Source organism: Neolewinella agarilytica (assembly GCF_900110645.1).
In the GTDB taxonomy this organism is placed as follows: Bacteria; Bacteroidota; Bacteroidia; order Chitinophagales; family Saprospiraceae; genus Neolewinella; species Neolewinella agarilytica.
This window is the reverse complement of the sequence record NZ_FOFB01000023.1, coordinates 1-57,671: the sequence shown is the minus strand read 5'-3', so window position 1 is coordinate 57,671 and position 57,671 is coordinate 1. Positions and strand designations below refer to the sequence as shown.

Sequence of the window (57,671 nt, the reverse complement as noted above, 5' to 3'; positions counted from 1 at the left end):
GGCGATGTCCTCTATGAATGGTTTCCGGTAATTACTACCGGCGGCTCCTTCCTGCTGGGTTTCATTCTCGTCTTTTTCCTGACGCTGGTCCTCTTTAAGATCGTTTCCCGCGGCCTCACCGGTTTCCTGGAGACGGTGAACATCAACTTCATCAACCAAATATTGGGTGGGATACTCTCCGGCCTCTTCTTCACCTTCATCTTTTCCGGGCTGGTCTATTTTGGTGACCGCAGCCGGATCATCAGCGATGAAGTCCGCACGACAAGCATCACCTACCAACCGCTGAGCCAGATTCGTATGGCCGTTTGGGAACAAGGCAAAAGCCTTTACCCCGTCTTCCGCGACTTCTACGACAAGGCCGTTGACGCGATGGACCGCCTGAGCGAGAGCGTGGATAAGGACGAGAATGACTCCATTTTCGACCTGGAAGAATAAAGGGGCGCATCCGCGGGTGCAAAGGGAGGTTTAGGAGAGCCGGGTTTGGGAGCTGCTAACGCCTGATAGCGCTTCGAGCGTCCGGACGCATAAATCAGCATGGGGAAGCAGCTTTCAGCGACTTCCCCATGCTGGCTTATGCGCCCGACCGTCTCCGCCAGCCGGCCAGTGGAGGCGGTCGGGCCGAAGCGAGGTCTCCCTGCTGTCCTTACGACAAGTAGTTTTAGCGTGTGTGCCTCTCCCCAATCGTTAAACCACCGTTAAAACCCAGAGAACCGCGCACACCGGGGAGTGCTCCGGGTATCTATACCACGTTCGGCCAACGAACTCAATTCCTCCCGCTGACGAAAGCCAACAGCTGCCTTTATATCTTTGCGCCTTCTATGCAAAAGCTGACCGCCTGGTACATCATTGCTCTTTTAGTTCTGCTCGGCACCTGCGTCCGCGCCCAGACTACCGTGCCCGCACAGGATAGCACCGTGAAGGAAGTGGTGAACATCGATAAGGCCAACGAGCTGCGCATGCTTAACCGGGGCAGTACGCAGCTTCTCGTGGGCGAGGTCGAGCTGAGTCAGGATAGTATTTTCATGTATGGCGACAGCGTACTGCTTTTTGAAAGTGTGCAAGTGAATGCCTACGACAATGTGATCATTCAGCAGGGGGACAGCCTGGCAGCTTTCGCCGATGAGCTCGACTACAACGCCGAGACGCGGCTGGCCGACCTGATCGGTAAGGTCGTGCTGCAACGCGGCGAAACGGAGCTGTACACCAACCGGCTGGCCTACAACCTGGCGACCAAACTGGCAACTTACCACACGGGCGGCCGCATCGTGAACAAGGGAACCGAGCTCAACTCCACCCACGGCTACTACTATGCTAATGAGCAACTGGTCTACTTCCGCGACAGCGTCGTCGTCATTGACGACCGCTTTGAGATGCGGGCCGACACCCTGAAATATGACCTGAACGCCGATCGCGTTTACTTCCTCGGCCCTACGGTAATTCGTACAGATACCCACCGGATCTACTGCGAATCCGGTTATTATGACGTGCAGCTCGACGAGGCTGTCTTCAGCCAGAACGCCCAGTATAAAAGTGGCGAACGGCTGGCAGCAGCTGATACGATCCGCTACTTCGGCGGACAGGAAGTCTACATCCTGGAGGGCGATGCTTACGTCGCCGAAGGCGAATTCCAACGCGCTACGGCCGATCGGATCAATTATTTCCGCCGGCAGGACCGCTACCGGCTGGAGGGTAACGCAAGCGTCCGCGATTCCAGCCAAACGGTTACCGGAGACACCATCAACTACGACATCAAGCGGGAAACCTACGCCGTGGCCGGGGGGCGCCCCCGGGTCTCCGCTCCGCCAATGATCATCGTTGCGGACCGCTTGAACTCCGACCCCGAAACGGGCTTTAGCAAGGCTAGCGGCAACGTCTTCTGGCAAGACACCTCGGCCAACATCTCCATCGAGGCCACCGAGGCCCGTTATAACGAAGACACCGGCTACCTGAACGCTACCGGCGGCCCGCGCGGCCGCCCGCTGCTAACGGCCCTGCTCGATCAGGACACCATGTGGATGGCGGCGGATACGCTGATCTCCGTACAGTCTGAGGTGTTCGACACCACCATCACTGAGCGAACGGTCCGCATCGACTCTACCTTCCTGGGTGACTCCCTGATCGTTACGCCAATTGTAGAAGCAGATACGACGATCACGATGGATTCCATACGCTATCTCTCCGCTTACCGGGACGTGCGGATTCTGAAGAGCGACCTGCAGGCCGTCTGCGACTCGCTTGGTTTCAACACTATCGACAGCGTCCTCACCCTTTATCAGGATCCTGTGCTGTGGCAAGACACCAGTCAGCTGACGGGAGACACCGTACAGATATTCTTCAAAGACGAAGCCCCGGATAAAGTCCGCCTGATCCGTAATGCCCTGGTGATTACCACCTCTGATTTTATCTTTTTCAATCAGGTGAAGGGTAAGGTCATCGAGGCCTTCTTTGACAGCACCGCCCTGTCCCGTACCGAAGTGAACGGCAACGCCGAGGCCATCTATTACATTCTCGATGAGGCCGGGGCCTACGTCGGGGTGAATAAAACGGCCTGTAGTGCGATGGTGCTGCACTTCAAAAACCAGGCGGTGCGGAAGATTCGCTTCCTGAGTCAGCCGAGCGGCAAGATGCAACCTATGGGAGATATACCGGATCACGGTGCTTTCCGGCTGGAGGGCTTCCGCTGGGAGGAGGAGCGAAAACCAAAGACCTTGCTGGATCTTTTTGGGCCTAAACGGGTGCCGCAAAAGGCGCCAGTATCTGAAGAAGGTTCCTTACCTGCGGGGATTTCTCCCGTTATTGATTATCCGTTGAAAACCCGGGGAAAAGAATGATTACTTGCCCGGGGTTGGCGCACAACGTCGACATTTTTCGACGCACAACGTCTCTACCAGGCAATTCTATTTTATTTTTGTGCTTATGCCCCTGCCATTAAAAATATTGATCCTCTGCCTCGCCTTACTCTCTGCCTCGGCATTCGCCCAGGAGGACAGGCTGGCCGCAGCCCGCGAGGCCATTGCGAGTGAGGATAGCAGGGTTGCCATTACCGCCCTCGACAGCCTCCGCGCCACCGGCAAACAAAGCCCCGATCTCTATCAAGCCCTCGGCAATGCCTGGTTCGAACAGAATAAACCAGGAATGGCTATCCTGAACTACGAACGCGGCCTGAGACTAATGCCCGGCCACAAGGGCCTGAAAAACAACCTGAAGTTCGTCCGCGCGGAAGCAGGTATCAATGCCCTCGAGCTGCAAGAATTTTTCCTCGTTCGCTGGTGGCGCAGCGCGGGCGCCGTGCTGGGCGCCAGCACCTGCCAGTGGCTCGCGCTTTTATTCTGGGCACTGGCTGTAATTGGCGGAGTAACCTGGTACTTGCGCCGCAGAGACATGGACGAGAAGAAGCGCTTTGCCCTGCTGCCCTCGGCAGTAGCCTTTCTACTCATTGCCGGCCTGTTCTTCGCCATGGGCAACAGCCGCCTGAGCTGGCTAAGTAACGATGGAGAAGCCGTTCTCACCGCCAGCTCCGCAGAATTACGCGTAGCCCCCGGCGCCGACGCCACGCTGGAAGAAACCCTCCCCGAAGGCCTCAAGTTCAGGATACTGGATGAGTTTGATGATTTCATTAAAATCAGCCTGGAGGACGGGCGCCAGGGATGGATACCGGCGGCGGCGATGGAGCGGATTTGAGGTGTGGGTGGGTTGCAGGTTGCAAGTTGTGGGTTGCAGGTTGCGGGTTGCAGATTTCTCGGGAACATGCAACCTTCATCTTGCCCCTTCGTCCTTGTTGAAGGGATTCCCTTCGGGAGCACCCTTCACACATCCCGCTGCCGCAGGAGAAATCCTGCCGTGGCTCCGACCACACACGATCCATCATGCCTGATTCTACTGACTTTTTTGGCCTTACGCCGGTTCGCTTCGTCATCGTTTTCCTGACCCTATTGGCTCTGGCTGCTGCGCCAGGCATTCTCTCCGCTCAATCCATGCCGGCGGGGGACAAGCTCGAGAAAACTATTCTGGAAATGGACAGCGTTTTCTGGCAAGCCTATAATGACTGCGACCTGAACACGATGATGTCTTTCGTAGACGACGATGTTGAGTTCTACCATGACAAAGGCGGCCTCCTGAACAGCCGGGAGGCGCTCACAACTGCGATGAAAAACGGTCTTTGCCGAGGAGAAAACAATGAGATTGAACGTCGGCCGGTAGCGGGCAGCATCCAGGTATTCCCGATGGCGGGCATCGGAGCTATCCTGAGGGGGCAGCATACTTTCCACGGTATCGCGAACTCAAATGATAACGGTATCGCCTATTTTTTCCACCTATGGGCCTTCCGCGATGGAGACTGGAAGATGACCCGGGTGTTTAGCTATGACCATGCACCCTATTCCGGTGAGTAACCGGATCAGAACCGCTTACGCTCCAACTCTTTTGTCTGCTTAGCCAGGTAAAGATCGCCAAAGGTAACGCTGGCCGTAATGGTTCCCATTCGTTCCGCAGAAGGCTGGATGGCGAAGCGGCGAATTTCCGGCGTCCGTTGCAGTTCAATGACTTTGCGCCCGTCGGGGAGTTTAATTTCTCCGTTGGTGAGGGTGAGTTCGTAGTTCATCCCTTCGCCCCCGATGGGCTCGTAGATGTAGACGTCGCTTTTGTCGGCGTTGATCTGCAGATCCCGCATCCGGACGTTGGGGCTCAGTTTGACCTCTCCGTATTGAGCGTTAATATTAAAGGTTCCCCCGACGTCGAACAGGTTAATATCTGAGCGGCGGGAATTAATCACTACGTTACCATCGATTCGCTCTCCGGTGATGTCTCCGAAGCGACTGCGAATGTCGAGGATGCCCTGAACGTTGTCTATGTTGATGGCGGAGAACTCGCCGTTGATTCGCAGTTGGTTGCGGAGGTTAGAGATCGTCGCTCCGCCGAAGTGACTCTTAAGGTAAACGGGACATTCCTCGGGTAGCGTGATGTAGTAGTGAACGGTCAGTTCGCTCTTTGGCTTATGCGTTTCATCAATGCGCTTGTTCTTCAGGAAGATTTTTTGCCCGGCCACCTCAGCGATGTAATTAAGGTTTTCCAGGTCTTTCCTGGCACGTTCCAACTCCGGGTGGCGGGCGGTCATGACAATCTTGACGTGAATCTTTTGCTTATCCCAGGTCTCCACGAAGATTTCTGCTTTCTCCCCTTCTACGGCCAGTTCTTTCCCTGGTTTGTAGATGTAAGTGTCTTCAATCGTCTTCGTGACGACTTCGCGCAGGGCATTGTCCGTTTGGGCGCTGGCGCAGGTGCAGAGGAGGATTAAGAGAGCAAGGAGAGGGAAAAGTCTTGAACGCATATTATATCCTTTAAATTGGGGAATTACCCCGGATGAGGAACTTCTCGCTGGTTTTACAGTTCAACGATGATGCGCCGGTAAATATCCGAGCGGTCCCGCTCGATTTCAGCAAGCTGGCGGATGACGGAAGGGTCTTCGCCATATGCAACCAGCATCGCCTTCATTTCTTCCTTAGCGGCCGTGAGTTCGGCCAGCTCCATATTCAGGGTATTGAGGGTGGGCTCATTACGTTCCTCGATCTGGGCGATAACGTGGTTAAAGCTCTCTTCATCAGCATTCCAGTCATGAGAGCTGGTGGCTGGCGCAACCTCCTGTGCGTAGGAGATACTGATGCGGGGGCCAGCATTAATGGCCTCCGGCCAGAGGCCGACTCCCAGGGCTACGATGACCAACACACTGGCGGCAATGCCGCCAATCCGGGCCCATTTTCTGCGCCGGATACTCACCACTGGCGCGGGTGAATTTAACGCTTTGTTGAGGCCGTTCCAGACCTCAGCCGGCGGCTGATAGCTGGGCAGTCGTTCGCTCAAAGCGGGCGTCAACCCTGCTTCAATAGCTTTCCATGCACCTGCGTCCGCGCCGTATTCCGGCAACTGCTCCAGGGCATCCCGCAAGGTTTTTTTGTTCTTCTCCTTCATACGTAATGGCGCAGGTATTCCCGCAATTTTTTCTTGGCGTAAAAGAGTTGGCTTTTACTGGTTCCCACACTGAAGTTAAGCATATCTGCCACTTCCTGGTGCTTATAGCCTTCGATTTCGATCAGTACGAAGACTGCCCGATAACCATCCGGTAGTTTATTGATTGCTTTTTCTAAATATTCAATGTCCAGTGCCGTTGTTCCCCAATCCACTTCCTGATCAGCATAATTGAGTGGCAGCTCCTGCGTTGGCTTTTGCCGCCGCAGTTTATTGAGTGCTGTGCGTACAATGACGACCTTCATCCAGGCGCCCACCGTACTGTCTCCCCGAAAAGTGTCCAGCTTCTGAAACACTTTGAGAAAACCCTCCTGCAGTGCATCGTTGGCCAAATCGAAATCTCCGCAAATCCGGTAACAAGCTGTATACATGGCACGGCTATACCGGTCGTACAATTCCTTCTGGGCGCGACGATCCTGCCGGCGGCAGGCCTCTACGAGTTCCGTCTCGGTCATGCGGGCAGGTGTATTATCAGGTGGTGAGTTAATAATCTTTTTCGTTCCAATCATCATAAAAGCAATCTGACGTAAAGAGAGGGGGAGAGCGAAAAAGGTTGCTTCGCTCCTTTTTTTTTGACGCTTCGCTTATAGTGCTTCGCCTCCGGTATGGCTTTACTCCTGAGAGAAAACCTTACCGAAGGCGAAGCCTACAAGCATGGAGTGCATCTAAAAGAAAAACAAGCGAAGCGCGTTTTTCGTCTACAAGCCCAGCGTCTAAAACCGGTATGCTACGGAGCCGATCCAGCGCTTAGCCGCCTGGTCTACCCGGAAGGTTTCTCCGGCTACGGCGAAGTCTTCGCCGTATTTGGCGAAGTTACCATCGTAGCGAACGTCAAGGGTGATTTTTCCAATATCAATGGAACCACCAATGGTGTAGCCCAGGTTGAAGGTGTCCCAGGTACGCTCCCGGCCGTCTGCGTCACGCAGGTCGCTGGCCGAGGAGACGAAGAAGTGGCCAACCGGGCCGGCATTCAGGCGCAGGAAAGCCAGTTTCCAGCTAGCGAGTACGGGCACGTTGATGTCGTTGTAGCGTTCTTTGAATACCTGAGTATTTTGTTGATCGGGATCATCGAAGCTGAAATCCGTTTTAGCACTATTGAGGGTAACTTCCGTTTGGATGTCAAAACGATCCGAAAGGGGAATGCGTACGAAGGCACCAAACTGGAAGCCATAATCGGCGTCAGAAATGGCGAGCATGAGTTCTTCCCGGCCGGACTGGCTCAGGTCAAAACGTTCTTCCTGCAGGGATTCAGTGGCCAGGCCTGCTTTCAGGCCAAACTCCACCTGAGCGAAGGTGGTGGCAGAAAGGAACAAACAGGCGATGATGGGGATGATACGGTTAATCATGATAAAAAGGCTTTTGGGGCAGTTGGTTATGAAGCGACAAAGTTCGGGGCTGAATTACCTTTGAGTCGTTAAAAGGCGTTAAGGCCACTGTTATCATTCCTTTAATGTGGTTACTTTCACCTTCGTTATACGTGTACAGCGAACCAAATCGTTTTACGGCTGTATCCACCAGTGTACTTTGAACACTCACCATCATGCGCATACTGTCCTTCTTTTGCCTTTTAGGCCTGCTGGCCTGCAATGGCCCCGAAACCACTACTTCAACCACTACAGCCGGACCGGATCGTGCCGCAGCAGCAGCTGATGGGATGATGAGTCTTACCCCTGCGGCCATTGAGCCCAAGGTAGTTTTCACCTACGAAGACATTCTCTGGGGCTTCAACTGGCTGCCCGACGGGCGTATGATTGCGACCGACAAAGGCGGCAAACTCCTCCTGATTGACGGAGAGGGAAACGGCACAGAAATAACCGAAGGCATGCCGGATGTCCGCGATAAAGGACAAGGTGGCCTGCTGGACATTTTACCCGCTCAGGATTTTGCGGAGAGCAGGCTTGTGTACCTGAGCTTCAGTATGCCCGATGAGAAAGGGAACGGCAGCACGGCCATTGGCCGTGGGCGGCTGGCGGATGACGATTCTGCGCTGGAGGATTTCACGGTCCTCTATGCTGCAGGCCCCAAAACAGACAAACCTTATCACTTCGGTAGCCGGATGGTATGGGGGCCGGAGGACGGCCACCTTTACTTCACGATCGGTGATCGTGGTAACCGCGACGAAAATCCGCAGGATACGACCCGCGATCACGGCAAAGTCTACCGCATCGCTGCCGATGGCAGCATCCCTACTGACAACCCCTTCGTGGATGCCCCCAATGCCAAAAAGGCTATTTACTCCTTCGGCCATCGTAATCCACAGAGCCTTACGGTACACCCTGAAACGGGTGCTATCTGGGAGACTGAGCATGGCCCCCGTGGCGGAGACGAGATCAACATCATTGAACCCGGCAAGAATTATGGTTGGCCGGTAATTAGCTACGGCATCAACTACAATGGTACTCAGTTCACCCAGGAAGTTGCCAGAAAAGGGATGGAAGCCCCGCTGCACTACTGGGTGCCCAGCATAGCGCCCAGCGGCATGGCCTTCGTCACGGGTGATCGCTATCCTGGTTGGGAGGGCGACCTGATGGTCGGCAGCCTGAAGTACATGCGCCTGCAACACGTCCAGCTGAACGAGAAAAACGAGGTCATTGGTGAGCAAAAGCTCATCAACAATATGGGCCGGGTGCGCGACGTGCGCATGGGCCCGGATGGCTATCTCTACGCAAGTGTGGAAGGGGAAGGTATCGTACGGCTGGAGGTGAAGGAGTAAGGATAAAAGCGTGCCACCACTCCCCAAATGGTTCGACTTCAGTCTGTAATCCACTCCCGTTCTACATAAACCAGGCATGCTTGACACTGCTTTGGTCGGAGCTTAATTTTGAAGCCCACCAAACAACACGGCTCATGCACCTGAGATCCTCCATCCTATTATTACAGACCAGCATTCTGGCTATTCTCTTTACTTTGGCGATGGTCGCCGGCTACACTTTAAGCTTACCAAACGCATCCGGGGGCGCTGCCGCCGGTGCAGAGAAAGTTAGCGGGCAGGCCGCCACTCCCCCACCTCTTTCCGCGGGCAAGATTGTCTGGCGGAAAAATGGCTGTGCCGCCTGCCACAACAAAAACATGAAGGACAAGGCCACCGGCCCGGCCCTCGGCGGCGTTGAGGCCCGCTGGGCGGGCTACCCCCGTGAAGACCTCTACGCCTGGATCCGGAACAGCCAGCTACTGGCCAGCAGCGGCCACCCACGGGCGATGGAGGTCTCGGAGAAGTACCCCGGCGCCATGTCCAACTTCCCGGATCTGAGCGACGGAGAGATCGAAGACCTGCTCTCTTACATCAAGGAGGAATACGAAGGGCGGCCGTGAGTAGCGCAGAGAATCTGCCTGTTTGACAACACTGCTCGTTCCACAATAACGGCACCTGCGGTTCCCGCCCTCCTGACATCCCTTCCTGCAATTAAGGTTCTTTCCCGACAAAACCGCCCAACCTTCCTCTCTTGGCACGATCTTTGCGCAACCCTCCAAGCGCCAGCATTGTTATTTATCTTTAGGCCATTGTTTGTGCGCCCTTTACTCTACCCTCCGAAAAACTAAATGTGAGCCGACCCAAGATTAAAATTGAGATGGATAACCGTGGCTTTGACGACGATCAGGATCTTTTCCCCTTCATCGGTACCGAAGAAGGGGATGAGGAGATGGATGCTGCAGACCTCCCCGAACTTCTCCCCCTCCTGGCCCTGAAGAATAGTATCCTCTTCCCAACCATTGTTATCCCCATCAACATCGGTCGGGACCGCTCCATCAAGGCCATTAATCAGGCCGTTGATTCCAACAAGTGGATTGCCGTGTTCTCCCAAAAAGATCTGGAGATAGAAGAACCCTCCGGAGAAGACCTCTACGAAGTTGGTACTCTGGCCAAAATACTGAAGATGCTGCGGATGCCCGATGGTAGCCTGACGGCCGTCTTGCGCGGCCAGCAGCGCATTCTTCGGAAGCGGATCACCCGCGAAGAGCCCTATATGGAAGGGGAAGTAGAATTACTTTCCTACGTTTCACCACAGGAACCACTGACCTTCAAAGCCACGATGGACAGCGTACGGGACAACGCCCGCCGTGCCGTAGAGCTGAACCCCAACATCCCTTCGGAAGCCCAGGTGATGCTCGATAACATCGAGCGACCAAGCCACCTGCTCAACTTCATTGCCAGCAACCTCAACGGTGAAATGAGCACGAAGCAGGAGCTGCTGGAAACTACTGACCTGGGCGTTAAAGCCGGTAAAGTATTGACCGAGCTGCAGTCCGAACTCCAAATCCTGGAGCTCCGCGACCAGATCGAGAACCGCACCCGTGGCGACATCGAAGAGCAGCAGCGACAGTACTTCCTGAATCAGCAAATGAAGGCCATTCAGGAGGAATTGGGTGAAAACCCCAACAAAGAACAAATCGCCCTGCTCGAAACCCGTGCTGTAGAAAAAGACTGGCCGGAGGAGGTAGACAAAACTTTCACGCGTGAAATTGCCCGCCTGAAACGGATGAACCCACAGGTAGCGGAATACAGCGTACAGCTTTCCTACCTGGAGATGCTGCTTGACCTCCCCTGGCGAGACTATACCGAAGACAACTTCGACCTGAACGCCGTTGCCAAAAAACTGGACAACGATCACTATGGCCTGGAGAAAGTTAAAGACCGGATTCTGAGCCATCTGGCTGTTTTAAAACTCAAGGGCGACATGAAAGCGCCCATTCTCCTCTTGCTGGGCCCTCCGGGTGTCGGTAAAACGAGCCTGGGTAAAAGTGTGGCCGAGGCCCTGGGGCGCAAGTACGTACGCATGAGCCTGGGTGGCCTGCATGATGAAAGTGAGATTCGCGGTCACCGGAAAACCTACATCGGCGCCCTCCCTGGCCGGATCGTTCAGTCGCTGAAAAAAGTACAATCTGCCAACCCCGTTTTCATCCTGGATGAGATTGACAAAGTTGGCCAAAGCCACCGCGGAGACCCTTCCAGCGCATTACTGGAAGTACTGGACCCGGAGCAGAACACTACCTTCCACGATAACTACCTCGATTTGGACATCGACCTCAGCAAGGTGATGTTCATCGCTACGGCCAACGACTACGCTACCATTCAGCCGCCCCTGCGGGACCGGATGGAGATCATCAACCTCAGCGGCTACTCCGCCGAGGAAAAACTCGAGATCGCCAGGCGCCACTTATTGCCCAAGCAACGGGAGGAACATGGCCTGAAGGCGAAGCAGGTCAAAATTCCGGTCACCACCCTCAAAGCCATTATCGCTGGCTACACCCGGGAAAGCGGAGTGCGGGGCCTCAACCGCGAGATCAGCGGACTGATGCGCTACGCCGCCCGGCAAATTGCGATGGAAGGTGCTGAGCAGGTAACCATCAAAGCCGAGAATCTGGAGGAGGTCTTAGGTCCCACCAAATTTGAGCGGGAGCCTTACCGCGCGGGCAAACTGGCCGGCATTGCCGTTGGCCTGGCCTGGACGCAGGTTGGAGGAGAAATTCTTTACGTCGAAGCCAGCCTCAGCCCCGGAAAAGGTAACCTTACCCAGACCGGCAACCTCGGTCAGGTGATGAAAGAAAGTGCCATCACGGCACTGTCCTACCTAAAGGCTAACGCCAAAAAAATAGGCATTACGGCAGACGAAATTAAAGAGCAGGATCTTCACATTCACGTTCCGGAAGGAGCGACGCCGAAAGACGGACCGAGTGCGGGCATAACGATGCTCTCCGCCATGGCCTCCGTTTACACGGGCCGGCCGGTACGGCAGTACCTGGCTATGTCCGGCGAGATTACCCTGCGCGGCCGGGTTCTCCCCGTTGGCGGCATCAAAGAAAAGCTTCTGGCGGCCAAACGCGCTGGCATGAAACACATTCTTCTGAGTCAGATGAATGAGAAGAACGTTCGTGAAATTGAAGAGCGTTACCTCAAGGGAATCCAGATTCATTACGTGGAAACGATGGAAGAGGTACTTGCATTCGCGCTTACGTAAGGCAAAATAATCGTTAACGTTTTCAGTTGCTCCCAACCTCGGGCTATCTTTCGCTGTCTTTTATAAGGAAGCAATCCATTTGATATGAAGTACTTGGTCCTTTTTTGCGTTTTGTTTTTCACCGCTGCGGGCTTACGGGCTCAGCAAACCTCTTTGGTAGACCAAAACGGTGAGGCACTTGTACAATTCTCCGGCATGGTGCTGGACGGTACGAACAGCCAGTTACAGCCGGTTCCTTACGCAACCATTCTCATTACCGATGATGGCCGGGGCACCTACGCCAACCTGGAGGGCTTCTTTAGTATCGTAGCTCACCTCGGAGACAGCATTGTCTTTAGTGCGCTGGGCTATGATGATGTGACCTACGTCATTCCCGACACCCTCACGGAAGATAAGTACAGCATCGTACAACTGATGAGTCGCAACGCCATCGACCTGCCCGAGACCGTCGTTTTCCCCTGGCCAAGCCGGGATCACTTCAAGCTGGAGTTTCTGGCCATGGACGTCTCTTCTGACCTGCAGTCACGGGCGTCTGACAACCTATCCGTTGAAACGCTGGAGGCGCTGCAACAATCCGTCCCGCGTTCGGGTAGCGAGAATGCCAGTTACTACCTGCGGCAGCAGGCGCAAAAGACCTATTACATTGGTCAGCGGCCGCCGATGAACATCTTCAGCCCCGTAGCCTGGAAACAGTTCTTTGATGGCTGGAAACGAGGAGACTTCAAGAAGAAGGACGACCGGTAGAAGGTAGTGTCAGTGGTTTAGGCGATCCTTTGAGTGCCCAATCAGATGGCGCGGACGCAGGTGCAGAGGTGGTTTTACAAAAGCAAGGGAATCAGCGTTTTGCCCTTCAGCAATCGACCAACGTTTGCTGCTTCACGACCGACGACGCAACTATCCGGCATACAATCCCGTTTATTCAGCTAGTATGAGCACCGAAGGAAACAATCCCAGGCTTGATCCTGAATTCTTTATCGGCACCGCAGCGATCAGTCTTGTGGGTGCCTTTATTTTCCTGCGTGTCTCCTTCGCTTTCTGCATCGGTTTCGTATTAGCCAGCATCGTGGCCATGAGCTGGTACTTTTGGCCATTGATTAGCAAAAGATTCCCTTCTCCGGCTAAAAAGGTCAACGAGAATGATTTCGGTCAGCGGGTCAGCTTACGCCTGGAAAGCTGTCAGCAAAAAGAATTCCGCTTCCGGTCTGAGGCCGAAAGTATTCGCGAGAGCATCGCTGCTCTGCGGGACGATCTCGAGCGCAGCGAGCAAGCTGGTACTGAAGAGAAAGAACGTGCCGGGCAACTCATCAAAGAATTTGAGGCGGAGTTTAATCTCCGCCTGGCCAAGGCGGCTTTTTTTGCCGACTGCGCCACCAAGCTCCGGGAATTACTGGACCGCCACCGCCTCCACGAAAGCATCGCCGCCCGTAAACGGGAGCTTGACGAACTACGTAAAACTAACTTTGACGACGAAGCCTCTCTGGAAGAGACCCGCTACCACCTCGAACAGGATAGCATCCAGCTCGACACCATTGCGGAGTTAACGAAGGATATTTCCATTAGTTTCAAGGCCGAACAGGCTGAAGAGCTTCGCGCTAAGCTGGAAAAACTTCGTACCAGTTTGTAGGAAAACTGCCCTTTTTACGGCCTTTCCTGAAGCTCTGCTTCATAATCCGAAGATAATTTTCACTTACACCTTTGACAATATCCGCAGGCGTACTATCTTTGCGGTCGCTTAAGCGCAAAACGTTGCGTGTTTTAGTGTATGTCCGTTGATTCATTTCACGCCACATATCCTTCCCGGCCCGTTCGTCTATCGGTTAGGACGCCAGGTTTTCATCCTGGTAAGAGGGGTTCGATTCCCCTACGGGCTACAAAATTGCCTCCGGCATTTTTGATATGCGATTCTCGATTCTTGATTGGTGATATTTGATTTGGCTACCGCACGGCTCAGCTCACTTCGTTCGAACTTTCGAGCGGAGCGAGAAGTTAACAGCGGCGCAAATCATGAATCGAAAATCGCCAACCGAGAATCGAGAATAATTTTCCCGGCCCGTTCGTCTATCGGTTAGGACGCCAGGTTTTCATCCTGGTAAGAGGGGTTCGATTCCCCTACGGGCTACCAACAAAGGTCTTCTTTCTCCGGAGAGAAGGCCTTTTGTTTTTTTAGTAAACAGCGTCCGATAAGGACGACGAAAGTGAACGATTAACCATTACTTTTTGTATTATTTACACTAAGTGCTTATTTTTGGCATCCTTTAGCATGAAGGCGGTAGTGAACGGTCAAAAAAACCGGCTTGTTCAGAACTCCGATCCTCCAACTTTCACTGCACCCGCGTTTGCGCCCAAAATGCCAAGCACAGTTGCATCCTTAACTCGCATTAAGACAAAATTCCCCCCAAGAAATGGCAAGAATTGCAATCAATGGCTTCGGCCGCATCGGACGAATTACCCTTCGTAACCTGCTTGAGAAAGGCCTCGACGTAGTAGCTGTTAATGATTTGACGGACAACGCGACCCTCGCTCACCTATTTAGGTACGACAGCGTACAGGGTAATTACGCCGGAGAGGTAAGTGCTGATGATGACTACATCTACATTGATGGAAAGAAGATCGACGCGCTGAGCCAGCCTGACCCCAGTAAGCTGCCATGGGCAGACCTTAAGGTCGACGTAGTACTGGAATGTACTGGTCGTTTCCGTGATGAGGACAAAGCCCGCCTGCACATTGCTGCTGGCTGTAAGAAGGTTCTCATTTCTGCTCCGGCAGGTAAGGGAGACGTTGCTACTGTGGTACTCGGCGTAAACGAAGAAGTACTGAACGCCAGTACTGACGTATACTCCAACGCCAGCTGTACCACCAACTGTCTGGCTCCGCTGGTAAAAGTTCTTGACGACGCCTTTGGTGTTGAGCAGGGCCTGATTACCACCGTGCACGCCTACACTGCTGACCAGAACATTCAGGACGGCCCACATAAGGACCTGCGCCGCGCCCGCGCTGCAGCCATCAACATCATCCCTACCAGCACCGGTGCGGCAAAGGCCGTTGGTCTCGTACTCCCGCACCTCAATGGTAAGCTCGATGGTGGAGCCATGCGTGTTCCCGTACCTACCGGCTCCCTCACTGACCTTTGTGTTACCCTGAAGAAGGAAGCAAGCCTGGAAGAAATCAACGCTGCTTACAAAGCCGCCGCTGAAGGTCCGATGAAAGGTATCCTTGCCTACGTAACGGATCCCTACGTAAGCTCTGACATCGTTGGCAGCAAGTACTCCAGCCTTTACGACGAAGGACAGACCAAGGTGATTGGTAAGCTCGTCAAAGTAGTTAGCTGGTACGACAACGAAGCTGGTTACTCTGCCCGCCTTGCTGACCTGTGTGAGCGCATTGCTGCGATGTAATAAAGGTTTAAAGCTGAGAAAGGGAGTAAGGGAGAAACGTTTCTCCTTTGCTCCCTTACTCTTTTATTCTCCCTTATCCTTTCCTTCCCTTATCCCCTTTACTTATGTCTCTCAAAGACCTCGACTTATCCGGTAAGAAAGTTCTCGTTCGCGTAGATTTCAACGTGCCGCTGGACGGCGATAAAAAAATTACGGACGACACCCGTATTGTAAAGGCAGTACCTACCATCCAATACCTGCTGGAGCAGGGAGCTGCCGTCATCCTGATGTCTCACCTGGGACGTCCGCAGAAGAAAAAGAATGAGGACGGGACGATTAATAAAGAGGCCTTCAGCCTCGCCCCCGTGGTGCAAACGCTGGAGGACCACGTCGGCTGCCAGGTTAATTTCGTAGCGGACACCATTGGAGAAGAAGCCAAAGCAGCCGTTGCGGCCCTGGAGTCCGGGCAGATTTTACTGCTCGAGAACACCCGCTTCTATGCCGGGGAAGAGAAGGGCGACGAAGACCTGGCTAAGGCGATGGCCGCACTGGCCGATGTATACGTCAACGATGCTTTCGGTGCTGCTCACCGGGAACATGCCTCGACGGCTACCGTAGCCCGTTTTTTTGACGCTGAGGCCAAGTCATTCGGTTTCCTGATCGAATCAGAGCTGGCGGGCGCAGAAAAGCTGCTGAACAGCCCTGAGCACCCCGTTACGGCCATCGTTGGTGGCGCGAAGGTGAGTGATAAGATCTTACTGCTGGAGAAACTGCTGGACTTTGCTGACAATATCATCATTGGCGGAGCCATGGCCTATACCTTTAGCCTGGCCCAGGGTGGTAAGGTTGGTAAATCGCTGGTAGAACGGGACAAGACAGACAAAGCCCTTGAACTACTTGAAAAAGCGAAAGCCAACAACACGAATATTTACCTCCCCGTAGACACCAAAGTCGGGAAGGACTTCGCTAATGAAACACCCAGTGACGTTGTTGCTGCCGGTGAAATAGGAGACGAATGGGAAGGCTTAGACATTGGCCCGCAGTCCATTCTTAACTTTAGCGAGGTGATAGCCGACAGCAAATCAATCCTCTGGAACGGCCCGATGGGCGTTTTTGAGATGAGCAACTTTGCCATTGGCACCAACGCCATTGCGAACGCCGTAGCCAAAGCTACCCAGGAAAATAACGCCTACAGCCTGATTGGTGGAGGTGACTCCGTATCGGCCATTAACCAGGCTGGCCTTGCCAGTAAAGTTAGCTTCGTTTCTACCGGAGGTGGCGCGATGCTCGAACTTCTTGAAGGTAAAGTTCTTCCTGGGATAAAAGCCATCCAGGGATAGGCAGCCTTCCAAACAGGAAAGCACACCATGATAGCAGCACGCAGAGCCTTCGGGCTTTGGGTGCTGCTTTCGTTTAAGGCCCACGCATCTGCTAAAGTTGGTTGGTCAGTAAAGGCGACAGGCGAAGACCTGAGGTCATTCCACACAGGGATAACAGAGGGGAACAAGCCATTTATCCGCCGACCCGCCGAAAGCAACCAGTTGAGTATTCGGACGTCACAAATACAACAACGGTTGTTTTCCGCGCAGAAGTGGGTAAGATAGCCTCCATCCCGGAGTGCGAAAGAAAATACTTTTGCCGTGAGCCTCAATACAGCCTTTGCCATCCTTTTTATGTATCAAGACGTTTACTCAACATGGAGCTTGAAATGACCCTGGGCCAGCCTACCGGCCTGGCAGACATACCCATTAACTTCCCCGGAAAGGAAGTTAGCGGTTCGGACTCGGGGGATGACCCCTTCAAGATTCCTTATGACAATGTGCTATCCCTGGAGCTTATCTTTCAACGGATCGAAAAAGCCACGGACTCTCCGGATTTTGGTATCCGGTATATTGCCAGGGAGATCATGCGCAGAGTTGAGCAAACGCCGGAACTACGGGCGCCAATAAAAGCTCTCTCTACCTTAGAGAAACATAAGGAGACAATGGAGCTCATCATGCTCTTTCTCGTTCCACCTACTGATCGGGAGACGAAGCTGATCCGTTTTAGTAAGCCTTTTGAGTTTAACCCTATCTACGTCAGTCCGGCTATGGCCGAACTGATGAACATGAAAGACGCCTGCTTCTCTTTCAGCAATAAAATGGAGGAGGTGATGTCCCGCCAGGTTGTAATGGTTGGCTGTCAGATTTTGCGGCAGATTTATGGTGTGGAGGTTGACGTTAAGCCTTCTGCCATGCTAACTGTTCCTGATTTGAAAACGGGCTTACGCCGTTTTTACAAGCCAACGATGGACGAAAGGTTCATTCAGGTAATCACAAAAGGGGAGGTTCCTAAATTGGGTAAGAAACAAATTCAACGCCTGCTCCATAACATTTCCGATACGGCGCTTTGGCTTGAGCTCCTGCCCCCCGAAAAATTTGCTTTTCACGGCCTTCACATATCTGACCTTACGGAAGTAACGGAAGAGCAGGCGCTAAGCCAGCTTAAGCACCGGCTCATCAGCAGGAATGCGATTCTAGACGTAGAAAAAGTCATTGAGTTAGCGGATCTCATCCGGGTACACTTTCAGAATAAAGACTTACAGTTAGGCCTGGCGGCCGTTGATTACCCGAACAGCCGCGCGGTAGATCATGAGTACCGTATTCGATTCAACTTCCTGTCCGACAGTGTTGATCGTCTTACCCAGGAAATTTATCGCGGCAGTATTTATGATCAGGCCTTCCAATCCGGAGAGGTTTTGATTGTTGAAGACCTTACCGCCATTCAGCGCCCCACCAAGTTGGAGAAGCTGCTAGTGAAACGAGGCATTCGTAGTATTCTCATTGCTCCTCTGCTGGATCAAAATAAGAACGTGATTGGCTTAGCAGAACTGGGATCTCCCATTCCCTACGGCATTAATGCCTTCATGGAGATCAAATTCCGGGAAATAAGAGGTTTGTTTCGCACTGCCGTAGAGCGCAGCCGGGAATACATTGACAACCGTATTGAGGCCATTATGCGGGAACAGTACACCAGTCTGCACCCAAGCATTGAGTGGAAATTTACGGAAGCGGCCTTCGACATTCTGCAGCGACAGGAAGAAGGCATACAGGATCAGCCCGAGGTAATCGCCTTCAAAGAGGTCTACCCACTTTACGGACAGGCGGATATCGTTGGCAGTAGTAAACTACGGAATGCGGCGATCTATCAGGACTTGTTTGACAACATGCGAGCGGGGCGTTTTTTCCTCGTGAGAGCGCTGGACCTGGTAGACTTTCCACTTATCCAGCAAGTGATCATGCGCATTGACAACTATCTGGCGACGGAGGTAGACACCTTCGACAACAGCCATGAGATAAGTTTCGGAGAGCTGGTACATAAGCACATCACCCCGCTGGTGAGTCAATTAGGTAATCAGAATGCTGAGCTAAAGGAGCTGGCCGACAATTACTTTATGCGCCTGGACCCCGACCTCGGTCTTTTCTACCGGGTCCGGCGAGACTATGAGCAGAGCGTACAAAAACTCAACCGGGTACTGAGCAAATTTTTCTCTGAGCGCGACCAGGCCTCCCAGGCCACTATGCCACACTACTACGAAAAATACAAGACGGACGGGGTGGAATATGAGATCTACGCTGGCCAGAGCCTCGTCAAAGACAGAGAGTTTAGCGACGTCCATTTAAAGAACCTCCGCCTCTCTCAGCTCATTGACATGTGCAAAGCTACCAGGCTGGTCAATCAGACCAGTAAAGAGCTACCCATGCCGCTGCGTACTGCTCAGCTGATTTTTGCCTATACTTCTCCGCTGGACATCAAGTTCCGGATGGACGAAAAGCGCTTTGATGTAGATGGCGACTATAACGTCCGTTACGAGATTCTCAAAAAGCGCATTGACAAAGCCACCATCCGGCAGGGAGCCGAACGGTTGACGCTGGCTAATCAGATCAGCATTGTTTACCTTAATGACCGGGACCGGGACGAGTACATGGACTACCTTGACTATCTCCAGCAGGCAGGTTACGTTGATGGAGAAATCGAAGAATGGGTGCTCGATCCATTACAATCCGTTAATGGGTTAAGGGCGCTACGCTTTAAGGTTAACATTGAGGAAGACAGTGTAGAGGTAGAAGACTAAGCAGCATCCTGATCGAATAGCACGCAGTGATAGATTCCATTGCTATCTAAGAGCGATCACTGCACCCGCGTCAGCGCCCCAAAATTTTGGGTTTCCGGACATTAAAAAAGCCTCCACCATCCGGAAAAGGACAGTGGAGGCTTTTTATCGAAAGCGGTCAACCGCTACATTCCTTATTCAAGAATTAGCTTACGGGCCGTCGTTCCTTCGTCCAGTTGGATCTGGAGGAGATAGGCTCCGCGCGGAAGGTTATTCCGGTTTACGAAACGTGAGGTAGCATTGATGCCCGTCAGGGAAGTAACGATGCGACCGTTCATGTCCATTACCCGCAGGGAACGGATGGGGTGTCCCTGCTCCGTACGAACGGTGAAACCTTCGCTGGCGGGGTTAGGGAATACCTCCAGGCCGATAGACTGGTTGCTGATCAGGTCGTTGGTGGAAACAAGCGCGTCAATATCCAGAGCGTAGTAAGCACGTGGAATGAAGTGAGCCATGATCGTGTCAACGAATGCCTTGGCAGCAGTGGGGTTTGCCCGGTTTGGGTTCGTCTGGTCTTCGCCGTTGATGATATCATCCGCACTCAGGTTAGCATCTGGAATAGCAGCATTGATTGCCGCGATAGTACCACGTAGCGTCGCCTCGTCAAACCAGTTCTGAAGGCCACTCGTAGCGCCGGATGCACCGGTTTCGCCACCAGCGGTACGGAGAACCGTCCACAGGTTATCTTGTCCCAGCTGGAAAACATCAGCCGTAGCGGTCTGGATGGGAGACATCGTTTGTACGGTTTTATAGCCAGCAGTGATTTGGTTAAGAACACTGGACAGTGGATCAAAAATGGGATCGAGTGACAATGCATTCGCCGGAGCAAGAACATCATTATTTCCTCTTGCATTCGCACGTAGCATCACCAGGTTAGAACCTTGTACGTCTACTACCGGCATGGGAGGGTTAGTAGGTACAATTACGGTACCTGCGTAAAAGGGGGCAAATGGATCAGATAAAGAGTGCAGTGATGCAGCGGGAGCTTCATTGCTCGTTCCATCCATCCAGAGCGTATCGCCAAGGGCGCCACCAACATTGTAGGTAAAGGCAACCTCAGAGCTGTACCCTACGTGGTTAGGTACGTTCTGCATCGTCAGGATGGTACCCTGTGGGTTAGAATTGACGCTCTCGTTTACCAGTGGAATGCCGGAGGGGGTGTAAAAATTCAGGTTCTGGAGGATTTCGTCGGTCCGGTCCAGGTAATTGTGCGTCTGCACAACGTAACCACCGGAGCCGATGCCAAAGAAGACGATCCGGCTGGTATCAATGCCGTAAGGATTGCCCTCTTCCGCTACGCTTTTCCGTAGGAAACGGGCCATAGCGTGAGCATCCTGAGAGGCACGGTATACTGCCTGGAGCAAGCTACCGGTACGGATAGAATCCGCAGCAGCCGTTGGCTGCCATCCTTTACGGTAAGTGGCTGCAATACCAACGTACCCGCGTTCTACCAGGCGAGTCGTGATTTCTACGACAGCGGAGTCATTACGAGCACCGTAGGGGCCTCCGTTGAAGTACTGAGGAAGAAAGTTTCCGGTATGGAAAACCACTACCACCGGGCGGGTATCCACCGTATCTCCCACTGGCTGATAGACATTCATTAGCTGTGGAGTCGGCCCCGTAGCTCCCTGAGAAATGGCCAGCGGATCGATGTTGGTGGAGTAAGTCAGATCCATCTCAACGGATACATCGGAAAACACCTTATCAACGTAACGGGTCTGCGCCATCAGCCCTCCCACCAGGAGAAGCGACAGCACTAGAAGTGAAGTAAGCTTTTTAATCATAATACGTAGTCATTTTTAGAGCGATAAAACTGATCGATTTTATTTCCGCTTCCAGTTATAGGTAGCGGATAAGTAAGCAAGGCGGCCAATCTGTGGCCCGCCGTATACTTGGAATACCTGGTTATCAAGAATGTTCGAAGCGCCAATCTTAATAACCGTGTTAATCTTAGGAATTTCGAAGTTCACCTGTGCATCCAGCAGGCCATAGCTTTCAATAAAGCCCGTGAACTGCGGGGAGCCCTCAAAGATGAAGCCGTCGACCCATTTGTAGGCGATGCTGAAACCGAACTCGCTAACGGCATCTCCGAGTAAGCTGAAGGGTACATCCCGGCCACTCAGGCCAACGTTGTACTTGTGCTCAGGGGTGTTGAAGGCAGGGATAATGGGGTCATCCGTAGCCGTATTCAGCGTGTTCCAGCTGTAGTTTCCGTTTAAGGAGAAGTAGCGCGCGAAATAGTAGTTTGCACCAAGGCTGAAGCCCTGGGTAGTTACCCGATCCGTAGCGTTAGCCGCAACCCGGTAAGCCTGAGCGCTCGTAATCTGCGAATTAACGAAGCCAAGATCTACCCCAAGGTTGAAGCCAATAAAGTCCTGGTAGAAGCTGTAGTAGTAAGTAGCATCAAGATAAAGCTTCTCAAAAACCGTAGAGCGGTAACCGACTTCCAGTGTCCGGACCTGTTCTGGCTGAATGGGGTCAACATCGAAGAAAACCAGGTCATCTGAGTTTCCGGAATTAGAGAAATCTCTTACACTTTCAACGGTCGTCAGCCCACTAACACCATCAATATTACCCAACAGGATCGCCCGGCCTACATTGTAGAACAGGTATTGATCATTCAGGGTAGGGTTACGGATGGCAGAACTGAAAGACACCCGCGCAGTTGTGCTGGGGTTAGGGGTAAACACGAAACTTGCTGCCGGGCTAAAGAGCAGGTTAAAGTTTTGGTTCTTATCGGCCCGCAAGCTGGCACTGACTTTATATCTGTTATTGAGGTGAAGCGTACCTCCACCGTAAGCACCTACTTCCCAGGTGTCGATATTGCGTCCCATGGTATCCAGCAGGAGGGTGCCGCGGGAATCGGGCGTAAACAAGCGCCCGTTAGCACCGACGGTTACTTCCAGACGGCTGTCTTCATTGGGGGTCCAAACGTTGTCGAACTTCTTCTCACCATGCAGGTGGTACAAGGCAGAGCGGTCAAAAAAGCGGGTACCGCCTTCATTAGCCAGCGTTGAGGTGATACTATCGAAGGCCCGGTTGAAACGGTCCGTTCCTACAACGAACTCGTCCTGACTATTAATGCCCCGCTCCAGGCTTGCAGCCTGGCGGGCATCGTTGTGGAACTCCTGTAATAAAACGGCGTTTTGGGGCATGGCCAGGAAGTCCCGTTGCAGGGCGTCCTGTTCGGCGAGGGTACAGTCTCCGGGGAAACAGCTGGGCCATCCTTCTAGGTTACGAATCTGGGGAGTAACCACCGATTGCCAGTAAGCAGAGTAGTCACCAGCCCAGGCACCATCACTTTTAGCGGCTTCCTGCAGCTTGATGGCCGTGAAGTAAGGGTCATAGCTGTTACCCGCGTCTTCGTGGGTGACGTAAGCGCGGAGGAAAAAGTTGTCCCGCTTGCGAAGCTCTACCCGATGCTGGAAGAACTGAATGTCCCGCAGGCTGAAGCGGTTGTCTCCCTGATATACCGTAGTTCCCGTACTGTAATTAGAGGTGAGCAGAAGCTCCGTGCTTTCCAGTGTTTTCTCTGGTTGCAAGCGGAAGTGGAAAGCGGCCCCAAACTTCAGGTTTTGAGAGTCATAATCCACCAGGTCGATTTCATTAAAGCCGCCACGGAAGATATGCCCCAGGCCCGGCCGCGTGCGGAGGAAGCCAAAATCAGTAGAGCTGCTGGCTTCATCACCATAGCGGTTAACGGCATCGAACCCACCGGGGTTAGTAGCCGGCACTTCGGTATCGAAGACCTGGTCATAGTTGTCAGCTACCCAGTCATCAGCCCGGAAGCCGAAGGCGTTGAGCTTATAGGCGAACCACTCGTTACCGTCCTTATTTTTCAGGGCATCGGCCCAGCGGAAACCGCCTTCAATCAGGTTACGCTCGGCAACTTTAATTTGTGCGGACAGACCTTTCTGCAGGAAAGGGTCCTTGGTTTCAATGGCAATAACACCGTTGAAGGCGTTCGGGCCGTAAAAAGCAGAGGAAGCTCCCACTACCAGGTTTACGCGGTTTACGTCCAGTTCGGAGGCTCCGAGGAAGTTTCCGAGGGAGAAGTTGAGGCCGGGACTCTGGTTGTCTACCCCATCAATGATCTGGAGGGAGCGCACAGGGTTAGTAGAGTTAAAGCCGCGGGTATTGACAATCTTGAACCCAAGGCTGGCGGCCGTGAGGTCAACGTCCTTCAGGCTACCCAGACCATCGTAAAAGTTAGCGGCTGGCGTTTCTTTAATGGCAATAGCGTCCAGTGTTTCCACCGTAAGTGCTGCTTGCCGCTGTTTATCGCTTATGCGTTGCCCCTTAACCTCAATAACATCCGTGGTGATGGCATTGTCTCCGAGGCGAATGTTCAGGTCCTGATCCAAAGAAGTAACCTCTACTTCCATAGGGGAATAGCCAATGTAAGAGAACTGCAGAATCGTTGGCAAGCCAGTAACCGTTAGTTCCCAGCTACCGTCAATATCGGTAACGGTACCCGTTGTTGTTCCTTTGGCTAAAACGCTTGCGCCGATTAGTTCATCGCCGTTTGTACCGTCCAGAATTTTACCCTTCAGGGTTACCTGGGCACATAGCGTTCCACAAAACAAGACACACACGAGGGTGGCAAAACAGAGAGATAGTTTCATATACTGGATAAGCAACATGATCGAAAAAGGAAAATAAAAAATTTTCCGGGCTGCAATTTAGTGAAAATTCGCTGGGGACTTTTCCTAAAAGAATATTTAACGCTTTAATGTCAGGTAAAATACTTGTAAATCAGCCAGTTACAATACAACACTATGGCGCGGACGCAGGTGCAAAAAATGGCTTTCAGGGGGCAATGCGGGTTGCGAACACTGCTGAGCAAGGTTACTCTGCACCTGCGTCAGCGCCCCCAAAGCACGGTAAGCAAAGGTAAGCCGCAAGTATAAAGGCTGCTCCCTTAGCGCATCCTCCTTAAAAACCTGCGATTTCCGCCTTTCCCGGTCTTACCTTTGTCAGGCATGTTACCGATCCCCTACATACGCCAGCTGCTGGGCAGTATTCTTTCCCGAAACAGCCATTTGATCAAACGGTCTTACCTGATGCCTGCAGAGGCACTGGACCGGGACGTGATGATCGACGTATACCGCCCTGCAGTCCCTCCCTGGCGGCTGCTCAACCTCGTTGTTTTCAACGACGGACAGGATCTGCCCCGCATGGATTTTGAGCATCAACTACGCGAAGCCTTCAGTGACGGCAGCCTCGCCCCGGTTATTGTAGTGGGCGTGCACGCTGGTGACCGGATGCGGGAATACGGAACTTCCGGCCGGCTCGATTATGAAGGCAGAGGTGACCAGGCAGCACAGTACGAACGGTTTCTGGTGCAAGAGCTGATACCCTGGATGGAAAGCCGGTTCAATATTCGCCAGCTTCCCGGCCGGAGAGCCATTGCGGGGTTCAGTCTCGGTGGCCTCAATGCCTTTGACGTTGCCTGGCGTAACCCCGGTGAATTCGGCGCTGCCGGTGTCTTCAGTGGTGCCCTCTGGTGGCGACACAAGGCCTTTCGCCAAAGCAAACCCGATGCGGATCGCATCGTGCATGACTACGTCCGCCGCAGTAAAAAAGTCCCCCCCGTCCGCTTCTGGTTCATGGCCGGAACCGAAGACGAAACCGATGACCGGAACCAAAACGGCATCATTGACGCCATTGACGATACGCTGCAGTTGATGGCCCTGCTGGCCGACAAGGGAAAAAAAGAAGAAGAGGACTTCACCTACGTTGAGGTCGAGGGCGGTAAACATGAACCCGAAACCTGGGGTACCGTCGTGATGGATTTCTTACAGTGGATTCAGGAGCGCTGATACCCGCGGACGGCTGTTCGCTGCGCGGCTGAATATTCACGCGGGGCCCGCAGCGGGAAGGAGAAAGGCGGAGAGGGAGTTCATCTAAAGAATCTTTTTCTAGTCCTGCCAATCCAACTCCCCCGGCCTGCACCTTCATTCTAATCCGGGCACTCAACCCATCCCGCTTCCCGATTGTCCTTGTCTTGTAGAACTATCCTTTTCACTAAAAACATTTCCCCATGCTCCGCATGACACTCTTACTATTGGCTACGGTTGTTGGCCTTGGTCTTAACGCTCAGGATTTTGGCGATCTGGACAAAAGCCCGCTGGATGCCGTTTACTTTCCCGCCCGTGCCGCATTTCGCGCATTCGCCAAAACGGACAGTGCAGCCCTGGCCATGGAGCCTAAAATCCGGGTGCTCTACAGCCGCCCTTACAAGAAAGGACGCGACGTTTGGGGAGGAGACCTGGCCCCCTATGGAGAGCCCTACCGACTGGGCGCTAACGAAACGACCGAAATTCAGTTTTATGCACCGGTCAAAATTGGTGATGCCATCGTTCCCGCTGGCCGTTACACCATTGGCGCCATTCCCAATGCCGACAACTGGGAAGTGTTCTTCTCTCTCGACGTTGACGGCTGGGGTGTATACGCCTACAAGCCTGAGCATAACATAGCGACCATCACAGTACCTACCGGCAAGTCTGATGAAGTCATCGAAAATTTCTCCATCACGCTTTACGAGGCAAGCGCTGGTGTTGTCCACCTGAAAATGGGCTGGGATAAGACCTTCGCAGAAGTACCGATAATGCTGATGGACTGATCTGGTCAACAGACCTGGTGCAAAAGCCCTTTCCGATGCTTTCGGGAAGGGCTTTTATGTTTAAGTTCATTTGAACATTAAGGATTATCTTCCCCATATGACCTCAGCACAAAGCCCCATTTTTATTGCTGCCCCCGCCCGCAGATCAGGCACTACCCTGATGCAAAGACTTTGTATTGCTTCCGGAGAGGCGATGATTTTTGGGGAATCAGCCGCGAACGACCTGCTGCAGGCAGGGATGATGCTTCAGATAAAGCAACAAAACTACTCCTACAATAGCGAGTGGCGGGACGGGATAATGGCTGAGGTACGGGAAGGAAAGGTCAATCAGTGGATCCCTGACCTTCTGCCCAACATAACGGACTACCTCTCCCTCCATGCTGAGTTGCTTGATCAACTCTGTTTGGGTTTTGCGACGGCCGCCAGGTGCAGCCGTTGGGGAGTTAAGTTACCGGAGTGGCCCGTCCAGAGCCTGGTATTCTGGCAAAACCGTCTTCCGGAATCCCGGACAATTTACATCCTTCGGGACGTAGAGGAGTGTGTTCAATCGGCCTTCACGATGGGAATGCTGACCGAAGAGAGTCATAAAGACGAATTCCGGCAGATCCATCAGCAACACCTGGCGATGGCTAAGCGGGACCTGTCTGCAGAACAAACTTACTTTCTGGATTACGGGCTACTCACTGCTCCATCAGCGGAGGAAGAGTTAGCTCGTGTGGCAGCATTTTTAAACCTGAAGTCTTTGCCTGCTTCGGTACTCGAAGTACGGGTAGGGAATTACTAAGGGCTCCACGGCGTAATGCCGGGAGCCCTGCAATACCTACAAATCAGCTCAGGTATTATCGTATTCGGCCAGCGGCCGAAGCAGAACGGGGTTAGCCCCCGCCTAAATTACATATTTGCAATGATCTCATCGCCAAATTCAGAACACTTCAGGAGGGTGGCTCCGTCCATGAGGCGTTCGAAATCGTAAGTAACGCGCTTTTTGGCGATAGCACCGTTAAGGCCTTTGATGATGAGGTCAGCAGCTTCCGTCCATCCCATGTAGCGGAACATCATCTCTCCGGAGAGGATGACCGAGCTGGGGTTTACTTTATCCTGTCCCGCATACTTTGGTGCAGTACCGTGAGTAGCTTCGAAGATGGAAACACCAGTGTTGTAGTTGATGTTAGCACCGGGTGCGATACCAATACCTCCCACCTGTGCTGCAAGGGCATCGGAGATGTAGTCACCGTTCAGGTTAAGGGTGGCAATTACACCGTACTCTTTGGGACGAAGAATGATTTGCTGCAGCATGGCGTCAGCGATCACATCTTTTACGATGATCTCCCGGCCTTCGTGCTTAATGACGTGCCATGGGCCGCCGTCGAGCTCTTCGCCACCGAAGTCTTGTGCGGCACATTCGTAGCCCCAGTCGCGGAAGGCACCTTCCGTAAACTTCATGATGTTGCCCTTATGGACGAGGGTGACGCTGTCTTTGTTGTTGTCGATAGCGTACTGGATGGCCGCCTTGACAAGACGGTTAGTTCCCTCCTGACTGACGGGCTTAATGCCAATGCCGGTTGTTTCCGGGAAGCGCACCTTCGCGTAGCGCTCGGGGTAGTTGCTCTTGAGCCACTGCAGGAAGGCAGCGTTCTCGTCCGTGCCTTCGGCAAATTCGATACCGGCGTAGATGTCTTCCGTATTTTCCCGGAAGATGATCATGTCTACGTGTTCGGGGTTCTTCACCGGGCTGGGCACTCCGTCGAAGTACTGTACCGGACGAACACAAGCGTAGAGATCCAGCTTCTGGCGAAGTGCTACGTTGAGGGAACGAATACCGCCACCAACGGGCGTGGTTAAGGGGCCTTTGATGGAAACCAGGTACTCTTCGATATTATCGAGCGTTGCTTGTGGCAACCATTCACCAGTGTTGTCCATGGCTTTTTGCCCCGCCAATACTTCTTTCCAGACGATCTGCTTCTTGCCGTCGTATGCTTTCTCCACCGCAGCTTCCAGAACACGACTGGCCGCAGCCCAGATGTCAGGACCGATACCATCTCCTTCGATGAAAGGGATAATGGGGTCGCTGGGTACGTTCAGCTTGCCGTTGGCGAGGGTAATTTTAGTTCCGCTCATGGATTATTTTGTATTTACTTAGTAGTTAGTAGCGCAAACATGCGCGATAGGCGGGCAAAAATAACAAAATTTGCGCGGCTATTAGACTTAACTATGTAAGTGGAATAGTAGTTTACCGTCCAAATATTTTAGAATTGAACAAGCTCCTCTATTTTTTTCTCCTTTTGGCCCTCCTGATTGGCTGTGGCTCCCCCAAAGTTGTGACAACGAAGGAAGCGCCCGCGATCATTACGGAACCTTCTCTGAGCACAGCGCCTGACAGCATACCACCAGGCCAGCAGGAAGTAACCCTGCAGGGCGATGAAGGTGAAATCCTCGGCCCCTTTCTTCCTCCGGCTATTCCAGAAACTATTTATGAGCCCTATCTCCGCCGGGCGGAGACTAATGCCCCTTCCCTCCCCTTCCCTGACAATAGCTGCCACATAGCCGTAGAGGTACGAAACTACGATGGTGTTGATGGTTGCGGCATTTTGCTGGAGTCAGATGAAGGAAACCTTTTTCTGGTGGGCGCCACACCACGCGGAGACCCACTCGAAGCCGGCACCCGGATCAGTATCGGTTATGAATTCATGAAAAACTACGAAGGTTCTACCTGCGGCAATGCAGACGCCGTCATCCGAATAACCTGTATGCGGCTACTACGGGTAAGCTCCGGTGTAGCCCGCCCGGTTGTTTGCGAGTCTTACGACAGGCCTAGTCGTTGGTTACTAGATCTTGCCGTTGGTGTAGGCGCTACCTACATTACCCGCTACCCCTGGGATGATGGGCGCTTCGTCTACCTCATCGAGTCTCCTTCGGGGCAGTACCTCTATGATTGCCGGGGCTACCTCATCTGTAAACCCCGGAAGAACTGCCTCGGGTTCATCAAAGACTTCAGCTCTGGTGTTTTAATCTATGAAGGATAATTGCCATGAAGAGGATACAAATGCGGACAACTATCCGTTAGTGTCTATATTGAATGCCATGCTTGAGGCGTTCTTATTTTCTACCTGCTAAATTGCAAGGGTGTTCCGCTAATGATTCCGCAGGAGTCACTTTCCGGCACTCTTTAAGCCCTGAGTCCTATGAAAATCACCCAAGTAGCAGCCTGGCTTTTAACGATCGGTCTCTTGCTGACCCTGATTGTTGTGGGCAAGGCCTATTTGGTCCCCATTTTCATGGCCCTGGTGATCTGGTACCTGGTGAACGCGCTGAACAATCTGTTCCGCCATATTCCCCTCGTTGGCGCCAGGCTTCCGAATGCGCTGACGTTAGGGATGTCTCTGGTATTTATCGGTCTGTCTCTCTACCTCGTAGGTGACACCGTTGTTGCCACCATTCAGAGTTTTGTGGTGGACAGCCAGAAATACGCTCCAAGAATCGATGCACAAATTGCCCGGGCGTACGAAATTTTCCGGCCGGACGCAGAAGCTCCTACTTTGGACAGTTTTGCTCTTGGCGACCAACTCTGGACCTATTCCGCTGACCTGCTCAACACCATTACCAACTTTGCCAAGGGGTTGTTTCTCGTATTACTCTACGTTCTTTTCTTCCTGATCGAGCAAACCGCTTTCGGTAAAAAGATGACCGCACTGGGCCTGGGCCTTGACGAATCCAACCAACTCTCTGTTGTCTTACAAGAGATCAATACGGCCATGCGGACGTACCTCGGGGTAAAAACATTCACCAGCCTGATTACTGCTCTGCTAAGCTGGATTGTCCTGGTAGCCATCAATCTCGACTTTGCCCTGTTCTGGGCTTTCCTGATCTTTTTGTTCAACTACATCCCAACCATTGGCTCCACTACGGCTACAGCGCTCCCTGCTTTTCTGGCTCTGGTGCAGTTTGACAGCCTGACGCCGTTTCTTATCGTCGCCATCGGCGTTACTTTCATTCAAATCCTGATTGGTAACATTGTGGAACCCCGCCTGATGGGAGACACCTTGAACATCAGCCCCCTCGTGGTGGTACTGTCCCTCATCCTTTGGTCCATGCTCTGGGGCATTGTTGGCATGTTGCTCAGCGTCCCGATTACCGTGGCGATCATCATCATTTGTGCTCAGTTCCCCACTACTCGTTACGTTGCCATTCTGTTAAGTAAAGACGGAAAGATATCAGCAATTGACACCTTAGAAGAGGAGCGGTAGACGCTGCACTAGCAGACGGCTACACCTTGTGGGCGAGAATATTGATTTTGAGGCGCTAAAAGACCAAGCGGCTTTTTCCTCCACCATCAAAGCCTCTACTCCGGCATTGGCCAGCCGTAGCTCTGCCAGTCTTCCAGGTAGTCTACGTCCGAAAGCGGAGCGAGTTGATGGACGCTCAGACCTGCTGCTTCCGCACGGTCGAGCGTATCGGGCAAAACCCGTTCGGTGCTCCATTCCATGTTCCGAAAAAGAGAGGTCTCCAGGGTTCTCATGCCCAGCAGGGTGTATCCTCCGTCCAGGGCGGGGCCGATGACGAGGTCATGGTCGTCCAGCGCCGCAAAGGCCTCTTGCAGGTAATCTGTCGTGATCCCCGGGCAATCGCTGCCGATAATGATGGCTCGATCCTGCCCTTCAGCGAATACTTCCCGAAAGCCCTGTTCCATTCTTTCTCCAAGCCCGCCGCCATGCTGTAAGCGCTTGGCAAAGCGGTCGTTGGGCCATTCGTCCGTAGTATCAACCTCATTAGAATAGTACACGAAACGATCAACACCTTCCAGGCCCAGGGCCTGCTCTCGCGTCCAGTCCGTAAGCTGGTGGTACATCTTCAACGCCATTTCATTGCCGACGGAGGCAGCAAGACGGGTTTTCGTCTTACCGGGAATGGGGTTCTTAACAAAGAGGAGGAGAGCGGGCATTGTTAGTATGGTAGTTGGTAGTAGTGGTAGTATGATAGTAGTGGCAGGGCGGTACTACAATCTTTGCTGGGAACAGCGTTTTGAATCGGTAGTTGTACTGCCGATGGAACTCGGCAGTACAAAGCTAAAACAACATCAAATAGCTAAAAACGGTTACGCCGATCAAAATCGCCAGAAAGTTGATCAGATCGTTCGTCACCCAACTATAGCCACGCACGAGTTCTCCGTTTCCGGAGGGTGTATCGCTGAGGCGATTGGTGGCTGAGTCAAGATATTTTGCCTGTAACAACGAACCCAGGAGACTATCAAGCAGCATCCCCAGGAAGCCAAACAGGATAATCTTCAAGCTGAACTCAAACCGGTAGTGAGGGAGAAGCCAAAAGCAACACCCCACGAGGAAAGCCGCCCCGGCTAATCCGGCAAGCGTTCCGGCTATTGACACCCCTCCACTCAAACCCGGTGGTACCTTCTGCCAGCGGAGCAGATCATAGGTAGGCTGTTTGAAGTGCTGACCAATTTCACTACTCCAGGTATCCGCCGTGGCCATGGCCATAATACTGAGTAGCCAGACTTCAGTCTGGGGATGCAGGAAATAGAGAAGGTCTTCCGTTGGCCACATAAAAACCGCATAAAAGCCGTAGACCGATCCATTTGCGAACACCTGAGTAGCATCCCGTGGTTGCTGGTGTTTGGCGTCACTGGCAATAGTGTTTGCGGGAAAGATTCTCCCAATCAACAGGCTGCTGCCGAAAAAGACAAAAAGCGGTAACAACCACTCCACACTCCGGGAACCGACAGCAACGACGACAGCCAATAAAACTGCGGCAACAATTCCTCCTCCCGTCAGACTTTTTTGAATACGGGGAAGGAGGGCGAACATCGCCCCAAAGACGATCAAAAGAAGCAAAGCGGAAGAACTGATAGGCTCCGTTACAAAAGCTCCTAACAGGAAGGCCGTGGAAATTGGCACGGTTATATTGTCTAATCCACGGGAACCGACGGCCTCCGCCGAGGCGACAATAACGGCAATGCAACAAACGCCCGTGAAATCTAGTGCAGGAATAATTGGCCCCGCCAGCGCATACAGGATGATGAAAGAAATCACAAACCCCACGTTTCCTGCCAGGCTCTTGGAGTCGCCCGTTAATTGGTAGGTATTCTTAGCCAGCAGCTTTCCCGCTACCGTTGCAGACGCATCACAGATGGCCAATACCGCCATGCTGAAAGCAACGATTTTCGTGTCAACATCAAACAGTAAGAGCATGAGAAAGGCAAGCGGAAACCAGACGACACCCCAGGCCAGGCGTCCCGTCTCATCCCGCATCAGTTTACCGGAAGCGACCAAAACGATCAACAAGATCTCCGCTATTGTTACAATATCCGTTAATAGTTGCCGATCAATCTCAAGGGTGGCTACTGCACAAGCTCCAACGGCTACTACATGAAGAATTTTTCTAATGATCCAGTAAGGCAGCCACTCCCGCCGAGCACCAACTTCACATACTACCGTAGTTAGAAAAACAATGATAACGAGAGCAATAAGCATGTTCAGCAATGCACTTTTAGCCGATTAATTTTTTTTTTGGCGCGGCAAACGCTGAACGTAAAGATGGTGTCTATATCGGAGCTCTGAAAGCGCAGCGCCCAAAAACCGCGAAGCGGTGTCTAAAAGAAAGAGAAGTGAAGCGATCTCTTTCGTCTAAAAGGGCGCAGCCCGTCTAAAGGGAAAAGAGCGAAGCGACTTTCCCCGTCTACTTCGCTTTAGCGATCTTCTTCTGCTCATTATTACTCTCGTAAATGCAGTAAGCCTCGTACTTGGCCCGGTCGGATTCCGCCCAGATATCTTTACCAATCTCACATACCTTGATCACCTCTTCGTAGAGCAGGTTTCCGATATCGATCCGGGATTCCACGGCAATGTCCCGATCCGCCACTTTATCCTGTTGGATATTCATGGCCGTTTCAAATTTCTGACAGGCATCGGCCAGTTTTTTGAGGTGACTTTCGTTCAGTCCGGTTTCCTCCAGAAAGTTCCATTGTGCCCTGGCTACACGAATGACCCGTCGGCCGCAGAAAAGCAGCTGCGCGTCCGTCATATCTCCAATTTTCGCGGTACCGAACTTACGGTACCGGCCGGTCCGGTTGCTGAATTTGACGCGCACCCGGGTCATGATGGAACGAATGGCGTGCTTTACCTTTTCGGATGCTTCGTACTTTTTGTCGGTAACGATCATCTGGTCTCCCAGCAGCTCATCGTCGTCAGGGACGTCAACAAATTTTTGGCAACGGTTGTGAAACCCCTTGAGTCGATGGCCATCATAACCATAGGTCTTAAAGCTTTTCAGGTCCCGCCTGGCCATCCGGATGGCATCCATACACATCTGGTAGAGATCCGCATCGGGGAAGTTATACTTCCGGTTTACCTTTTGTTTTTTCATTGGACATCAATAAGGAATACGCTTACAAATGTAGCGTTTGTCGGCCAAAAACACAAATTGTTTACGCAGGAACAGCTGGGCGCGGCCGCAGGTGCAATGGAAGGGTAAGGGCGCAGACGTTCGAAGGTCCTTACCGGACGCTTTGAGCGTCCGGTAAAACCTTGCAGATCAACTCCCCCTTGCACCTGCGTCCGCGCCCCGACAAGGCGATTAAATGGCATTCATTACCTTTAGTCACGCTCTTTTTCCAAAGCCAGACCCATGAAATTTTTGATTTTGCCCTTTCTGTTAGTTGGTTTATTAACCGCTTGCAACTCTACCCAGGAAAAATTACCCCAACGCGCCCCTATTGATATTCGGGTAGAAGGGGAACATGAAGGGGCCGACAAGGAAAACCGCCACGAACGCTGGCTGGAGAGCCTTCACCGCGCAGCCCCCGGTACAGATTGGCGGAAACTGGAAAGCCATAACGCCATGGCCCGCCACCGCAAACGGCAGGGGCGTTTCACGGAAAAGAGCAGCGAGTCCTTTGCGGATGGCCTGTTGACCGGGGAGTGGTTCGAGCGCGGCAGTAAGTACACCGCCGGCAGCGTCTTCGACGTCGTGCAGGACCCCACGGATGCTAATCGTTTGTTTTTGATGTCCGCCGGTGGTTCCATTTGGGAAATGGATTATACCGGCGAAGCTTACCGCCTCGTCAACCACGATATTTATTTCGACCGGGAGTTCCTGGGGCTGGTGCCCGTTGATGCCGGCCGCCACCTGCTGGCCTTCTCCGACAGTCGGCCGATGTATTCCCCCGATGACGGGAAAAGCTGGGAATTCGCCACCGTCCGGGAAAACGGCAACGTCATCGATGAAGCCGCGATGGACAACTTCTTCTCTCCACAGGTTATCGACGACGAGGTCTTCACGACCCTACAAATTCTCCGGGGCAATTATGAAATATTCCATTCTGTAGATGGTGGCATCAGCTACGATCAACTGCCCGGCCCGCCGCTGGCCACCGTGGAGGGGAACCAGACCATTACCCACCTGTATAACCCACCCGGAACGGATCGTCTCTTCGCCGCCATGAAACGAACGGGCGATAATGCAGGCGTCAACCTTTACGAGTTGGACCGGAGCAGCGCAAGCTTTCGCCTCATCAGTTCTGTCCCGGTAGAAAGAACCGGCAGCTACCGTTCCAGAATAGCCGCGGCCAGACAGCCCGGAACGGACAGCCTGAGAATCTTCCTTCAGGCCTACGACCAGCTCTTCCGCAGCGATAACGACGGCCTGGACTGGCGGGAGATGCCCCGCCTGGACAAAGTCCCCTGGCGCTACCAATCCATCTACGTCCGCCCCAGCGACCCCGACTTCGTCGCCTGGGGCGCCGTTGAGCTCTGGGTCTCCCGCGACGGAGGCGAAACCTTCGCCTACCCCAACCGCTGGAACGACTACTACGCCGACCCCGTCCGCTACCTCCACGCTGACATCATGCGCCTGACCGAAATAACGGACCCCGACGGCGAATCTCAAATGCTGGTGAGTAACCACGGTGGCCTCAACCTGCTCAACCCAGCCGACAGCATGTGGTATAGCGTCGCTCAGGAAGGCCTCAACGTGGCTCAGTACTACGACGTGCGCACCAACCCCGGCGACCGGGACATCATTTATGCCGGCTCTCAGGATCAGGGCTTCCAGATACTGGACGAGAACGACAGCAGCCGACGCAACGTGCTGGGCGGCTATCAATGGTTTAGTGGGGATTATGGTCACCTCGACTTTGCCGAAGGGGGGAACGTTTTCTTTACCGCCTACCCCGGTGGCTTCGTCTACGGTTTTTACGACGTACTGGACGAAGAGAATGGCCTGGGCTGGAGCAGCTACGAAATTGAAAGCCCGGATGAATTCATCTGGATTACGCCGATGATGTCTCCTCCACGCTTAGACGGGCAGGTGAAACTCTACATCGCTGGCGGCAGTTCGGATACCGCCCGCGCGGGCTCCTTCCTGGTGGAAGTTGACCTGAACCGGGACGAGGATGACGTTCACTACGGAGCCATGACGGGCCGTGACCTTCCCCTTGACTTCAAAGACGCTGCCGCCGGTCAGATCTCTGCCATGAGCTATTCTCCTCTCAACCCGGACCGCTTCTACGTAGCCACGGATCAGGGTCGTTTCTTTGCCTCCGACGACCGGGGCGAAAGCTGGTCAGAAACCCTCAACTTTTTACCGTCGGGCTGGTACCTCTACGGGCAGGCGATCCATGCTTCCAAAACGGAAGCCGAGACCGTATGGCTGGGCGGCTCGGGCTACAGTAATCCGCCCGTCTGGCGATCAGAAGACGGCGGGGAGAACTTCTTCCCGGCCAGCGACGGCCTGCCGCCAACGGTCGTTCATGGGTTAACGGCCAACGCTACCGAGAGTCTGATTTTTGCGGCTACGGAGGCAGGACCCTTCGTTTATGTTGTCAGCGAAGAACGGTGGTTTGACCTGGCCGGTCAGTACGCCCCCACCATGCGCTACTACTCGGTGGAATTCCTCGAAGATCGTAACATCGCCCGCTTCGGCACCTACGGCCGGGGTGCCTGGGATTTCCAGGTGGAGCAGCTCGTGTCCATTGATGAGCCGCTGGCAAGAGGCGCTGCTCCCCGCATCTATCCTAACCCCGCCAGTGGTTCCACGACTGTGGAGGGCAAAGCGGGTGGTTACCGCTTGTACGACATCGGCGGGCGGGAAATGCGACGGGTAGTGGCTACCGGCCAGCAGACGCAATTATCGCTGGAAGGGCTGGCTCCGGGGCTGTACTTCGTGCAGCCGCTGGATACGGATGGCCGGGTGACTGGGTTGGGGCAACGGGTGGTGGTGCGGTGATTCTTGATTGGCGATTCTTGATTTTGGATATGCGACTTAGGTCCTGGACGATGACGCCTCCGGCGTCGAGCTGAGCCGTGTAGTCATTGTGAATGCTCGTTACCGCAGGTAACTTCGGCCAGTAGCGTACCTTCCACCCCATGCGCATCCGATACACCGTCCTCCTCCCTCCCCTATTGCCACTTCTCGCCTGCGCCATTTGGGGGATTAAGGATCCGGAAGGTTTAGTGACCACCATGCGGGGCTGGTCAGACTGGGTCATGCTGCACTTCGACTGGCTGTTTAATGGCTCGACTTTCGCCTGCTTACTGATTGTGGTTGCGGCATATATCAGTCCACTGGGCAGGGTGAAAATTGGCGGCGACACAGCAACGCCCTTGTTGAGCCGTCCGCGGTGGTTTGCGATAACCGTCTGTACGACCATTGCCACGGGTATTCTGTTCTGGGGAACGGCGGAGCCGATCTATCACGTGAGCGGCCCGCCGGAGGCGGGGCTGGCCGAGCCCGACGTTTTCGCCATGAGCATCATGTATCTGCACTGGACCTTTACGCCCTACGGGATGTACACGCTGGGTGGTTTGTTGTTTGCCCTGGCCTTTTACAACCGGCGGCAGCCCTTTGCCATCAGTTCGCTACTGGAGCCTTTGCTTGGGGAGCGTATTCACAAAAAGGCGGGTGCAGCCGTTGACGTAATTTGTCTTTTCGCCCTGGTGGCGGGCATGGCGGGGAGCTTGGGGGCGGGTACGCTGTCCTTGTCGGGTGGCTTAGCTTCGGAGCGCACGCCGCTGGTGCTGGGGCTCATCATTGCGGCCATCGTCATTGCCTTCAGCGTGTCAGCGGCCAGCGGGCTTCAACGAGGGATCAGGCTGTTGAGCGGCATCAACGTGGTGGGGTTTATGTTGCTGGCCGTATTCGTGTTCTTTACGGGACCGACGCTGGAAGCATTGGCGCTTAGTTTTTCTGCTGCAGGGGAGTATGTGTCCACCTTTGTCCCCCGCAATCTGGGGCTGGACCCGGGCATTGACGCCGCCTGGGGGCGGGCGTGGACGAGTTTCTACTGGGCGGGCTGGTATGCCTGGGCGCCCGTGACGGCCTTGTTTCTTGGTCGGCTGGGCAGGGGCTATACCGTCCGGGCGTTTATCCGGGTTAACCTGTTGTACACTTCTCTTTTCGGTGCTTTCTGGATGGTCTGCTTCGCCGCCATCGGCCTGGTAACGGATGAAAGCGGGCAGCTCTCCGCTGCCCTGACGGAGGGTGGTCCGGAGGCCGTGATCTACGTTTTGCTGGACACCTTGCCGCTGGCGGAGCTAACGCCCGGACTGTTTCTTTTGCTGGTTTTCCTGTCTTACGTTACGGCTGCCGATTCCAACATATCGGCCATGAGTGCACTTTGCGTGGAGGGCATCACGCCGGAGCGTCAGGAGGCTCCCCTTTTCGTTAAGTTGTTGTGGGGCGGCATCATTGGCACTACGGCCTGGGTGATGGTCGCTTTTGCCGGCATTGATGGCATCCGGCTGGTGAATACGCTGGGAGGGTTTCCGGCGATGTTCTTGTTCTTGCTGGCGGGAGGGAGTTTGTTGGTGCTGGTGGTGCGGAGTTGGCGGGCGCGGCCGCTGGTGCAAGGGAGGGGTAAGGGCTCGGTTGAGGTACTCCGGTCCGAATCGGGCAAGGGAGCAAAGCGACTTTGACCGTATAATGCCTGTAACACCATGAGGCTGCCGCTGCTACACGCTCCGGGAGCCTACTGCCCCGTTCGCGTTCGGACCATTACTTCGACTTCGCTCAGCAACCAGGGTCCTCAACCGGGTAACACAGTATTCATCCATTGGAATGAAGCCAAAACCGTTTGCTATGGGTTCTTTTGCCTGGCTGACAGCTGTAAGTGCGTCAGTCAACTCGTGCCCGGAGGGCACTCGCCGCCGCTCGCTGCTGGAAGCAGCGTCGACCGGTCAAACGCTGCTCTTTACCTTCCCTTTGCACCTGCGTGCGCGCCCAAATGATATTACAGGTGACATTTTCCCTGAAAGTAGTCCTAACAAAAGACTAAGCGGGAACAACAATTGGTATATGTCCCGCATTTTAATCACCTTTGGTGTCTTATTCGAATAACCCCATGGCAGTACCTAATTTTAAGTCAGACGTAGAAGCCGTCGACGCCCTCGCAAAAGCTTACCGTGACCTTCGTGCCGAAATCGGCAAAGTGATCATCGGCCAGGAGGAAGTCGTCAAGACGGTATTAATTTCCTTGTTTTCTAACGGTCACTCCCTTCTCGTCGGTGTTCCCGGCCTGGCCAAGACCTTACTTGTATCCACCATTTCTGAAGTGCTGGATCTAGACTTCAAGCGTATCCAGTTCACGCCTGACCTGATGCCTACGGACATCACCGGCTCCGAGATTCTGGGCGACAACCGAAAATTCGAATTTGCGCACGGCCCGCTCTTTGCCAACATCGTACTGGCGGATGAGATCAACCGTACGCCCCCCAAGACACAGGCGGCCCTGCTCGAAGCGATGCAGGAACGTTCCGTAACGGTAAATGGTGTTCGTCACCTCCTCCCCGCGCCTTTCTTCGTTCTGGCTACGCAGAACCCGATTGAGCAGGAAGGAACCTACCCGCTGCCCGAAGCGCAGTTGGACCGTTTCATGTTCAACATCCCGCTGGACTACCCGACCTACGAGCAGGAAATTGCCGTCGTAAAGGGAACAACGGGTGTAGACGTTAAGTCATTGAATACCATTCTCACCGGAGAGCAGATCCTGTATTTTCAGCAGCTCGTCCGGAAGATCCCCGTCAGCGACAACGTGCTGGAATACGCCGTCAACCTGACGACGAAGACCCGGCCGAATACCGACCGGGCAACTGCCGAAGTCAACAAATACATCAGCTGGGGCGCCGGCCCCCGGGCCAGCCAGTACCTGGTGCTCGGTGCCAAGTGCCACGCCGCTATCTCCGGTAAGTACAGCCCGGACATTGAAGACGTACAGGCCATCGCCAAATACGTTCTCCGCCACCGGATCGTGCGGAACTACCTTGCGGAGTCCGAAGGAATTACGGAGGAGAATGTGATTGAGGCGTTGTTTTAGTAGGTTGGTTCGTTGGTATTTTGGTTCGTTGGCATTTTAGCTTCGCTACGATTATGTGGTGGGACCAAAGAACCCAAATACTAAAAGACCAAAATACCAAGCCCGCCACCCGCCACAACCGCCTGCCTTGTCATCTGTTTCAGTAGATGTACCTTGGTGCCCCCTAATCGGGCTTTCATCGTACCTTTTGAACAGAACAAAGCTTTTATGATCCACCGCATCCTGACTTTTTCGCTGGCGCTCCTTCTTGGAATCACCGTCTTTTCTTCCTGCGGGGAGGATATACAGCGTAGCCTGGCACCAACGCCAACGGCTTTTGGTAAAATCAATGGGGTTACTATTATATCGGACCAAAGCCTGTGGGAGAGTAACCTGCGGGATTCCATGGCCTTTTATTTCGAAGCGCCCTATTTGATTCTTCCCCAGCCGGAGCCGATTTTTGACCTTCGCCATATTGAGCCCATCAAATTGCTGGAAGAGCCTACTTTTCAGGAATTACGGAACTATATCGTTCTGGCGGACTTGTCCGACAAAGACAGCCCAACCACGGAGATGGTGGTAAAGGATTTGAGTGATGCTAAAATTCAGCAGGTTCGGGAGGAAGGTTTCGGCACGGCCGTTGCCCGTAATAAATGGGCGACGGGCCAGCAACTCATCTACCTGATGGGAAAGAACCGGGGGGAATTGATCAAAGGCCTGGGAGCCGCCTACCCCGCCGTAGTAGCCCGCATCGATGAGCGGGAGAACGAACGGGTAAAAGTGACGGCTTACTTCCGGGGTATTGACCGGCAGCTGGGGGCAACGATTACCGAAAAGAGTGGGGCGACCATCGACATTCCCGGCGGCTACGAGATGGTACCGATTGATGAGCCCAACTTCGCCTGGCTGCGCAAGGACACTCGTGGTGGCAGCCTGAACATCATGGCTACCCGGGTGCCGTATAAAGACCAGTCACAACTCAGCCGCGAGGGGCTGAAGTCCATCCGCGACCAAATCGGTAAGGAGTACATCAGCACGACACTAGAGAATACTTATATGCGGGTCAACGACGTCAGCCTGCCCCTCTTCACCGAAACAACGGAACTCAATGGTGCTTTCGCCATCTCCGGCCGTGGCATCTGGGAGATGGAAAACGACTTTCTGGCCGGCCCCTTCGTCTCCTACCTGATCAACGACACGGCCAACAAGCAGCTGGTGCTGGTGGATGGTTTCGTGCTGGCCCCCGGCGAAAAGAAACGGGAATTGATGGAAGAGCTGGACCAGGTGCTGCGGACGGCGGCGGTGCAGTAGGTTAGTCAAGCAGTCAAGCAGTCAGGGAGTCAGGGAGTCAGGGAGTCAAGCAAGTCAGATAGTAGCTAGCCACCCACTGATGGTTTTACACTGCGGTATTTGTCAGGCAGGAGCCAACCATTCCATTAGCGGACGAGGTCTTTAGGTTGAATAAACACCTAAAGCACCTCTATTATGCACCGTCTTCTGACCCTATGTTTCGTCTTATTTTCAATTAGCCTCTCCGCTCAATACGAGCGCGGCAACTGGTACCTGAGCGGCAACTCTGCCATTGATGCCGGAAATCAATCTACCGTTGCGGGGAGTGACTTCCTGCCACCATCTGCCAGTCGTACGGGACTCTTTCTGCTGGATCGCCTGCTGGTGGGCGGCAACGTGCTTAACCCGGCGATTTTCGTCCGTTATTACCAGTCGCTGAAGCCGCAAAGTAGGCTATCTGCTTTTGCGGAATTGAACTTGGCGGGAAACTTTAGTTCTCGTTGGGGAGGCATAATAAATTACCAACCCGCCATTGGTTTGGAGTATCAGCTTTCGGCGGATGTTTTGCTTTCGGCGAAATTGCAGGCCACTATTTCCGGAGGTGCCGTGATCAGACAATCCCTCCAATTTGGGGTTAATACGGTAATTGGTCGTAGTGGCTTAGCGCCCGGTCAGAACCATCTTAGCAAAGGATCTATTTTTATTGATCCGAATATCGGCGAAATAACGCTTGGTCACTATAACCCGAGCAGCGGTCAACTCGGATGGCTCAATTACAACTTACACTTTGGTGGTGGAATTATGCTTTCTGACAGAGTTAGCCTGAACGGCAGCCTTTCGGCCAGTAATTACCGCAGCGAATTCTATTATTCTAATACTCCGTCGCTGTACAAAACCACGACAATAGCCGCCGATCTCGGACTGCGATACTTCTTAACCGGGAAAGGTAAATTCCGGCCTTACGTCGGTGCGGGGCTCAACGCACAGTACCAGAGTCGGATAGTAGATTATGAAGATTCCGGGCGAGTGGATGAGCGGGAAGAGCACTTAGGTCTTAGTCCCTACCTCAAGCTCGGCACGCTGTTCTTCCTGAGCGACAACGTAGCGCTGGATGCGAGTCTGGAATATAATTTCCGGGATAATACTGCTAGCCGGGCAGCAGCTTCGCAGCTGGGGCTGGGGGTTGGGGTGAAGATTTTTTTGGGCGGCAAAAAGGAGCGGTAATGCCCCGTTGGCCAACCAACCTTACTGCTTAAAGCATTAGTCTTTCAAGTGTTTTTCACCTAAACCCCTATGGATATGAAATTTATATTCCCTTTCCTCCTCCTTCTTTTCTCCCTCAGCCTCCAGGCCCAATATGACAAAGGCAACTGGTACCTCAACGCCGATGCGGGGCTGCGGACCGTCACCAGCCGGCCCGGGGTCGGCGATTTGCTGGGCTCTTCTTTTTCGGGTGGCTTCTTCCTGGAGAATAATGTTATGGTTGGTACCCGGCTGGAACTCGGCTCCCTGCTCAACGATGACCTGGAAGATCCTCACTACCGCATCGAACCTTTCGTGCGCTACTACCTGCCGACCGGCCGGATGCGCCGCCTGCGGTACTTCGCAGAAGTGGGTGCCGGGCTATTGTTTGAGAACAATCTCCAGACCTATCTGCGTGGTGGTGTCGGGGCGGAATACCAGCTGGCCCCGGGCATCATGGCCACGGCAGGGCTGCGCTATAATACGGGCGGGGAAGCCCGGGCGTCGGGACTGACGCTTGATTTTGGCATTAACCTCGTCTTCGGTGACCTGGAAGGCAGCAAACAGAACGATATCGGAAGCCGCAAAGGCACCTTCTTTCTGGACGCCTCCGTCGGCCAGCTCACCCTGGGTAAACTCAATGACATCAACCTGATCTCCGGAGCGATCTCCCTCAACGGCGGTTACTTCCTTACGAACAAACTCCTGCTGGAAGGTGGTCTGAGTTTTTCCGCCAACAACGTTGAACAGACCACTGACCGTGAGTTCCTCAGCCGGAGCAACCGCTACGCCGCCAACGTCGGTTTTCGCTATCTCTTCAACGAAGGGAAGAAGTTCCAGCCCTACCTCGCCGCCGGCTTGCGCTACGATTACGTGACCCAATACTACGAGCGGGAAAATATCGACCGCGTCATTGACTTTAGCGGCGGGAACTTGTCCGCGGACTTCAAGGCGGGCTTCCTCTACAACTTCAACGAGCGGGTGGCGCTGGATTTTCACGTTGGGTACAATCCACGGCTGGGTGGCAGTTTGGGGCAGTCGGGATTTTCCGGGGGTGTGGGGTTGAAGGTATTTTTGGGGAGGCGGTGATGGGAGAGGGCGCGGACGCGGGTGCAAAGAATGGTTTTGAGCAAAGAGCAGTATTTGTCTTTCCTTGCTTTTACTCCTTTGCTTTGCAAAGATATGGGGCTAGCCCATCTTTATGAAATCAGCTCAATTGAGGCCGATTCATGCAACAACGCCATTTGAGAGCACATCTTTTTTGAAACAGAGTCAGCCTCGGTGATTTCCTATGAAAGGGAACTTCCCCCAATTGGGGGCTAGAGTGCCGAAAAAGCGACAATCTGGTTTGCCCCCCTGCTGCCCCACTATTACGAAGCCATCTTCGCTACACAACCACCAATCATTGCTCCTCTCGCGCGCGCCTGCACCTGCGGTGAGCGCGCCCATTAAAACCGCCAGCCCGCCACAATCCCCAATCGTACATCGACCTTTGACAGTGCATCGATGGCCGCAATGAAAGGCGCGTCTCCATCCGCGCCCGGGAAAACACCTCCCGTGCCCAGGCCAAAGTTGAGCTCAAATACGAAGCCACTTTGCGCAATCCATTTGTTCCCCACCAGCAGGCCAAGGGTGCCCTTAGTGCCGTCGATCCGGTAGCCATCTGCTTCGCCAGCAGACAGCGCCGCCAGCTTACCATATGCCCCGACGAAGAAGCGGTCTGCCCCGTAGTCCGGGTTAAAGTAATACCGATACTCCGGCACAAAGCGAACGACCTTGAAGTTATACTTGTCACCCTCCAACGTCACCTTAGTTGTAGCGATGCCAAATCCTGGCGCGATGGACATATTATCCGCTATGGCAATATCCGCCGAAACATTCAGCCCGCCGAAAATGGCGGAACCAAGATTAAGCTTAGCATCAATCTGCGCAAAGGCAGGTGCTGACAACAACAAGCAAAAAAGAGAAAATGAAAGAATACGCATAAGATCGGTTGTAAGAGTGTGGTTAAAAGGTGGTGTAAAACTTTTACGGGAGGCTTCCCCTCCAGACCCAGCCTGAACCCTCAAACCCCGCTCCATATTTTATCGGAAGCCCTAAGCCTTTCCTTTTTATTGGTCTTTTAACGTCTCCCTGATTTCCCTACCTTCGCCACCATGGACTCCCCTACTGCCCTGCAGCCTCTCCAACTCTCCGATGACTTCAACTACGCCCTGGAACGGATGGAGTCTGGCGCTAACCTGTTCATCACCGGACGGGCCGGAACGGGTAAGTCTACCCTGTTGCAGATTTTCCGGCGCAGCAGCAAGAAAAACGTAGTCGTAGTCGCCCCCACGGGAGTCGCGGCCCTGAACGTGCACGGGCAGACCATTCATTCTCTTTTCGGTTTCCCACCGCGGCTGATTCAGCCGGGAGACGTCCGCCCCAACCGCCGCTACAAGCGGCTGTTCATGAACCTGGAAGTGCTCGTGATTGATGAGATCAGTATGGTCCGGGCCGACGTGATGGAGGCCATTGATTTCGCCCTGAAGCTCAACCGGGACAGCCATAAGCCCTTCGGCGGCGTCCAGATCATCCTTTTCGGAGATCTTTATCAGTTGCCGCCGGTAGTGAGTAGTCAGGAAGAACGGCAGTACTTCAGTCAACGATACGCCAGCGCTTACTTTTTCAGTGCGGACTGCCTGGACTACATCGATCTGGAAATGATTGAGCTTCAGCAGGTCTACCGGCAAGACAGCCGCCATTTTCTTCGCCTGCTGGAAGCTATCCGCAACGCTACCGTCGATTACGACGAGCTGGAATCGCTCAACGAGCGCCACATCCCGGACTTCGTACCCGCCGAGGGCGAGAACTACCTCACCCTCGCCGCCCGCAACGCTACCGTGACGGCCATCAACGCTAAAGCACTGGCCGAGAACGACAACCCGGAGATGCTCTACCTGGCCGAAACGAAGGGTGCCTTCCAGGAACGTCTTTTCCCCGTCCCCGCCGCCCTGAAGCTCAAAGTAGGAGCACAGGTGATGACGGTGAGAAACGACACCGACAAAAAGTACGTCAACGGCACCATCGGCACCATTATTGAATGTAAGCCGGAGTCGGTCATCATTCGGGTACGGGAAGGTGAACAGGATCGTACCATTGAAGTCGGCAAGGAAGCCTGGGACATCATCCGCTATAAAGCCACGGGCGACGATCTGAGCAAAATCGGGACCGAAACGCTGGGAACCTACAAGCAGCTCCCCGTCCGGCTTGCCTGGGCTGTCACTATCCATAAATCTCAGGGCAAGACTTTTGACCGCATCGTGATCGATCTGGGTAGGGGCGCTTTCGAGCACGGACAAACCTACGTAGCCCTCTCCCGTTGTCGTACGCTGGAAGGCATCGTACTGCGCAACCCCCTTACGCCCAGAGACGTGATGGTGGATCCGGCGGTGGTGGAATTTTATGAGATGATGAGGCGGTAGCCCGGCCGCGCTGTGCACCGGAAGCAAGCTGCCACTAAGGTTTTCGTGTACTTGATACCTTTCCTGTGTGTACGCTGTGTCTTTGTTTTCTCTGCGTAAAAATGCGCGGAGCGCAGAAAATCATTGCTACGCAATTTCAGTGTTGACACACAGGGCACATAGGCACAAAGGACACATAAGAGAGACCATAAGCTGACGAGAACAAACTAATCCACTATGCCCAGAACGTCCAGCACGATACTCTCCGCCTCCGCCAGCGCTGTTTCCAGATCATCATTTAGCAATACCCGGTCAAAGCTGTTAACGTAAGTGAGCTCTTCTCCCGCGCGGTCAATGCGGGTCTGGATTTCGGCTTCGCTCTCCGTTTTCCGGTCGCGCAGGCGCTGAAAGAGTACCTCCGGGCTGGGAGGTGCCACGAAGACTGCCGTGCTTTCCTCCGGATAGAATTTCTTCAGGTTAGTGGCGCCCTTCACCTCAATGTCAAAGACGATGGCCTGACCGTTTGCCCAGATGCGTTCGATCTCTGACCGAAGCGTTCCGTAAAACCGACCGGGGTAAACCTCTTCGTATTCAACGAAGTCACCGGCGGCAATTTTTGCTTCAAACTCTTCCGTGCTCAGGAAGTAATAGGAGCGTCCGTCTTCTTCCCCTTCCCGAATCGGGCGGTTGGTGGCGGAGACAGAGAAGGCCAGTTCACCAAAATGCTTCAGCAGATGGCGGACGATGGTCGTCTTACCCGCTCCGGAGGGCGCGGTAAAGATCAGCATTTTGCCGGAGGTAGGATCAGGCGACATTAGCAAGTTGTTCTTTGATCATTTCAAGGTGCTCCTTCATGTTGACCACCAATTTCTGGATGTCCGGTGAATACGCTTTAGAGCCCAAAGTGTTGACCTCCCGGCCAATTTCCTGGCTGATGAAGTTGAGCTTACGCCCCTTCACGGTATCCTCGTTGTTCAGGATTTCCAGGAAATACTCACAGTTTTGGCGCAAGCGCACCTTCTCTTCGTTGATGTCCATTTTCTCCAGGTAGAACAGCACCTCTTGCTCGTAGCGGTTCTTGTCCACATTGCCCCGCCCCATAAAATCTTTGAGGTGTTTCTCCATCCGGTCACGGACGGACTGCACGCGCTGCTCTTCGTATTTCTCTACCTCCGTCAGCAGATCGGCGATACCCGTACAGCTGGAGCTGAGGTCTGCCGCCATCACTTCTCCCTCCTGGCGGCGGTATTCATTAAGGTGTTCGATGCAGGCGGCGGCGGTTGCCTTCAGGTGGCCCCAGTCATCGTCAGCCAGGCGGTTACTGCCGGATTCGACGATCCCCGGAATGCGGAGCAGGCCGGCGTACACGCCAGAGACGTGCTCCGGGGGCAGAGAGAGCATCCGCTCTTTCAGGCCGTCATACAGCCGGTCGAGCAGAGCGGCGTTGATCGTGACTGCGTTGCCACCGGTTTCATCCGCTACCTCGACGGTGATCTCCAGTTTACCCCGCTGCACCTGATCCAGCACAAACCGGCGGAGCTGCATTTCGTATTTGTGCAACTGTTGGTTCGTGCGCAGCCGAAGGTCGTTCTGCTTACTGTTAAGTGAGCGAATTTCGACGGTGTAGGTTTTGCCCGGTTGGGAGGTAGTTGCCCGGCCATAGCCAGTCATAGATAAGAGCATAGAGGGATGTATGGATGTTTTGGGGAAGGCAAAGATAGACAGACGGGCGCGGACGCAGGTGCAAGGGAAAGGAAAAGGGAGCAAAGGGGGCCGGATTGCTATGCGTTGAACCCGAACGGGGCCGAAGGCTCCGGGAGTGGTTCTTTCCCGCGGGAGCAGGTACAACACGCCCAAAGTCGTTGCGCTCCCTTGTCCGACTCGACGTACAGCGTCTCTACTGCTCCTATTAACACTCCTCGCACCTGCGTCCGCGCCGCAAGTCCCCAAAACAGGCCGCTAACCGTCATTTTAGCGTCATCCTGACCACCCATAACTACTTGATTGTAAAGAAATAATGCATTTTAAGTGGTACCTTCCAGATAAAATGCGATATTTGCGTCGCTTTTGTAAAACGAGTCCCCACGAACAATAAAAATTAATATGAGAAAAGCTGATTTAGTCGCTAGCATCTCTGAAAAAACAGGCATCGCTAAAGTAGATGTTCTGGTATCACTGGAAAGCTTCTTTAAAGAAGTGAAGGGTAGTCTGTCTGAAGGAGAGAATGTCTACATCCGCGGCTTCGGCTCTTTCGTCGTTAAGAAGCGTGCCAAAAAGATTGGTCGCCACATTAAGGAGAACAAAGCCATTGAGATTCCCGAGCACTTCATCCCTGCCTTCAAACCAGCCAAAGTGTTTGTCGAACAGGTAAAAGACAAGGTGAAGCATCTTCCTAACGAAGAGAACAACGACTAATGGGACGTAACCAGTGGATCTCCGTAGCCGTGGCTTCGGCCTTGTTGCTACTGACCTACTGGGGCTGCCCCGTACGGCCACCAGAAATGAAAAGCGGTTTTGATCGCGGCCCGTTGGAGGCTACCGGTTTAGAATCTTTGATCCGGGCGGCACGTCCGGATCTTAGCCCCGCCCAAATGGCCACATTGGCCAGCCTCGAGGAACGCCTCGTGGCCGCTGAGGGCAACGAAGAAGAAAAAAGAGACCTGCAGGAACAACTTGCTGGTGAGTGGTACCGGGCTGGCCAACCAGCCATCTCCGGCATCTACGCCCGCCAGATAGCCGAAAACGCAGGTACCGAAGAATCCTGGAGCATCACCGCTACTACCTTTAATCTCTGCCTTCAGCGTGAAAGCAGTGACGAAAAGACCCGGCAGTTTTGCGCTTCTCAGGCTGAACAGGCTTACCAGGCAGCCATCAGTCTTAATCCGGACAATGCGGACAACCGCATCAATCTGGCACTCGCCTACACAGATTATCCTCCGCAGGACAACCCGATGAAAGGAATTCTGATGTTGCGCGATCTGGAAAAAAAGTACCCCGAGAACGCTCGGGTCTACATTACCCTCGGTCAGCTGGCCATTAAAACCAACCAGCTGGATCGTGCCGTAATCCGGCTGGAGAAAGCCGTAGCGCTTGCTCCGGACAATCCGGACGCTGTTTGCCCACTCGCTAAGGTCTACGAAAACCTTGATCGTGTGGAAGAGTCTGCCCTGATGGCTACCCGCTGTACGGATATCCTCAAAGCAATTCGCGAACAAGAAGCCAACTAAAACAACTCTCCTGCTGTTTTAAACCAGCGGGTTGACATACTCGTAACCATTTTTCATAACCTAAACGACTAATATATGCCGTGTGGAAAAAAGCGGAAGCGTCATAAGATTGCTACCCATAAGCGGAAAAAGCGTCTGCGCAAGAACCGCCACAAGAAGAAAAACCGCTAGTTCTATCCAGAACTACAACATACCATATCCGGCCGGATCGCAACAGTGATCTGGCCGGTTACCGGTGTTTGACTTCCTCCTCTGTAACAACCATCCGTAGCGGTTAAATCTCCGACGGTGGTACGCCCCTTGTATTTTAAGAAGCAGTTTTTGCCTCCGGTTGTATATTCCCAATAGTAACCGATTGATTTCCCGGAAGGCGCCAATTTTCAGGTACTACACCTACCCTACATCCTCACTCTCCGGAGTGTTACCCACAAAGATCTTTACCGTCACCTGCCGTTCATCAAGAACGTGCGACGGTCATTTTCAGCTGTTTTACCTGACACTCTGCTCTTTTGCCGGAACTAACTTTTCCTGCAATGCAACCTCTGCGAACCAGCTGTCCTGAGTTTACCTCCCCTCGGATTGTTTATTACTAATCCCGGACGTTACTCCATCACTCATGGTGTGCTTTATTGGTATTGAATACTCAGTATCCCCTCCCCGGTTTCGATCGGTGGCGGGTAACGGTGTATCTCAACAAGCCCTAAAAAAGTGGAAAAAGAAATGATTGTATCCTCATCGGGTAAAACCGTTGAGGTAGCTCTGCTGGAAAACAGCAAGCTGGTGGAAATACACCGCCAACGCGCTACGGACCAATTCACCGTAGGAGACGTTTTTATCGGCCAGATAAAACGAGTAACGGCCCCGCTTAATGCGGCCTTCGTTGACATCGGCCACAAGAAAGATGCCTTTCTGCATTATACGGATCTCGGCCCAAGAGTCCGCTCTTTGCAGAAATTTTACCAATTGACGGCCAACGGTAAGAATAACACGGCCAAGCTGGACAAATTCAAGTTTGAGCCCGAGATCGTTAAGACCGGCAAGATTGACGAAGTCTTTAAACGCCGGCAGGTGGTACTGGCACAGGTGCTCAAGGAGCCGATCAGTACTAAAGGCCCCCGCCTGAGTTGTGAGATCACTATTCCCGGGCGTTACCTCGTCATCACGCCGTTCAATGAAACCGTTGCGGTTTCCAAAAAAATCAGTACCAGCGAAGAGCGTAAGCGCCTGCAGCTGCTGGTGGAAAGCATCCGGCCGAAGAACTTCGGCGTCATCGTTCGTACGGCGGCAGAAGGTAAGGGCGTTGGAGACCTGCTGGAAGAGATCGAATTGCTTTCTAAAAAGTGGAAAACGATCTACGACGCCGCCAAAACGGCGAAAGCTCCGGCAAAACTGCTCAGTGAGGTAGACAAAACTACCGGCCTGCTGCGTGACCTGCTCACCCCTGACTTCAGCCGCATCGTCGTTGACGATAAAGACCTGTTTGAGACCGTTAAGGCTTACGTCAGCGACGTTGCCCCGAATAAGGTCAACATTGTACATCTCCATAAAGGGAACAAACCCGTCTTTGACGCCAACGGTATCACGAAACAGATCAAGAGCAGCTTCGGCAAAACGGCTACCATGTCCAGCGGTGCCTACATCGTTATCGAGCACACCGAAGCGATGCACACCATCGACGTGAACAGTGGCAACAAGATGCCCAGCCAAAACCAGGCAGAGGCCGTGTTAAAGATCAACCTGGAGTCTGCTGCAGAGATTGCCCGCCAGCTTCGCCTGCGCGATATCGGCGGCATCATCGTGGTAGACTTCATCGATATGCGCGATGCGGAGCATCGTAAGAAGCTGGTTACCGCCATGCGCAAAGCGATGAAGAACGACCGGGCGCAGCATACCATCCTGCCACTGAGCAAATTTGGCCTGATGCAGATTACCCGCCAGCGGGTTCGCCCGGAGGTGAAGATTACCACCGCAGAAAAATGCCCGACTTGTAACGGTACCGGCAAGGTCAATGCGACCATCCTGCTGACCGATGAGATCGAGCGCGCGCTCAACTTCATCATGGAAAGCCGGCCCAAAGCCAAGCTGAAGTTGAAGGTTCACCCCTTCATTGCCGCTTACCTTAAGCGCGGACTCCCCAGCCTACAGATGAAGTGGTACCTGAAGCACTACCGGTGGTTACAGATTCTGGAAGATAATGACTTCCCCGTTACCTCCTTTAAGTTTTATGACGGGGAGGAGGATGAGATTAAGTTGTAGGTCTGCTTACAGCGCTTAGCTTATCATCAGCGATCAATCATCAGTGTTTCCAGTCAAACGGGCGCTGAAGATTGGTCGCTTTTTTGTTACAGCAAGGTAGAGAGGGCGACGGCGCGCGGGTGCAAGGGGGAGTTTTCAGGAGCAAGGAGCCTTACCCCCCTTTGGTACGGCCCCACTGAGTTTGCCTAAAAGGCCAAAGGCCGTCTAAAAGAAAAAGAAGCAAAGCGCGTCTAAAAAAAGCACGAAGCCGCTTTCTCACCCCTTCGCCCCCCTATCCACCGCCGCCAGAATATCCGGCATGCGGTAAGGTCCGGCCATAGAGCGTAGATGAGCGGCCGCCTCGGCCTGCGGCATTCCCAGACTGGTAACGTAGAGCGGCTTTTTACTCTCCCCTCGGAGCACCGCCTCGGCATTGGTATCCCGGAAATAGGATTTCGCAATGCCAATCACGGGGATTTTTCCGTCCAGTTCGTTGTAAAGATGTCCTCCCAGCCCGAGCCGTCCCTGATCGTTAAGGTAGACGTAACCGTCAACGACAATAGCTTTCAGCTCTGCCAGGTCGAAATCTGCCAAAGCCGCTGTGATCAACGGAAGTTCGCGGAGGTAGAACTGCCCGGGAGCATAATCTGCCGCAGGACCAAAGGTCCAGGTCTTGAGCGTGGACGCCTCTGCGTCCGTCCAATCCTGAAAAATGGCAGCGACCAGTCTGCTGCCAGTATCTTGGTAATGGGCGTCGAAGGCCAGAATCATGAAGATTTCTTTAGCCTACAAAGAAACAATATTTACGCTACAGACTACGATTGTTACACTGAACGTATCTATTCTGTACCCAGGGCAATCGCAAGCTCGGATAACGCGGACGCTCGAAGGTCCTTTCAGGACGCTACGAGGTCCGCTTAGCCTGGCTCAAGGGACCTCGTAGCGTCGCGGAGCCACCTGCGAGCGTCCTTGTGTGGAGCTTGCGATTGCCCTGATTGCCCCCCCCCGACACAATACCTCCCGCCCGCCAGCTTACCTTTACAGCATGCCCTTAAGAGTCCTTTTCTTCCTTCTTCTGTTTCTCAGCATTACCGGATTGACCGCTCAGGTCGATAGCCTTGGGGAATGGCGGACGCTGCAATCTTATCGTTTTGGCACCTACGTAACGGAAAGCCCCGAATCCATTATTTATACCACGGGCAAGGCCATCTTTTACCTGGACAAGGAAGATTTGAGCATCAGTCGTCTGGCCCGTGAAGATGGTCTGGCCGAAGCAAGGATCAGGTTGCTGCGCTATCATCCGCCTACGGAAACCCTCATCATCGTTTATGAAAGCAGCGTCATCGATCTGCTCCGTAACGGGCGCTTCACTACCCTCCGGCAGATTGACAACTTTAATTTCAGCGGAGATAAAACCATCTACGATCTGCACTTCGACGAGGGCGAGAACATTGTTTACCTCGCCGCAGGCTTTGGGGTTTCAGCGCTAAGTCTTGACGACGAGACCTTCCTCTTCACCACCTTCACCGGCGTGAGAGTAGATGGTGCTGCGCTGCACGAAGGCCTGCTCTACGCCGCAACGGAAGAAGGGATTTACCGGGCTCCCCGCCTGGGGACGAACCTCAACGACTTTGGCAACTGGGAGCTACTAGGGGCAGCCAATGGTTTCCCCGAAGATTATACCTCTACCGCGATCAACATTTACAAGGACGAGCTTTACTTCGGCATTGAAAAAGATGTTTATCGATTGCAGGCAGATACGGCCGCTCTTTTCTTTGACACCAACGATGAGCGGCCCTGGCGACTGCAGTACCTCAGCGTTGGGCCTACCTACCTACTGGCGGGCTACCAATGCCAGGACGACGGCTGCTCCAGCCGGCAGCTCATCATGCTAACCGAGGAAGGGCAACAGCGGCGGGTTTTCAATCAGTGCATCATCAGAAGTAACTATGCCATTGAGGATGATCAGGGCCGGTTCTGGTTTGCTGAAGACAAGTCAACTCCGCGAATCCGCTACCTTGAAGGAATCGACGATGGAGACTGCAATGAAATTGAGTACAACGGCCCGCTGGACGATACGAACTACCGCCTCCTGCACGATGGCACCTCGCTTTGGGTGGCTCCCGGCGTACTGGATGAAAACTTCAGCCCTAATTTTTCTTTCGGCGGCGTTTACCGCTTCAAAGACGGAGACTGGGTCAGCTTCAACCGCAACAACAACGATGTCTTCAAGGGCCGGAACGGAGAAGTACAGGGAGACGATGACGTAGCCGAAATTGTGGACGTTCACTACGATGAGGTCAACCAACGCTACTGGTTTTCTTCCTTCTTTGAAGGGGCAATATCCTTTGATGAGGAAACAGAAGAAGGTGAGCTCTTTGATGAGACCAACAGCAGTCTTCAGCTCAGTGATGGCGCCGGGCCGGGCAGGGTTCGGGTTGCCGGAGCCGTTACGGATCAGGCGGGCTTCACCTACCTGGCGAACAGCAAAGCCTCCGAAGGAAACTTCATCAGCGTCCGCAGCCCCGAAGGAGAATGGGCCGCCCTCGCCGGCGGCTGTACCGTCAATGACGCGCTGGCCATTGAGATTGATCCCCAGGGGTACATCTGGACGGTCCACGCCACCAGCGTAGGCGGCGGCCTGACCGTGCTCGACCCCATGGGCACGCCCATGGACCCCACTGATGACCGCTGCCGGACCATCACCGCCAACAACAGTAACCTGCCGACCAACAACGTCCGCAGTATCGCCGTAGACCTGGACGGAAACGTCTGGGTTGGCACCTCCCAGGGAATCGTACTCTTCGAATGCGGAGCCTCCGCCTTTGACACTGGTATCTGCCCCGGAAGACTGCCCATTGTGGAAGCTGATGACTTCGGTGGTTTCCTGCTGGAAACAGAGGAAATTCGCTCCATTACCGTAGACGGCGGCAACCGCAAATGGATCGGCACGAGCGGCGGCGCTTACCTGCTCTCTGATGACGGAGAGGATCAACTCCTTTTCTTCGACCAGGGAAACAGCCCATTACTGGACAACATCGTTCGGGATATCGCCATCCACCCCACCACCGGAGTAGTCTACTTCGGTACGGAGCTGGGCATCATCAGCTACCGGGCGGAAGCCACGGAAGCTAACCGGCGAACCTTTAAAAACGAGCTTACCATTTTCCCCAACCCGGTGGAACCGGGTGAGCAGAGCCCGATTGCCATCAACGGCCTGGCGCGTGATGCCCGGGTAAAGATCACGGACCTGTCCGGCAAGCTCGTCGCCGAAGGAACCGCTACCGGCGGACAGTTCGTCTGGTCGGGTACCGACTATACCGGCCGGCGGGTAACCAGCGGCGTTTACCTCGTGCTGGCCAGCACGAACGGGCGCTTCGGGCTGAATGACCCGCAGGCAGCGGTGGGGAAAATTGTGTTTTTGCGGTAGGGGGGGTAACCCTGGCGAACGCCAAAAAGGCATTAGCCCCCACACAGCCGGACCCTCAAAGGAGTTGGCAACTACGCCTACGGCTACGGGCCAACACCTTCGAGGTCCTTAGACTGTAAACCAGTAGTTCAGGACCTCGAAGGTATTCAGTTCGAAGCGGAGCGGAGGTATGAATTCCTTTGAGAGTCCGTTTCTCCAACCAGCCGTCAGATTAGCCCGCGTAACCCGGAAATCAGGCCGACGGCTTAGCGATCTCTGGCTCTATTAACTTCCCCTTTGGGGACTGGCGCGTTGCGCCAACAAGGGCCATTGCACCTGCGTCCGCGCCCCAAAACCACCTTAGCTTTAAAATAAAGCTATCCTTGCAACTATTGCTTCCCGTGCCGGCATTAACCCCGCAAATCCTTTACCATGAAGTACTCTACAGATTGGCTGCTCGGCCAGCTTGCATCCGGAACCAAACTAAAATACCTCTTCTTCTGGGGGCATCAGCAACGCGGTGACAACGTGATTACCCCTTCCTGCCTCAGCCAGTGGTACGAGCGTGGCTTTACCGTTGATGGCCACCACTACCCTACCGCCGAACACTGGATGATGGCCGGCAAAGCCCGTCTGTTTAAAGACGAGGAAGTACTGCAGAAAATTCTGGATACTCCTAAAGCCCCCGTCGCGAAAAAACTGGGTCGGGAAGTCCGCAATTTTGATGTCTTAAGCTGGAGAAAACACATGGTCAGCATCGTTACCGAAGGCAGCTACCATAAATTCAGCCAGAACGAAGACCTTAAAGCCTGGCTCCTGACCACCGGCAACAAAGTACTCGTAGAGGCCAGCCCCTTCGACTCGATCTGGGGCATCGGGATGAATAAGGCGCAGGCAGAGGCGGTGTCTCCGGACGAGTGGAAGGGCGAAAACTGGTTGGGGTGGTGCCTGATGGAAGCGCGGGACCGATTGACTTTGGAGTAAACATCGGGGCTGCTGCACAGCTAATTTCGCGTTTGTGCCTGAAGTGTTCTTCAGAGAACAGCTCGGAGAGCTTTGTAGCACAGCACCGGCTTTAGCCGTAAAAATCATGCCGTTTTCAATTAACGTTACTATTCAGAACAGCCGTTCCTACCAGTCGGTCATAGCGCCCGCCGACGGGCCGCCAGTAAATGAGTGCGAGGTAATCGTTTTCGGTTTCGTCATAGCTTCCTTCGGTCAGATTATAGTTAATCCGGTCCGCCGGGCGGGGATTCTTAGTGGTAACCTTCTGTTCCGTGACGTAGTGGTAATTGTAAAAGCCCTGCTTTAGTAAGGCGCGGCCAACGTAGGCGCTGATGTTATCATTCCAGACCATTTTGAACTCCTTCTTGAGCTGGTATTCCGTCAGTCCACCGAAGATATAAACATCCCGGTCAAGGGGTGTCCCCGTAGCAAAAACGAAGGTCTGCATGATGTATTCACCGTTGAAGGCCAGGTCAAAGCGCTCAAAGTTTTCCTGCAGAAACTCATCCGCCAGATTAATGACCGGGCGGTCAAAACGGAAGTTCACGTAGTCTCCGTTCAGGTCAAAATAGCCGATGTACGTTCCACCGTCGCGGGGGCGTTCCGCTTCCATCATCATCGAGTAGTAATCGCCTTCGTTCGTTATGCTGACCATCTTGGTCCTGGGTGCTCTGACGGAGCGAATGTCCAGATTCCGGTACTCGTTTGTGCCCCGGAAGCTAACCTTGCCCTGGTAATCAAAGCGGACAGATTCCCGCTGCAGCAGGTTGGGGCTGATACCGATTACGGCATTATCCCAGCGATTATTCTGGATCACGGTAGCACTGAGCTCCCGCATGGGGTTACGAACCGTCATTTGTTTAGTGTTGACCGTCAGGTCTATCTCCTGGTGCGTATGAATCTGATCAACCAAAGAGGGGCGCATCACCCGACCACTAACTCCGGCCAGCGTTTCCTGCACCATGAAACGGCGGGTGATGACGGGAAAGGCATCGTCTTCTGCATCATAAACGACCAACAGGTAGTTACCACTGGCGTTCAGCTCCATATTCTCGTTCGGAAAAACAAGATCATAATGGACGTATTCCTTCAGGGTACGGAGGCTGAAATCGTAGTCATCGAGGTAATCTTCGGCGTAGCCGGCGTTAAACTCCAGGGGGCTGAGGCCGGAGGGTTTCCAGTCCTGATCACAGTGAATGAATTTATAGGAATAGCGGCGCACTTCGTCGCTGGTGTCATCAAAAGATAAACGCAGACGGGCGTTACCGTCCAGAGCGATCAGGGGATAGCTATGAGGGAAGCCGTCAATGTGTAAGCGGACCGTCTTGACGTTGTCTACGTACGTATTGTCGATAAAGAGCAGCCCTTCATCCTGCGCCTGCAAACTACAGAAGCCAAGCAGCATAAACAGGAGGGCGAGGGGCCGCAGGTGCAAAGTGAAGTTGATCAGGCAAAGTTTCATTCAATACATTTTATCCATCCGGGGTGGTTTTCACCACCGCTAAAGCAAACGTGCAACTGATAAGCAAAGATTTGACTACCCACCAACTTTCACCTTTTCTTAAAGGCATTCAGTTGGCTGACGAAGGTCGTCCCCCGTCGGTAAAACCGCCAGGGCTTACTCACCCAGGGCGCTCCGGCGTAATCAATACCGATACGGGGCGTAGCGATAATTTCTGCCGGATCTACTGCAGGCCCGGTCAGATCCAGGCGAACCTCCCCTTCGGGGTCCAGCAAATTAACGCCGTTTAGCCGCCGGTCAATGCCCAACGCCTTGGTCAGAACGCCCGGCCCGCTGCTTAATTGCGGTTTAAGACGGTCCATCTTTCGGCGGGCCATGATGTGCGATAGCCCGCGAGTCGGCTCTCCGGCCCTAATCAGAACGGCGTGGGGCGTGCCCTCCGGCCCGGTCACCACATTAAACATCTCATGAATGCCATAACAAAGGTAAACATAGGCGGTGCCCGGGGCATGGAAAAACACTTCCGTTCGCTTCGTCCGCTTATTGCCATGGGCGTGGCTCGCCCGGTCGTCCGGTGCCCAGTAGGCTTCAGTTTCGGTGATTCGTACAGCGGTTTCCACTCCGTCCGTAGTGGTGATCAGTTCGGCGCCAATAAGCGCTCGGGCAATTTGCACGGGATCGGGGAGAGAAAGAAGCATGTTGGAAAGATTCAGCGGCAGGTTTAGTGGGGCAAACGCATCAAATCTAAAACGGCAACCTAATAGTTGACTTTTGTTCCGATCGAACGCAGTGAGCTGTCACTTGCGGTAGCCAATCGCGAACCCCGAAGGGCTCAGCGAAGTTATACTGATAACAAGCAAGCATCTGCCGACTTATTTTTAGATTTACAACGAGACTAGGATGATCCCGTACTTTCGGCCACCGTTGC

45 protein-coding genes and 2 tRNA genes (1 of these 47 running past the window's edge) are annotated in these 57,671 nt (G+C 53.6%); 31 read left to right on the top strand and 16 right to left on the bottom strand.

Going from position 1 to position 57,671, the window contains the following annotated elements:
- From BM123_RS18150 to BM123_RS18135, 4 genes are all read left to right on the top strand, one after another.
- Window positions 1–435, top strand: the 3' portion of a protein-coding gene (locus tag BM123_RS18150; protein ID WP_090171460.1) for a CvpA family protein. 141 nt of this gene lie to the left of the window's left edge; 435 of the gene's 576 nt are visible here — the last part of the coding sequence; its start codon lies beyond the left edge, outside the window; it ends in the stop codon at window positions 433–435.
- Between the two features lie 383 nt (window positions 436–818).
- Window positions 819–2,831 carry an OstA-like protein gene (locus tag BM123_RS18145; protein WP_090171455.1) on the top strand — a complete coding sequence of 671 codons (2,013 nt, stop codon included), beginning with the start codon at window positions 819–821 and terminating at the stop codon, window positions 2,829–2,831.
- Window positions 2,832–2,916: 85 nt separating this feature from the next.
- Window positions 2,917–3,681 carry a hypothetical protein gene (locus BM123_RS18140; RefSeq protein ID WP_139211941.1) on the top strand — a complete coding sequence of 255 codons (765 nt, stop codon included), beginning with the start codon at window positions 2,917–2,919 and terminating at the stop codon, window positions 3,679–3,681.
- 185 nt (window positions 3,682–3,866) lie between these two features.
- Window positions 3,867–4,391 carry a nuclear transport factor 2 family protein gene (locus BM123_RS18135; protein WP_090171450.1) on the top strand — a complete coding sequence of 175 codons (525 nt, stop codon included), beginning with the start codon at window positions 3,867–3,869 and terminating at the stop codon, window positions 4,389–4,391.
- Window positions 4,392–4,396: 5 nt separating this feature from the next.
- On the opposite strand, the gene BM123_RS18130 is transcribed toward BM123_RS18135, so the two are convergent.
- The 4 genes from BM123_RS18130 to BM123_RS18115 all read right to left on the bottom strand — a co-directional run bounded on the left by BM123_RS18130 (window position 4,397) and on the right by BM123_RS18115 (window position 7,367).
- Complete coding sequence (locus BM123_RS18130) at window positions 4,397–5,326, bottom strand: DUF4097 family beta strand repeat-containing protein (RefSeq protein ID WP_090171447.1); 930 nt, start codon at window positions 5,324–5,326, stop codon at window positions 4,397–4,399.
- A gap of 53 nt (window positions 5,327–5,379) precedes the next feature.
- Complete coding sequence (locus BM123_RS18125; RefSeq protein ID WP_090171444.1) at window positions 5,380–5,964, bottom strand: hypothetical protein; 585 nt, start codon at window positions 5,962–5,964, stop codon at window positions 5,380–5,382.
- Window positions 5,961–6,530: an RNA polymerase sigma factor gene (locus BM123_RS18120; RefSeq protein ID WP_090171554.1), complete on the bottom strand. Its 570-nt coding sequence runs from the start codon at window positions 6,528–6,530 to the stop codon at window positions 5,961–5,963. Before BM123_RS18120 ends, BM123_RS18125 begins: the two co-directional genes overlap by 4 nt.
- A 204-nt stretch (window positions 6,531–6,734) precedes the next feature.
- Window positions 6,735–7,367, bottom strand: coding sequence for a porin family protein (locus BM123_RS18115; protein ID WP_090171441.1), 633 nt, complete (start codon window positions 7,365–7,367; stop codon window positions 6,735–6,737).
- 194 nt (window positions 7,368–7,561) lie between these two features.
- Here BM123_RS18115 and BM123_RS18105 point away from each other — a divergent pair, with 194 nt between their 5' ends.
- The 10 genes from BM123_RS18105 (at window position 7,562) to BM123_RS18060 (ending at window position 19,466) form a co-directional block, all read left to right on the top strand.
- On the top strand, window positions 7,562–8,734 hold the full coding sequence (locus BM123_RS18105) for a PQQ-dependent sugar dehydrogenase (RefSeq protein ID WP_090171435.1): 1,173 nt from the start codon (window positions 7,562–7,564) through the stop codon (window positions 8,732–8,734).
- A 134-nt stretch (window positions 8,735–8,868) separates the two neighbouring features.
- Window positions 8,869–9,333 (top strand): c-type cytochrome, encoded by a 465-nt coding sequence (locus tag BM123_RS18100; RefSeq protein ID WP_245748613.1) that lies wholly within the window; start codon window positions 8,869–8,871, stop codon window positions 9,331–9,333.
- 230 nt (window positions 9,334–9,563) lie between these two features.
- Window positions 9,564–11,978 carry an endopeptidase La gene (gene lon, locus BM123_RS18095; RefSeq protein ID WP_245748612.1) on the top strand — a complete coding sequence of 805 codons (2,415 nt, stop codon included), beginning with the start codon at window positions 9,564–9,566 and terminating at the stop codon, window positions 11,976–11,978.
- Between the two features lie 84 nt (window positions 11,979–12,062).
- On the top strand, window positions 12,063–12,722 hold the full coding sequence (locus BM123_RS18090) for a carboxypeptidase-like regulatory domain-containing protein (protein WP_090171430.1): 660 nt from the start codon (window positions 12,063–12,065) through the stop codon (window positions 12,720–12,722).
- Between the two features lie 184 nt (window positions 12,723–12,906).
- Window positions 12,907–13,602, top strand: coding sequence for a hypothetical protein (locus BM123_RS18085; RefSeq protein WP_090171428.1), 696 nt, complete (start codon window positions 12,907–12,909; stop codon window positions 13,600–13,602).
- Window positions 13,603–13,777: 175 nt separating this feature from the next.
- Window positions 13,778–13,849, top strand: a tRNA-Glu gene (locus BM123_RS18080).
- Window positions 13,850–14,025: 176 nt separating this feature from the next.
- A tRNA-Glu gene (locus BM123_RS18075) sits at window positions 14,026–14,100 on the top strand.
- Window positions 14,101–14,380: 280 nt separating this feature from the next.
- Window positions 14,381–15,373 (top strand): type I glyceraldehyde-3-phosphate dehydrogenase, encoded by a 993-nt coding sequence (gene gap / locus BM123_RS18070; RefSeq protein ID WP_090171425.1) that lies wholly within the window; start codon window positions 14,381–14,383, stop codon window positions 15,371–15,373.
- A 104-nt stretch (window positions 15,374–15,477) separates the two neighbouring features.
- Window positions 15,478–16,692: a phosphoglycerate kinase gene (locus tag BM123_RS18065; RefSeq protein ID WP_090171422.1), complete on the top strand. Its 1,215-nt coding sequence runs from the start codon at window positions 15,478–15,480 to the stop codon at window positions 16,690–16,692.
- Between the two features lie 356 nt (window positions 16,693–17,048).
- A complete protein-coding gene (locus BM123_RS18060; protein ID WP_090171419.1) occupies window positions 17,049–19,466 on the top strand; it encodes a GAF domain-containing protein in 2,418 nt (805 codons plus the stop codon).
- 173 nt (window positions 19,467–19,639) lie between these two features.
- Here the strand turns inward: BM123_RS18060 and BM123_RS18055 are convergent, their stop codons facing one another.
- Complete coding sequence (locus tag BM123_RS18055; RefSeq protein ID WP_090171416.1) at window positions 19,640–21,289, bottom strand: T9SS type A sorting domain-containing protein; 1,650 nt, start codon at window positions 21,287–21,289, stop codon at window positions 19,640–19,642.
- Window positions 21,290–21,328: 39 nt separating this feature from the next.
- The gene (locus BM123_RS18050; RefSeq protein WP_090171548.1) at window positions 21,329–24,130 is read right to left on the bottom strand and encodes a TonB-dependent receptor domain-containing protein; all 2,802 of its coding nucleotides are present in this window, start codon (window positions 24,128–24,130) and stop codon (window positions 21,329–21,331) included.
- A 357-nt stretch (window positions 24,131–24,487) separates the two neighbouring features.
- Here BM123_RS18050 and BM123_RS18045 point away from each other — a divergent pair, with 357 nt between their 5' ends.
- The 3 genes from BM123_RS18045 to BM123_RS18035 all read left to right on the top strand — a co-directional run bounded on the left by BM123_RS18045 (window position 24,488) and on the right by BM123_RS18035 (window position 26,914).
- Entirely contained in the window at window positions 24,488–25,327 is an 840-nt protein-coding gene (locus BM123_RS18045; RefSeq protein WP_139211940.1) for an alpha/beta hydrolase, read from the top strand.
- A gap of 221 nt (window positions 25,328–25,548) precedes the next feature.
- On the top strand, window positions 25,549–26,130 hold the full coding sequence (locus BM123_RS18040) for a DUF2911 domain-containing protein (RefSeq protein ID WP_090171409.1): 582 nt from the start codon (window positions 25,549–25,551) through the stop codon (window positions 26,128–26,130).
- A gap of 97 nt (window positions 26,131–26,227) precedes the next feature.
- A complete protein-coding gene (locus tag BM123_RS18035) occupies window positions 26,228–26,914 on the top strand; it encodes a sulfotransferase (protein ID WP_090171406.1) in 687 nt (228 codons plus the stop codon).
- A 107-nt stretch (window positions 26,915–27,021) separates the two neighbouring features.
- Here the strand turns inward: BM123_RS18035 and icd are convergent, their stop codons facing one another.
- Entirely contained in the window at window positions 27,022–28,248 is a 1,227-nt protein-coding gene (gene icd / locus BM123_RS18030) for an NADP-dependent isocitrate dehydrogenase (protein ID WP_090171403.1), read from the bottom strand.
- A gap of 134 nt (window positions 28,249–28,382) precedes the next feature.
- Here icd and BM123_RS18025 point away from each other — a divergent pair, with 134 nt between their 5' ends.
- Both BM123_RS18025 and BM123_RS18020 read left to right on the top strand, forming a co-directional pair.
- Window positions 28,383–29,153 (top strand): hypothetical protein, encoded by a 771-nt coding sequence (locus BM123_RS18025; protein ID WP_090171401.1) that lies wholly within the window; start codon window positions 28,383–28,385, stop codon window positions 29,151–29,153.
- Window positions 29,154–29,312: 159 nt separating this feature from the next.
- Window positions 29,313–30,374: an AI-2E family transporter gene (locus tag BM123_RS18020; RefSeq protein ID WP_090171398.1), complete on the top strand. Its 1,062-nt coding sequence runs from the start codon at window positions 29,313–29,315 to the stop codon at window positions 30,372–30,374.
- A 95-nt stretch (window positions 30,375–30,469) separates the two neighbouring features.
- Here the strand turns inward: BM123_RS18020 and BM123_RS18015 are convergent, their stop codons facing one another.
- The 3 genes from BM123_RS18015 to BM123_RS18005 form a co-directional block, all read right to left on the bottom strand.
- Window positions 30,470–31,069, bottom strand: coding sequence for a TIGR04282 family arsenosugar biosynthesis glycosyltransferase (locus tag BM123_RS18015; protein WP_090171396.1), 600 nt, complete (start codon window positions 31,067–31,069; stop codon window positions 30,470–30,472).
- A 124-nt stretch (window positions 31,070–31,193) separates the two neighbouring features.
- Window positions 31,194–32,615, bottom strand: coding sequence for a DUF92 domain-containing protein (locus BM123_RS18010; RefSeq protein WP_090171393.1), 1,422 nt, complete (start codon window positions 32,613–32,615; stop codon window positions 31,194–31,196).
- 205 nt (window positions 32,616–32,820) lie between these two features.
- Window positions 32,821–33,507 carry a hypothetical protein gene (locus tag BM123_RS18005; RefSeq protein WP_090171390.1) on the bottom strand — a complete coding sequence of 229 codons (687 nt, stop codon included), beginning with the start codon at window positions 33,505–33,507 and terminating at the stop codon, window positions 32,821–32,823.
- A 261-nt stretch (window positions 33,508–33,768) separates the two neighbouring features.
- Here BM123_RS18005 and BM123_RS18000 point away from each other — a divergent pair, with 261 nt between their 5' ends.
- The 6 genes from BM123_RS18000 to BM123_RS17975 all read left to right on the top strand — a co-directional run bounded on the left by BM123_RS18000 (window position 33,769) and on the right by BM123_RS17975 (window position 43,051).
- Window positions 33,769–36,366, top strand: a complete 2,598-nt coding sequence (locus tag BM123_RS18000) for a T9SS type A sorting domain-containing protein (RefSeq protein WP_090171387.1) — start codon at window positions 33,769–33,771, stop codon at window positions 36,364–36,366.
- 140 nt (window positions 36,367–36,506) lie between these two features.
- On the top strand, window positions 36,507–38,054 hold the full coding sequence (locus BM123_RS17995; RefSeq protein WP_090171384.1) for a BCCT family transporter: 1,548 nt from the start codon (window positions 36,507–36,509) through the stop codon (window positions 38,052–38,054).
- Between the two features lie 425 nt (window positions 38,055–38,479).
- Window positions 38,480–39,451, top strand: a complete 972-nt coding sequence (locus BM123_RS17990; protein WP_090171381.1) for an AAA family ATPase — start codon at window positions 38,480–38,482, stop codon at window positions 39,449–39,451.
- Window positions 39,452–39,658: 207 nt separating this feature from the next.
- Window positions 39,659–40,741 (top strand): DUF4837 family protein, encoded by a 1,083-nt coding sequence (locus tag BM123_RS17985; RefSeq protein ID WP_139211939.1) that lies wholly within the window; start codon window positions 39,659–39,661, stop codon window positions 40,739–40,741.
- Between the two features lie 174 nt (window positions 40,742–40,915).
- Window positions 40,916–41,944 carry an OmpW family outer membrane protein gene (locus tag BM123_RS17980; RefSeq protein WP_090171376.1) on the top strand — a complete coding sequence of 343 codons (1,029 nt, stop codon included), beginning with the start codon at window positions 40,916–40,918 and terminating at the stop codon, window positions 41,942–41,944.
- A 75-nt stretch (window positions 41,945–42,019) separates the two neighbouring features.
- A complete protein-coding gene (locus BM123_RS17975) occupies window positions 42,020–43,051 on the top strand; it encodes an outer membrane beta-barrel protein (RefSeq protein ID WP_175489453.1) in 1,032 nt (343 codons plus the stop codon).
- Between the two features lie 359 nt (window positions 43,052–43,410).
- Here the strand turns inward: BM123_RS17975 and BM123_RS17970 are convergent, their stop codons facing one another.
- Window positions 43,411–43,947: a DUF3575 domain-containing protein gene (locus BM123_RS17970; RefSeq protein ID WP_175489452.1), complete on the bottom strand. Its 537-nt coding sequence runs from the start codon at window positions 43,945–43,947 to the stop codon at window positions 43,411–43,413.
- Window positions 43,948–44,118: 171 nt separating this feature from the next.
- On the opposite strand from BM123_RS17970, the gene BM123_RS24830 reads away from it, so the two are divergent.
- A complete protein-coding gene (locus BM123_RS24830) occupies window positions 44,119–45,426 on the top strand; it encodes an ATP-dependent DNA helicase (protein WP_090171368.1) in 1,308 nt (435 codons plus the stop codon).
- A 206-nt stretch (window positions 45,427–45,632) separates the two neighbouring features.
- Here BM123_RS24830 and gmk read toward each other — a convergent pair whose 3' ends face one another.
- Both gmk and BM123_RS17955 read right to left on the bottom strand, forming a co-directional pair.
- On the bottom strand, window positions 45,633–46,220 hold the full coding sequence (gene gmk / locus BM123_RS17960) for a guanylate kinase (RefSeq protein ID WP_090171365.1): 588 nt from the start codon (window positions 46,218–46,220) through the stop codon (window positions 45,633–45,635).
- On the bottom strand, window positions 46,210–47,088 hold the full coding sequence (locus tag BM123_RS17955) for a YicC/YloC family endoribonuclease (RefSeq protein WP_090171363.1): 879 nt from the start codon (window positions 47,086–47,088) through the stop codon (window positions 46,210–46,212). Before BM123_RS17955 ends, gmk begins: the two co-directional genes overlap by 11 nt.
- A gap of 420 nt (window positions 47,089–47,508) precedes the next feature.
- Between BM123_RS17955 and BM123_RS17945 the strand changes: the two genes are divergently transcribed.
- From BM123_RS17945 to BM123_RS17935, 3 genes are all read left to right on the top strand, one after another.
- Window positions 47,509–47,820, top strand: coding sequence for an HU family DNA-binding protein (locus tag BM123_RS17945; protein ID WP_090171358.1), 312 nt, complete (start codon window positions 47,509–47,511; stop codon window positions 47,818–47,820).
- Complete coding sequence (locus tag BM123_RS17940; RefSeq protein WP_090171355.1) at window positions 47,820–48,632, top strand: tetratricopeptide repeat protein; 813 nt, start codon at window positions 47,820–47,822, stop codon at window positions 48,630–48,632. Before BM123_RS17945 ends, BM123_RS17940 begins: the two co-directional genes overlap by 1 nt.
- Window positions 48,633–49,340: 708 nt before the next feature.
- Window positions 49,341–50,888: an Rne/Rng family ribonuclease gene (locus tag BM123_RS17935; RefSeq protein ID WP_090171352.1), complete on the top strand. Its 1,548-nt coding sequence runs from the start codon at window positions 49,341–49,343 to the stop codon at window positions 50,886–50,888.
- 255 nt (window positions 50,889–51,143) lie between these two features.
- On the opposite strand, the gene BM123_RS17930 is transcribed toward BM123_RS17935, so the two are convergent.
- Window positions 51,144–51,638: an endonuclease V gene (locus BM123_RS17930; protein WP_090171349.1), complete on the bottom strand. Its 495-nt coding sequence runs from the start codon at window positions 51,636–51,638 to the stop codon at window positions 51,144–51,146.
- Window positions 51,639–51,912: 274 nt separating this feature from the next.
- Between BM123_RS17930 and porZ the strand changes: the two genes are divergently transcribed.
- Complete coding sequence (gene porZ / locus BM123_RS17925) at window positions 51,913–54,297, top strand: type IX secretion system anionic LPS delivery protein PorZ (protein WP_090171346.1); 2,385 nt, start codon at window positions 51,913–51,915, stop codon at window positions 54,295–54,297.
- Window positions 54,298–54,708: 411 nt separating this feature from the next.
- Window positions 54,709–55,260, top strand: coding sequence for an NADAR family protein (locus tag BM123_RS17920; RefSeq protein WP_090171343.1), 552 nt, complete (start codon window positions 54,709–54,711; stop codon window positions 55,258–55,260).
- Between the two features lie 115 nt (window positions 55,261–55,375).
- Here BM123_RS17920 and BM123_RS17915 read toward each other — a convergent pair whose 3' ends face one another.
- On the bottom strand, window positions 55,376–56,743 hold the full coding sequence (locus tag BM123_RS17915; protein WP_090171340.1) for a type IX secretion system plug protein: 1,368 nt from the start codon (window positions 56,741–56,743) through the stop codon (window positions 55,376–55,378).
- 89 nt (window positions 56,744–56,832) lie between these two features.
- A complete protein-coding gene (locus tag BM123_RS17910) occupies window positions 56,833–57,441 on the bottom strand; it encodes a DNA-3-methyladenine glycosylase (RefSeq protein ID WP_090171335.1) in 609 nt (202 codons plus the stop codon).
- Window positions 57,442–57,671: the final 230 nt, after the last annotated feature.

Coding starts and splice junctions, on each gene's coding strand:
- BM123_RS18145 (WP_090171455.1), top strand. CDS start 819: ATGCAAAAGCTGACCGCCTGGTACATCATTGCTCTTTTAGTTCTGCTC.
- BM123_RS18140 (WP_139211941.1), top strand. CDS start 2,917: ATGCCCCTGCCATTAAAAATATTGATCCTCTGCCTCGCCTTACTCTCT.
- BM123_RS18135 (WP_090171450.1), top strand. CDS start 3,867: ATGCCTGATTCTACTGACTTTTTTGGCCTTACGCCGGTTCGCTTCGTC.
- BM123_RS18130 (WP_090171447.1), bottom strand. CDS start 5,326: ATGCGTTCAAGACTTTTCCCTCTCCTTGCTCTCTTAATCCTCCTCTGC.
- BM123_RS18125 (WP_090171444.1), bottom strand. CDS start 5,964: ATGAAGGAGAAGAACAAAAAAACCTTGCGGGATGCCCTGGAGCAGTTG.
- BM123_RS18120 (WP_090171554.1), bottom strand. CDS start 6,530: ATGATTGGAACGAAAAAGATTATTAACTCACCACCTGATAATACACCT.
- BM123_RS18115 (WP_090171441.1), bottom strand. CDS start 7,367: ATGATTAACCGTATCATCCCCATCATCGCCTGTTTGTTCCTTTCTGCC.
- BM123_RS18105 (WP_090171435.1), top strand. CDS start 7,562: ATGCGCATACTGTCCTTCTTTTGCCTTTTAGGCCTGCTGGCCTGCAAT.
- BM123_RS18100 (WP_245748613.1), top strand. CDS start 8,869: ATGCACCTGAGATCCTCCATCCTATTATTACAGACCAGCATTCTGGCT.
- BM123_RS18090 (WP_090171430.1), top strand. CDS start 12,063: ATGAAGTACTTGGTCCTTTTTTGCGTTTTGTTTTTCACCGCTGCGGGC.
- BM123_RS18085 (WP_090171428.1), top strand. CDS start 12,907: ATGAGCACCGAAGGAAACAATCCCAGGCTTGATCCTGAATTCTTTATC.
- gap (WP_090171425.1), top strand. CDS start 14,381: ATGGCAAGAATTGCAATCAATGGCTTCGGCCGCATCGGACGAATTACC.
- BM123_RS18065 (WP_090171422.1), top strand. CDS start 15,478: ATGTCTCTCAAAGACCTCGACTTATCCGGTAAGAAAGTTCTCGTTCGC.
- BM123_RS18060 (WP_090171419.1), top strand. CDS start 17,049: ATGGAGCTTGAAATGACCCTGGGCCAGCCTACCGGCCTGGCAGACATA.
- BM123_RS18055 (WP_090171416.1), bottom strand. CDS start 21,289: ATGATTAAAAAGCTTACTTCACTTCTAGTGCTGTCGCTTCTCCTGGTG.
- BM123_RS18050 (WP_090171548.1), bottom strand. CDS start 24,130: ATGAAACTATCTCTCTGTTTTGCCACCCTCGTGTGTGTCTTGTTTTGT.
- BM123_RS18045 (WP_139211940.1), top strand. CDS start 24,488: ATGTTACCGATCCCCTACATACGCCAGCTGCTGGGCAGTATTCTTTCC.
- BM123_RS18040 (WP_090171409.1), top strand. CDS start 25,549: ATGCTCCGCATGACACTCTTACTATTGGCTACGGTTGTTGGCCTTGGT.
- BM123_RS18035 (WP_090171406.1), top strand. CDS start 26,228: ATGACCTCAGCACAAAGCCCCATTTTTATTGCTGCCCCCGCCCGCAGA.
- icd (WP_090171403.1), bottom strand. CDS start 28,248: ATGAGCGGAACTAAAATTACCCTCGCCAACGGCAAGCTGAACGTACCC.
- BM123_RS18020 (WP_090171398.1), top strand. CDS start 29,313: ATGAAAATCACCCAAGTAGCAGCCTGGCTTTTAACGATCGGTCTCTTG.
- BM123_RS18015 (WP_090171396.1), bottom strand. CDS start 31,069: ATGCCCGCTCTCCTCCTCTTTGTTAAGAACCCCATTCCCGGTAAGACG.
- BM123_RS18010 (WP_090171393.1), bottom strand. CDS start 32,615: ATGCTTATTGCTCTCGTTATCATTGTTTTTCTAACTACGGTAGTATGT.
- BM123_RS18005 (WP_090171390.1), bottom strand. CDS start 33,507: ATGAAAAAACAAAAGGTAAACCGGAAGTATAACTTCCCCGATGCGGAT.
- BM123_RS18000 (WP_090171387.1), top strand. CDS start 33,769: ATGAAATTTTTGATTTTGCCCTTTCTGTTAGTTGGTTTATTAACCGCT.
- BM123_RS17995 (WP_090171384.1), top strand. CDS start 36,507: ATGCGCATCCGATACACCGTCCTCCTCCCTCCCCTATTGCCACTTCTC.
- BM123_RS17990 (WP_090171381.1), top strand. CDS start 38,480: ATGGCAGTACCTAATTTTAAGTCAGACGTAGAAGCCGTCGACGCCCTC.
- BM123_RS17985 (WP_139211939.1), top strand. CDS start 39,659: ATGATCCACCGCATCCTGACTTTTTCGCTGGCGCTCCTTCTTGGAATC.
- BM123_RS17980 (WP_090171376.1), top strand. CDS start 40,916: ATGCACCGTCTTCTGACCCTATGTTTCGTCTTATTTTCAATTAGCCTC.
- BM123_RS17975 (WP_175489453.1), top strand. CDS start 42,020: ATGAAATTTATATTCCCTTTCCTCCTCCTTCTTTTCTCCCTCAGCCTC.
- BM123_RS17970 (WP_175489452.1), bottom strand. CDS start 43,947: ATGCGTATTCTTTCATTTTCTCTTTTTTGCTTGTTGTTGTCAGCACCT.
- BM123_RS24830 (WP_090171368.1), top strand. CDS start 44,119: ATGGACTCCCCTACTGCCCTGCAGCCTCTCCAACTCTCCGATGACTTC.
- gmk (WP_090171365.1), bottom strand. CDS start 46,220: ATGTCGCCTGATCCTACCTCCGGCAAAATGCTGATCTTTACCGCGCCC.
- BM123_RS17955 (WP_090171363.1), bottom strand. CDS start 47,088: ATGCTCTTATCTATGACTGGCTATGGCCGGGCAACTACCTCCCAACCG.
- BM123_RS17945 (WP_090171358.1), top strand. CDS start 47,509: ATGAGAAAAGCTGATTTAGTCGCTAGCATCTCTGAAAAAACAGGCATC.
- BM123_RS17940 (WP_090171355.1), top strand. CDS start 47,820: ATGGGACGTAACCAGTGGATCTCCGTAGCCGTGGCTTCGGCCTTGTTG.
- BM123_RS17930 (WP_090171349.1), bottom strand. CDS start 51,638: ATGATTCTGGCCTTCGACGCCCATTACCAAGATACTGGCAGCAGACTG.
- porZ (WP_090171346.1), top strand. CDS start 51,913: ATGCCCTTAAGAGTCCTTTTCTTCCTTCTTCTGTTTCTCAGCATTACC.
- BM123_RS17920 (WP_090171343.1), top strand. CDS start 54,709: ATGAAGTACTCTACAGATTGGCTGCTCGGCCAGCTTGCATCCGGAACC.
- BM123_RS17915 (WP_090171340.1), bottom strand. CDS start 56,743: ATGAAACTTTGCCTGATCAACTTCACTTTGCACCTGCGGCCCCTCGCC.
- BM123_RS17910 (WP_090171335.1), bottom strand. CDS start 57,441: ATGCTTCTTTCTCTCCCCGATCCCGTGCAAATTGCCCGAGCGCTTATT.